Source organism: Microbacterium sp. Root553 (assembly GCF_001426995.1).
In the GTDB taxonomy this organism is placed as follows: domain Bacteria; phylum Actinomycetota; class Actinomycetes; order Actinomycetales; family Microbacteriaceae; genus Microbacterium.
Window position 1 is genome coordinate 2,719,243 of sequence record NZ_LMFY01000001.1, and the last position, 55,806, is coordinate 2,775,048.

Annotated in this window: 56 protein-coding genes and 1 tRNA gene (2 of these 57 cut by a window edge); 24 read left to right on the forward strand and 33 right to left on the reverse strand. The window is 67.4% G+C overall.

Translation table 11 applies throughout. The features are described 5' to 3' along the window. Both ASD43_RS12780 and pgl read left to right on the forward strand, forming a co-directional pair. Nucleotides 1-62 carry the 3' portion of a glucose-6-phosphate dehydrogenase assembly protein OpcA gene (locus tag ASD43_RS12780; protein WP_045254575.1) on the forward strand. It extends 874 nt beyond the left edge of the window, so the window shows 62 of its 936 coding nt (coding positions 875-936); the start codon falls outside the window, past its left edge; its stop codon occupies nucleotides 60-62. Continuing rightward, nucleotides 62-847: a 6-phosphogluconolactonase gene (pgl, locus tag ASD43_RS12785; protein WP_115760486.1), complete on the forward strand. Its 786-nt coding sequence runs from the start codon at nucleotides 62-64 to the stop codon at nucleotides 845-847. The genes ASD43_RS12780 and pgl overlap by 1 nt, the downstream gene beginning before the upstream one ends. Before the next feature lie 29 nt (nucleotides 848-876). On the opposite strand, the gene ASD43_RS12790 is transcribed toward pgl, so the two are convergent. Then, entirely contained in the window at nucleotides 877-1,866 is a 990-nt protein-coding gene (locus ASD43_RS12790; RefSeq protein WP_056418153.1) for a DMT family transporter, read from the reverse strand. Between the two features lie 61 nt (nucleotides 1,867-1,927). Here ASD43_RS12790 and def point away from each other — a divergent pair, with 61 nt between their 5' ends. Beyond that, the gene (gene def / locus ASD43_RS12795) at nucleotides 1,928-2,494 is read left to right on the forward strand and encodes a peptide deformylase (protein WP_082539386.1); all 567 of its coding nucleotides are present in this window, start codon (nucleotides 1,928-1,930) and stop codon (nucleotides 2,492-2,494) included. A 124-nt stretch (nucleotides 2,495-2,618) separates the two neighbouring features. Next, complete coding sequence (locus ASD43_RS12800) at nucleotides 2,619-3,125, forward strand: septum formation family protein (protein ID WP_235564131.1); 507 nt, start codon at nucleotides 2,619-2,621, stop codon at nucleotides 3,123-3,125. Nucleotides 3,126-3,247: 122 nt separating this feature from the next. Here the strand turns inward: ASD43_RS12800 and ASD43_RS12805 are convergent. The 5 genes from ASD43_RS12805 to dusB form a co-directional block, all read right to left on the reverse strand. Then, nucleotides 3,248-3,323 (reverse strand) — tRNA-Asn (locus ASD43_RS12805). A gap of 97 nt (nucleotides 3,324-3,420) precedes the next feature. Next, nucleotides 3,421-4,194 carry an ATP-binding cassette domain-containing protein gene (locus ASD43_RS12810; RefSeq protein WP_056418163.1) on the reverse strand — a complete coding sequence of 258 codons (774 nt, stop codon included), beginning with the start codon at nucleotides 4,192-4,194 and terminating at the stop codon, nucleotides 3,421-3,423. Between the two features lie 36 nt (nucleotides 4,195-4,230). Then, nucleotides 4,231-6,096, reverse strand: coding sequence for a DNA primase (gene dnaG / locus ASD43_RS12815; RefSeq protein WP_056418166.1), 1,866 nt, complete (start codon nucleotides 6,094-6,096; stop codon nucleotides 4,231-4,233). Continuing rightward, on the reverse strand, nucleotides 6,096-7,490 hold the full coding sequence (locus tag ASD43_RS12820; protein WP_056418169.1) for a deoxyguanosinetriphosphate triphosphohydrolase: 1,395 nt from the start codon (nucleotides 7,488-7,490) through the stop codon (nucleotides 6,096-6,098). Before ASD43_RS12820 ends, dnaG begins: the two co-directional genes overlap by 1 nt. Continuing rightward, nucleotides 7,480-8,634, reverse strand: coding sequence for a tRNA dihydrouridine synthase DusB (gene dusB, locus ASD43_RS12825; RefSeq protein WP_056418175.1), 1,155 nt, complete (start codon nucleotides 8,632-8,634; stop codon nucleotides 7,480-7,482). Before dusB ends, ASD43_RS12820 begins: the two co-directional genes overlap by 11 nt. 59 nt (nucleotides 8,635-8,693) lie before the next feature. Here dusB and ASD43_RS12830 point away from each other — a divergent pair, with 59 nt between their 5' ends. Then, the gene (locus ASD43_RS12830; RefSeq protein WP_045254584.1) at nucleotides 8,694-9,188 is read left to right on the forward strand and encodes a glutathione peroxidase; all 495 of its coding nucleotides are present in this window, start codon (nucleotides 8,694-8,696) and stop codon (nucleotides 9,186-9,188) included. 37 nt (nucleotides 9,189-9,225) lie between these two features. Continuing rightward, entirely contained in the window at nucleotides 9,226-10,005 is a 780-nt protein-coding gene (locus ASD43_RS12835) for a phosphotransferase enzyme family protein (RefSeq protein WP_056418178.1), read from the forward strand. Between the two features lie 3 nt (nucleotides 10,006-10,008). Here the strand turns inward: ASD43_RS12835 and ASD43_RS12840 are convergent, their stop codons facing one another. After that, nucleotides 10,009-10,695: a DsbA family oxidoreductase gene (locus tag ASD43_RS12840; RefSeq protein WP_056418181.1), complete on the reverse strand. Its 687-nt coding sequence runs from the start codon at nucleotides 10,693-10,695 to the stop codon at nucleotides 10,009-10,011. Between the two features lie 233 nt (nucleotides 10,696-10,928). On the opposite strand from ASD43_RS12840, the gene ASD43_RS12845 reads away from it, so the two are divergent. From ASD43_RS12845 to ASD43_RS12855, 3 genes are all read left to right on the forward strand, one after another. After that, entirely contained in the window at nucleotides 10,929-11,225 is a 297-nt protein-coding gene (locus ASD43_RS12845) for a GIY-YIG nuclease family protein (protein ID WP_056418185.1), read from the forward strand. A gap of 277 nt (nucleotides 11,226-11,502) precedes the next feature. Continuing rightward, nucleotides 11,503-12,078: an ATPase AAA gene (locus ASD43_RS12850; protein WP_045254588.1), complete on the forward strand. Its 576-nt coding sequence runs from the start codon at nucleotides 11,503-11,505 to the stop codon at nucleotides 12,076-12,078. 8 nt (nucleotides 12,079-12,086) lie between these two features. Continuing rightward, a complete protein-coding gene (locus tag ASD43_RS12855; protein ID WP_082539387.1) occupies nucleotides 12,087-12,764 on the forward strand; it encodes an AAA family ATPase in 678 nt (225 codons plus the stop codon). Here ASD43_RS12855 and ASD43_RS12860 read toward each other — a convergent pair. Further along, entirely contained in the window at nucleotides 12,707-13,507 is an 801-nt protein-coding gene (locus ASD43_RS12860) for an isoprenyl transferase (protein WP_056418189.1), read from the reverse strand. The genes ASD43_RS12855 and ASD43_RS12860 overlap by 58 nt on opposite strands. After that, the gene (gene recO / locus ASD43_RS12865) at nucleotides 13,504-14,250 is read right to left on the reverse strand and encodes a DNA repair protein RecO (RefSeq protein WP_045254590.1); all 747 of its coding nucleotides are present in this window, start codon (nucleotides 14,248-14,250) and stop codon (nucleotides 13,504-13,506) included. The genes ASD43_RS12860 and recO overlap by 4 nt, the downstream gene beginning before the upstream one ends. Before the next feature lie 34 nt (nucleotides 14,251-14,284). Here recO and ASD43_RS12870 point away from each other — a divergent pair, with 34 nt between their 5' ends. Beyond that, nucleotides 14,285-14,983, forward strand: coding sequence for a trimeric intracellular cation channel family protein (locus tag ASD43_RS12870; protein ID WP_056418192.1), 699 nt, complete (start codon nucleotides 14,285-14,287; stop codon nucleotides 14,981-14,983). Nucleotides 14,984-15,103: 120 nt separating this feature from the next. Here the strand turns inward: ASD43_RS12870 and leuA are convergent, their stop codons facing one another. Continuing rightward, entirely contained in the window at nucleotides 15,104-16,858 is a 1,755-nt protein-coding gene (gene leuA, locus ASD43_RS12875; RefSeq protein WP_045254592.1) for a 2-isopropylmalate synthase, read from the reverse strand. 197 nt (nucleotides 16,859-17,055) lie between these two features. On the opposite strand from leuA, the gene ASD43_RS12880 reads away from it, so the two are divergent. Then, on the forward strand, nucleotides 17,056-17,694 hold the full coding sequence (locus ASD43_RS12880) for a hypothetical protein (protein WP_157550965.1): 639 nt from the start codon (nucleotides 17,056-17,058) through the stop codon (nucleotides 17,692-17,694). On the opposite strand, the gene ASD43_RS12885 is transcribed toward ASD43_RS12880, so the two are convergent. The 6 genes from ASD43_RS12885 to ASD43_RS12910 form a co-directional block, all read right to left on the reverse strand. Beyond that, complete coding sequence (locus ASD43_RS12885; protein WP_056418193.1) at nucleotides 17,691-18,635, reverse strand: NADP-dependent oxidoreductase; 945 nt, start codon at nucleotides 18,633-18,635, stop codon at nucleotides 17,691-17,693. The two genes, ASD43_RS12880 and ASD43_RS12885, sit on opposite strands and share 4 nt — an antisense overlap. After that, complete coding sequence (gene era, locus ASD43_RS12890) at nucleotides 18,635-19,531, reverse strand: GTPase Era (RefSeq protein WP_056419642.1); 897 nt, start codon at nucleotides 19,529-19,531, stop codon at nucleotides 18,635-18,637. Before era ends, ASD43_RS12885 begins: the two co-directional genes overlap by 1 nt. Further along, nucleotides 19,524-20,819: a hemolysin family protein gene (locus tag ASD43_RS12895; RefSeq protein ID WP_056418196.1), complete on the reverse strand. Its 1,296-nt coding sequence runs from the start codon at nucleotides 20,817-20,819 to the stop codon at nucleotides 19,524-19,526. The genes era and ASD43_RS12895 overlap by 8 nt, the downstream gene beginning before the upstream one ends. Beyond that, nucleotides 20,816-21,274, reverse strand: a complete 459-nt coding sequence (ybeY, locus tag ASD43_RS12900; RefSeq protein ID WP_056418199.1) for an rRNA maturation RNase YbeY — start codon at nucleotides 21,272-21,274, stop codon at nucleotides 20,816-20,818. The genes ASD43_RS12895 and ybeY overlap by 4 nt, the downstream gene beginning before the upstream one ends. Before the next feature lie 33 nt (nucleotides 21,275-21,307). After that, nucleotides 21,308-22,333 carry a PhoH family protein gene (locus tag ASD43_RS12905; protein WP_235564177.1) on the reverse strand — a complete coding sequence of 342 codons (1,026 nt, stop codon included), beginning with the start codon at nucleotides 22,331-22,333 and terminating at the stop codon, nucleotides 21,308-21,310. Between the two features lie 64 nt (nucleotides 22,334-22,397). After that, nucleotides 22,398-22,745: an HIT domain-containing protein gene (locus tag ASD43_RS12910; protein ID WP_056418205.1), complete on the reverse strand. Its 348-nt coding sequence runs from the start codon at nucleotides 22,743-22,745 to the stop codon at nucleotides 22,398-22,400. Nucleotides 22,746-22,989: 244 nt separating this feature from the next. On the opposite strand from ASD43_RS12910, the gene ASD43_RS12915 reads away from it, so the two are divergent. After that, entirely contained in the window at nucleotides 22,990-25,992 is a 3,003-nt protein-coding gene (locus tag ASD43_RS12915) for a glycine--tRNA ligase (protein WP_200946590.1), read from the forward strand. Nucleotides 25,993-26,096: 104 nt separating this feature from the next. Here ASD43_RS12915 and ASD43_RS12920 read toward each other — a convergent pair whose 3' ends face one another. The 3 genes from ASD43_RS12920 to hrcA are packed head-to-tail and all read right to left on the reverse strand — an operon-like array spanning nucleotide 26,097 to nucleotide 29,023. Then, entirely contained in the window at nucleotides 26,097-26,825 is a 729-nt protein-coding gene (locus tag ASD43_RS12920; RefSeq protein ID WP_056418209.1) for a 16S rRNA (uracil(1498)-N(3))-methyltransferase, read from the reverse strand. 11 nt (nucleotides 26,826-26,836) lie between these two features. After that, complete coding sequence (gene dnaJ, locus ASD43_RS12925; RefSeq protein WP_056418212.1) at nucleotides 26,837-27,952, reverse strand: molecular chaperone DnaJ; 1,116 nt, start codon at nucleotides 27,950-27,952, stop codon at nucleotides 26,837-26,839. A gap of 39 nt (nucleotides 27,953-27,991) precedes the next feature. Then, entirely contained in the window at nucleotides 27,992-29,023 is a 1,032-nt protein-coding gene (gene hrcA / locus ASD43_RS12930) for a heat-inducible transcriptional repressor HrcA (RefSeq protein WP_056418215.1), read from the reverse strand. A gap of 91 nt (nucleotides 29,024-29,114) precedes the next feature. Between hrcA and ASD43_RS12935 the strand changes: the two genes are divergently transcribed. Further along, nucleotides 29,115-30,530, forward strand: coding sequence for a carboxylesterase/lipase family protein (locus ASD43_RS12935; RefSeq protein WP_056418217.1), 1,416 nt, complete (start codon nucleotides 29,115-29,117; stop codon nucleotides 30,528-30,530). A 16-nt stretch (nucleotides 30,531-30,546) separates the two neighbouring features. Here the strand turns inward: ASD43_RS12935 and hemW are convergent, their stop codons facing one another. The 3 genes from hemW to lepA all read right to left on the reverse strand — a co-directional run bounded on the left by hemW (nucleotide 30,547) and on the right by lepA (nucleotide 34,375). Next, on the reverse strand, nucleotides 30,547-31,764 hold the full coding sequence (gene hemW, locus ASD43_RS12940; RefSeq protein ID WP_056418220.1) for a radical SAM family heme chaperone HemW: 1,218 nt from the start codon (nucleotides 31,762-31,764) through the stop codon (nucleotides 30,547-30,549). A 16-nt stretch (nucleotides 31,765-31,780) separates the two neighbouring features. Beyond that, entirely contained in the window at nucleotides 31,781-32,434 is a 654-nt protein-coding gene (locus tag ASD43_RS12945) for a DUF1990 family protein (protein ID WP_045254603.1), read from the reverse strand. A 72-nt stretch (nucleotides 32,435-32,506) separates the two neighbouring features. After that, on the reverse strand, nucleotides 32,507-34,375 hold the full coding sequence (lepA, locus tag ASD43_RS12950) for a translation elongation factor 4 (RefSeq protein ID WP_056418223.1): 1,869 nt from the start codon (nucleotides 34,373-34,375) through the stop codon (nucleotides 32,507-32,509). A gap of 240 nt (nucleotides 34,376-34,615) precedes the next feature. Between lepA and ASD43_RS12955 the strand changes: the two genes are divergently transcribed. The 5 genes from ASD43_RS12955 (at nucleotide 34,616) to ASD43_RS12975 (ending at nucleotide 41,092) form a co-directional block, all read left to right on the forward strand. Next, on the forward strand, nucleotides 34,616-35,599 hold the full coding sequence (locus ASD43_RS12955) for an ABC transporter permease (protein ID WP_045254605.1): 984 nt from the start codon (nucleotides 34,616-34,618) through the stop codon (nucleotides 35,597-35,599). 1 nt (nucleotide 35,600) lies between these two features. Beyond that, nucleotides 35,601-36,527 (forward strand): ABC transporter permease, encoded by a 927-nt coding sequence (locus ASD43_RS12960; RefSeq protein WP_082068963.1) that lies wholly within the window; start codon nucleotides 35,601-35,603, stop codon nucleotides 36,525-36,527. Next, complete coding sequence (locus tag ASD43_RS12965) at nucleotides 36,524-38,467, forward strand: ABC transporter ATP-binding protein (RefSeq protein WP_056418227.1); 1,944 nt, start codon at nucleotides 36,524-36,526, stop codon at nucleotides 38,465-38,467. Before ASD43_RS12960 ends, ASD43_RS12965 begins: the two co-directional genes overlap by 4 nt. 118 nt (nucleotides 38,468-38,585) lie before the next feature. Beyond that, nucleotides 38,586-40,295: an ABC transporter family substrate-binding protein gene (locus ASD43_RS12970; RefSeq protein WP_056418230.1), complete on the forward strand. Its 1,710-nt coding sequence runs from the start codon at nucleotides 38,586-38,588 to the stop codon at nucleotides 40,293-40,295. A gap of 62 nt (nucleotides 40,296-40,357) precedes the next feature. Continuing rightward, the gene (locus ASD43_RS12975; RefSeq protein WP_056418233.1) at nucleotides 40,358-41,092 is read left to right on the forward strand and encodes an alpha/beta fold hydrolase; all 735 of its coding nucleotides are present in this window, start codon (nucleotides 40,358-40,360) and stop codon (nucleotides 41,090-41,092) included. 54 nt (nucleotides 41,093-41,146) lie between these two features. Here ASD43_RS12975 and ASD43_RS12980 read toward each other — a convergent pair whose 3' ends face one another. Beyond that, nucleotides 41,147-42,457 carry an MFS transporter gene (locus ASD43_RS12980; protein WP_162247498.1) on the reverse strand — a complete coding sequence of 437 codons (1,311 nt, stop codon included), beginning with the start codon at nucleotides 42,455-42,457 and terminating at the stop codon, nucleotides 41,147-41,149. 214 nt (nucleotides 42,458-42,671) lie between these two features. Next, nucleotides 42,672-43,898 (reverse strand): MFS transporter, encoded by a 1,227-nt coding sequence (locus ASD43_RS12985; protein ID WP_082539389.1) that lies wholly within the window; start codon nucleotides 43,896-43,898, stop codon nucleotides 42,672-42,674. Nucleotides 43,899-44,216: 318 nt separating this feature from the next. On the opposite strand from ASD43_RS12985, the gene rpsT reads away from it, so the two are divergent. Further along, nucleotides 44,217-44,477 (forward strand): 30S ribosomal protein S20, encoded by a 261-nt coding sequence (gene rpsT, locus ASD43_RS12990; protein WP_045254610.1) that lies wholly within the window; start codon nucleotides 44,217-44,219, stop codon nucleotides 44,475-44,477. Between the two features lie 138 nt (nucleotides 44,478-44,615). Here the strand turns inward: rpsT and holA are convergent, their stop codons facing one another. Then, nucleotides 44,616-45,653, reverse strand: coding sequence for a DNA polymerase III subunit delta (gene holA / locus ASD43_RS12995; protein WP_056418244.1), 1,038 nt, complete (start codon nucleotides 45,651-45,653; stop codon nucleotides 44,616-44,618). 38 nt (nucleotides 45,654-45,691) lie between these two features. Beyond that, a complete protein-coding gene (locus tag ASD43_RS13000; protein ID WP_056418248.1) occupies nucleotides 45,692-47,983 on the reverse strand; it encodes a ComEC/Rec2 family competence protein in 2,292 nt (763 codons plus the stop codon). A gap of 279 nt (nucleotides 47,984-48,262) precedes the next feature. Here ASD43_RS13000 and ASD43_RS13005 point away from each other — a divergent pair, with 279 nt between their 5' ends. From ASD43_RS13005 to ASD43_RS13015, 3 genes are all read left to right on the forward strand, one after another. Beyond that, nucleotides 48,263-48,454: a hypothetical protein gene (locus ASD43_RS13005; protein WP_056418251.1), complete on the forward strand. Its 192-nt coding sequence runs from the start codon at nucleotides 48,263-48,265 to the stop codon at nucleotides 48,452-48,454. A gap of 450 nt (nucleotides 48,455-48,904) precedes the next feature. Continuing rightward, complete coding sequence (locus tag ASD43_RS13010; protein ID WP_056418254.1) at nucleotides 48,905-49,480, forward strand: helix-turn-helix domain-containing protein; 576 nt, start codon at nucleotides 48,905-48,907, stop codon at nucleotides 49,478-49,480. Beyond that, entirely contained in the window at nucleotides 49,480-50,064 is a 585-nt protein-coding gene (locus ASD43_RS13015; protein ID WP_056418257.1) for a DUF6036 family nucleotidyltransferase, read from the forward strand. Before ASD43_RS13010 ends, ASD43_RS13015 begins: the two co-directional genes overlap by 1 nt. 64 nt (nucleotides 50,065-50,128) lie before the next feature. Here ASD43_RS13015 and ASD43_RS13020 read toward each other — a convergent pair whose 3' ends face one another. Next, on the reverse strand, nucleotides 50,129-50,461 hold the full coding sequence (locus tag ASD43_RS13020; RefSeq protein WP_157550967.1) for a hypothetical protein: 333 nt from the start codon (nucleotides 50,459-50,461) through the stop codon (nucleotides 50,129-50,131). A gap of 145 nt (nucleotides 50,462-50,606) precedes the next feature. On the opposite strand from ASD43_RS13020, the gene ASD43_RS13025 reads away from it, so the two are divergent. After that, a complete protein-coding gene (locus ASD43_RS13025; protein WP_056418264.1) occupies nucleotides 50,607-51,062 on the forward strand; it encodes a DUF805 domain-containing protein in 456 nt (151 codons plus the stop codon). A 268-nt stretch (nucleotides 51,063-51,330) separates the two neighbouring features. On the opposite strand, the gene ASD43_RS13030 is transcribed toward ASD43_RS13025, so the two are convergent. Together ASD43_RS13030 and ASD43_RS17325 are read right to left on the reverse strand one after the other, a co-directional pair. Beyond that, nucleotides 51,331-51,561: a GNAT family N-acetyltransferase gene (locus tag ASD43_RS13030; protein ID WP_162247499.1), complete on the reverse strand. Its 231-nt coding sequence runs from the start codon at nucleotides 51,559-51,561 to the stop codon at nucleotides 51,331-51,333. A gap of 10 nt (nucleotides 51,562-51,571) precedes the next feature. After that, complete coding sequence (locus ASD43_RS17325) at nucleotides 51,572-51,853, reverse strand: hypothetical protein (protein WP_162247500.1); 282 nt, start codon at nucleotides 51,851-51,853, stop codon at nucleotides 51,572-51,574. A gap of 239 nt (nucleotides 51,854-52,092) precedes the next feature. On the opposite strand from ASD43_RS17325, the gene ASD43_RS13035 reads away from it, so the two are divergent. Further along, on the forward strand, nucleotides 52,093-52,644 hold the full coding sequence (locus ASD43_RS13035) for a hypothetical protein (RefSeq protein WP_157550968.1): 552 nt from the start codon (nucleotides 52,093-52,095) through the stop codon (nucleotides 52,642-52,644). Between the two features lie 1,472 nt (nucleotides 52,645-54,116). Here the strand turns inward: ASD43_RS13035 and ASD43_RS17050 are convergent. The 4 genes from ASD43_RS17050 to ASD43_RS13055 form a co-directional block, all read right to left on the reverse strand. After that, nucleotides 54,117-54,410 (reverse strand): transcriptional regulator, encoded by a 294-nt coding sequence (locus ASD43_RS17050; RefSeq protein WP_082539392.1) that lies wholly within the window; start codon nucleotides 54,408-54,410, stop codon nucleotides 54,117-54,119. Further along, nucleotides 54,403-54,795 (reverse strand): hypothetical protein, encoded by a 393-nt coding sequence (locus tag ASD43_RS13045; protein WP_056418274.1) that lies wholly within the window; start codon nucleotides 54,793-54,795, stop codon nucleotides 54,403-54,405. Before ASD43_RS13045 ends, ASD43_RS17050 begins: the two co-directional genes overlap by 8 nt. Nucleotides 54,796-54,967: 172 nt before the next feature. Next, the gene (locus ASD43_RS13050; protein WP_056418276.1) at nucleotides 54,968-55,567 is read right to left on the reverse strand and encodes a VanZ family protein; all 600 of its coding nucleotides are present in this window, start codon (nucleotides 55,565-55,567) and stop codon (nucleotides 54,968-54,970) included. After that, nucleotides 55,564-55,806 carry the final stretch of a phosphatase PAP2 family protein gene (locus tag ASD43_RS13055; RefSeq protein WP_162247501.1) on the reverse strand. 441 nt of this gene lie beyond the right edge of the window, so 243 of the gene's 684 nt are visible here — the last part of the coding sequence; the start codon falls outside the window, past its right edge — the gene reads right to left on this strand; it ends in the stop codon at nucleotides 55,564-55,566. Before ASD43_RS13055 ends, ASD43_RS13050 begins: the two co-directional genes overlap by 4 nt.

Below are 55,806 nucleotides of genomic sequence, written 5' to 3' on the forward strand. Positions count from 1 at the left end.
TGTACGGTCGAGTGATCACCGAGGGCTGGGAGAAGCTGGGCCCGCCCAAGACAGGAGAATGATGTCGACGCAGACAACGTCCGCGGAGAAGCGCGTCGTGGTCGAGGCCACCCCTGAGGCTCTCGCCACGAGCGTGGCCGACAGATTCCTCACCCGGCTGCGCGCCCGCACGCGAAACGGGCGGATCGCCCATGTCGCCCTCACCGGCGGATCGATGGGCGGGGCCGTGCTGCGAGCGACCCTCCGCAACCCGAGGTCTGCACAGATCGACTGGTCTCTCGTGCACTTCTGGTGGGGAGACGAGCGCTTCGTCGCGCGCGACGACGCCGATCGCAACGCCCTCCAGTCCCGGGAGGCGCTGCTGGATCACATCGCCGTTCCCGAGGAGAACGTGCACGAGGTGGCGGCTTCCGGAGAGGGCCTGACCCTCGACGAGGCGGCTGCGGCCTACGCCGCCGAGCTCGCGAGGTTCGGTACCTCCGAGCACCCCTGGCCGTCGTTCGCGGTCTGCTTCCTCGGCGTCGGTCCTGATGGTCACATCGCCTCGCTCTTCCCCGACCGTACCGAGGTCACGGTGACGGATGCGGCCGCACTCCCCGTTCGCGACTCGCCCAAGCCGCCACCCGAGCGCGTGACGCTGACCCGCCCTGTGCTCAATGCGTCGAAGCGGGTATGGCTGGTGCTCACGGGGGCCGACAAGGCGTCGGCACTGGGCCTCGCGCTCGCAGGGGCCAGTTATACGAACGTGCCCGCAGCGGGTGCGAAAGGACGCAAGCGCACGGTGTTCTTCGTCGACGAGGCCGCGGCCTCGGAGGTGTCGCCGGACCTCATCGATCCGGCGTACTGACGCGGTCGAACGCGACGGCGCTGACGCGCTCAGGCCTCGGGGTGCTCCTCGGGGCCTTTCGCGTCGCTGCCCCGGGAGATGCCGAGGTCCTGACTGTCGCTCAGCACCTGCGGGTGGTAGCGGGCGAGCCCCACGACACCCCACACGGCGATCGCCCCTGCGACGCCGAAGATCACCAGGACCCACGGCGGAGCGGCGGAGGCCTCCCCCAGCACGACCATTCCGATGAGCACCGCGATGAGCGGATCGACGACCGTCAGGCCGGCGATCACGAGGTCGGGAGGGCCGGAGCTGTACGCGGTCTGCACGAAGTAGGCGCCCACGGCTGCCGCGGCGATCAGGGCGATCACGCAGATCACCGTGATCCACTCGAAGTTGCCGGCTTCGATCCGGTTGATCACGGCTTTCGCGAGAGTCGCGACGAAGCCGTAGAGGATACCCGCGCCGATGACGTAGAAGAGCGCGCGCATGCGGCGACGGAGGACGAGCCAGCAGGCCCCGAGCACGATGATGACGACGAGCAGGATCGCCAGGATCGTGAAGAGCTCGGTGTCGGCGATCTCCTTCTCGGTCGCGAAGATGGCGGCGAAGAAGACGAAGAGGAAGATCCCGCCCACACAGCACACGATCGCTGTGATCGACTGCCTGGTGGGTGAGTGTCCGGAGATCCGCGCGTTCAGCAGCGTGGTGATCACGAGCGCGATGGCGCCGAGCGGCTGCACGACGATCAGCGGAGCCTGCGAGAGCGCGGCGAGCTGGCACACGATGGCCAGTGCGAGCATCAACGTGCCCGCCAACCACGACGGACGGGTGAGGAGCGCCTTGATCTGGCCGGCGCTCAGACCGCTGGTGCCGTTCGCCCCGCTCAGACGCTCGACCTTCTCGACCCCGCGGTGCTGGTACTGCGCGCCGAGCGACATGAAGACGGCGCCGGCCAGCGCCAGCGGGATGCCGAGGAGCAGCTTGGGGTTCTGAAAGACGCCAACCAGCTGCTCTGTGACGTCGTCCGCCCCAGTCATCCATACGGAGATGCTCACGCTAAGACCCTACCCGGGGATATGCGCCGAGTAGGGTTATGGCGTGGCTGTTCTTCCTATTCGCATCATGGGCGACCCCGTCCTGCACTCCCCCGCTTCCCCCGTCGACGAGATCACCGACGACATCCGCGTCCTCGTCGCCGACATGTTCGAGACCATGGACATCGCACCCGGCGTGGGCCTCGCCGCCCCGCAGGTCGGGGTGCCGCTGCGCCTCTACACGTACTCCTACGTCGACGATGACGATCAGCCCTGGCGCGGGGTCATCATCAACCCCGAGCTGTGGATGGTGCCGCTCGAGCCGGGCGAACCCGATGACGAGCTCGAGTCCGAGGGATGCCTCTCGTTCCCCGGCGAGCGATTCCCCCTGCGCCGCTCCGAGCGGGTGCGGGTGACGGGGCTCGACCTCGAGGGCGCCCCGGTCGAGATCGTCGTCGACGGATGGCGCGCGCGCATCATGCAGCATGAGTTCGATCATCTCGACGGCATCCTCTACATCGACCGTCTGTCGGACGGCGACTGGAAGACCGTGCAGAAGATCGCCAAGAAGCGCGGATGGGGCAAGCCGGGCGCCAGCTGGATGCCGGGCGTCGAGGATCTCGAAGGCTGACAGCCTTTCAGCCCAATCACAGGCTTCTCCGAGTTGCATCACAGACTCGCGGACGGATAGCGTTCTGGAGGCGGCATATCGGAATGCCCGCCCACGACGCTCTGGAGGGGACATCATGATGAAAATGCGCACTCGACGCGCACTGGCGCTCGCAGGTTCTGCGGTGGCGCTGTCGGTCGCTCTGACCGGCTGCAGCGCACTGAACGGCATTCTCGGAGGAGGTGCCGGCGACGCGGATCGCGACGAGGACACCGGACAGGTCACCGAGAGCGCCAACATCGACATCTTCGCGCTCAAGCTCGGCGACTGCAAGATGGCCAGCGCCTCCGGTCTGATCGAGGATGCCGATGTCGTCCCCTGCGACCAGCCGCACGATGAAGAGGTCTACTACGAGATCACGATGAAAGACGGCGAGTTCTCCGAAGAGGCCGTCGACACCGCCTCGCAGGAGTGCATCGGCGACGCGTACACGAGCTTCATCGGCGTCGCGTACGACGATTCCGCACTCGAGGTGTACCCGATCACCCCGACGCAGGACACCTGGGACCAGCTGAACGACCGCGTCGTGCAGTGCGTCGTCACCGACCCGGCAGGACAGACCACCGGCTCCCTCAAGGGCGCCGCGCGCTGATCAGATCGACGAAAGAAGGCCCCGTCATCGACGGGGCCTTCTTTCGTGCGTCGGTCCTGCTCCGCCGCGACGGCAGAGCTCCGGTGGAAAGGGAAAAGCCCCTCCGAAGAGGGGCTTTTCATTGGCTCCCCGGCTTGGACTCGAACCAAGAACCTGCCGGTTAACAGCCGGCTGCTCTGCCAATTGAGCTACCGAGGAATGTGCTCCGCTGCGCGGGCAACTCGTCAATCCTAGCAAACTCCGGAGCGTGCTCGTGACACGGGCCGCACATCGGGCGTGTCGCTCAGGGCCCGGCTCAGAGCCCCGAATCCGCTTCGGCGTTCGGCGCCCAGAGCAGGTCCTTGCCGACGCCGCGCGCCACCACATGCCCGCCGCGGAGCATGAGCGTCTCGGCGTTCAGCTCGCGGATGAAGTCGGCGTCGTTGGTGACGAGCAGAGCCCCCATCCCCAGTTCCTTCCGGCGTCGTGTGATCGCGTCGAACACGACCGGCCTGACCTCGAGGTCGAGGTTGGCGAGGATCTCGTCGGCGATCAGGACCCGCGGCTCGAGCACGAACGACCGGGCGATCGCGACCCGCTGGCGCATCCCGGCGCTGAGCTCGTAGGGGAACTTCGAGGCCGTGCCGAGCGGAAGGTGCAGTTCGTCGAGCAGCGTCGCGACCCGGATCGACAGCGCCTTCGTGTTCACGCGCTTCTCGCGCATCAGAATGGGCTCCGCGATCACCTCGTTGACCGTGAGCTGGGGCGGAAGGTCGGCACCGGCCCCCTGTGGCACGAAGCCCGTGCGGTAGGTGAGCACCCGATGCTTGCGCCCCGGACGGCGGATGTCGACGCCGCAGACCTGCGCGCTCCCTCCGACGACCCGGACGGAGGCATCGGTCGAACCGGCCAGCGCGGCGACGAGCGTCGATTTACCCGACCCGGTCGGACCCGCCACGCAGATGAGTTCACCGGGCGCGAGTGAGAAGCTGACACCGTCGATGGCCCGGGTGGGGCCGCTGTGGCCCACGCGGTCGATCACGAGGTCGGAGGTGTCGATCGCGTTCGTCGACTCGGGGCGAGAGGCCATTCCTCCATCCTGCACTGCCGCACAGGACGGAGTCCGTTACGACTCGGTGAACCGCTGACGCTCGACGTCGATGTCTCTCAGACGCATCCGCAACGCGCGTCCTCCGTCGGAATCCGCCGGCACCCGCTGCACGGCACCGAGCAGCTCCTCCTTCTCCTGCTGGAGGCTCCGCATGATCAGACGACGGGCGAGGTCGGTCGTCGATGCGACCGCACCCTCTTCGTTGCGTGCAGGGAACGGCGTCATCAGCAGCTCTCCCGCGAGCGAACGGTACGGCTCGCGCACCGAGTTCACGGCATCCGTCACCCAGCCCGATCGGGTGCGATCGGGGGCGGCGGCGACCGCCTCGCGCACGGCATCGAGACCCGGCGTGCGGAACGGAGCGCCGAGCGCACGTGCGAGCAGCGCCTGATCGACCTGGTGCCCGTACTGCAGCGCTCCCATCAATGCATCCCGCTCGACAGCGACGTCGGCGGTGCGGGGCAGGCTCGCGAGCGTCACCGGTGCGAGTGCGGAACCCGCCCCGGAATCGGATGCGGTGTCGTGCCGGGTGACCGTCTCGTGGCGCGACGTCTGCGCTCCCCCGCGAGCCGCCCGCTCGACCTCACTGTGAACCTCGGTCGGATCCATGCCGAGGCGGCGGGCGAGGACGCGCTCGTAGCCGGGGCGCAGCAGGCGGTCGCGGATCTCGGCGACGATCGGCGCCGCGGCACGCAGGGCACCGACCCGCCCCTCGACGGTGGCGAGATCGAAGCCGCTCAGCTTGCGGTCGATGGCGAACTCGAACATCGGCTGCTTGGTCTCCATGAGAGAGCGCACGGCGGCGTCGCCGCGCTGCAGTCGCAGATCGCAGGGATCGAGGCCGTCCGGGGCGACGGCCACGAACGTCTGCGCATTGAAGCGATCATCCTCGGTGAACGCCCTCAGAGCCGCCTTCTGACCGGCCTCGTCACCGTCGAAGGTGAAGACCACTTCGCCCGAGGCGTTGTCGTCTCCCATGACGCGGCGCAGCACCTTGATGTGATCGGTACCGAATGCCGTGCCGCAGGTCGCGATCGCCGTAGTGAGACCCGCCAGATGGCAGGCCATCACGTCGGTGTATCCCTCGACCACCACGACCCGGCGAGGGTCGCCACGGGCGATGTCGCGCTTGGCGAGATCGAGGCCGTACAGCACCTGAGCCTTCTTGTAGATCGGGGTCTCGGGGGTGTTCAGGTACTTCGGACCCTTGTCGTCGTCGAACAGCTTGCGGGCGCCGAATCCGATCGTCTGCCCTGACACGTCGCGGATGGGCCACACCAGACGGCCGCGGAACCGGTCGTACACGCCGCGCTGACCCGTGGAGACGAGGCCTGCGGTGCTCAGTTCGTCGCGCGTGAAGCCCTGCGCCGTGAGCGCCTTGAGCATCTTGTCCCACCCACGGGGGGCGAAGCCGACACCGAAGTGCGCCGCGGCTCCGGCGTCGAAGCCACGCTCACCCAGGAAGCGACGCCCCTCCTCGGCATCCGCGGTGAGTAGCTGACCCCGGAAGTACTCCGCCGCGGCCGTGTTGGCGGCGTACAGGCGGCTGCGTCCGCTCGTCTCCGGTGCCGATCCGCCGTCTTCGTAGTGCAGCGCGAAGCCGACACGGCCGGCGAGTCGCTCGACGGCTTCGGTGAAGCTGACGTGATCCATCTCGCGGAGGAAGGAGTAGACGTCACCCGATGCGCCGCATCCGAAGCAGTGGTAGTAGCCCACCTGGGGCCGCACGTGGAAGCTCGGGCTCTTCTCGTCGTGGAAGGGGCAGAGCCCCTTGAGCGACCCGACGCCCGCTGACTTGAGCGCGACGCGCTCTCCGACGATGTCGGCGATGTTCGTGCGCGCCTTGACCTCGTCGACGTCGGCCTGGCGGATGAGGGGCATCAGCCCACCTCTTCGACGACGACCCGACGCGGTGCGTGCGGGGTCGCCCCCGGTCGGGCGTGCCGCGGCGTCCAGATGCCGACCTCGGCCGGATCGATCTCGCCGACGAGCCTGTTGTGCCAGTCGATCGCGCTCTGGTCGGTGAGACTCGCGATCTGATCGACGATCACGCGGGCGCGCTCCGCATCCGTCGTCGCCGCCATGAAGTCGGCGGAGAAGGCGGGCTCGAGCACATCCGCTCCCGCAGACCACAGGGCGTCCGTCGACCAGAGCGCATCGGCGAGCCGCTTGAGCACGCGACGCTGCTCCTTGTACACGCCCTTGCGAGCGTCGATCGTCACGATCGCCTGACCCATGATCCCCTTGAGCACGGCGATCTCGGCTTCGATCACCCGGGGCACGACGACATGCGCGTTGTACCGCACGAGAGCGGGTCCCGCGTAGGCCTCGCGCGTGGCCGACACGGCCGCGCGGGCGAACCGGCCGATGAAGTCGCTGGTGAGGTTCTTGAGACGGGCGAGATCGCGACGGGACCGATCGAACGACCCCAGCCACATCGGCTGCGACGCGAGTCGGTAGAGCGCATCGGCGAGCTCGTCACGAGTGAAGTCGTATCCCACCCACTGCTGGATGCGGTCGATCAGCGCCTCGTGCTGACGTGGATCCGAGAGCTGGGCGACATCGACGTAGCCGTTGAGGATCGCGTCCTCGAAGTCATGGACCGAATAGCCGATGTCGTCCGAGAGATCCATCACCTCGGCCTCGATGCAGCGCAGCCGCCCCGGAGCGCCCTCGCGCATCCACCGGAAAACCGCCTCATCGTCGGGGTACACGCCGAACTTCAGACGACCGCCGGGGTCGGGGACCGGGTGATCGACCGTCCACGGGTACTTGCAGGTCGCGTCGAGGCTCGCCCTGGTGAGGTTGAGGCCGACGGACTGCCCGTCATCGTCGATGGCCTTGGCCTCGAGCCGGGTGAGGATGCGGAGGGATTGCGCATTGCCCTCGAAACCGCCGATCGGCTCGGCCCATTCGTTGAGCGCCCTCTCGCCGTTGTGTCCGAACGGCGGGTGTCCCAGGTCGTGGCTGAGGCACGCGGTGTCGACCACGTCGGCCGAGACGCCGAGCTCCGTCGCGAGCTCACGGCCGACCTGCGCGACCTCGAGCGAGTGCGTCAGGCGGTTGCGGGCGAAGTCCGCCGTGCTGGCGGGACTGAGCACCTGCGTCTTCGCGGCGAGACGGCGCAGCGCTGCGGAGTGCAGAACCCTCGCCCTGTCACGGGCGAAGTCACCGCGGGCCGAGCGATGGGTCTCGGCGAAGAAGCGCTCGGCGTCACGGGGGTCGTAGCCGTCCGATCGACCGCCTGCTGTGTGTGCCTGAGGATCAGCCGCCACTGTTCTCGATCTCCGCCCCTCGCATCATCTCGGATGCCGATGCCGCGAGCTCCCGCGACTCCAGCCACTTGTCCGGCAGCGCAGGCCGCTTGGGGCGACCCGAACGACCGCGCTGGCCCTCGGCATCCGCACCGGGGTAGGGAGCGCTGTGGTCGAGCTGACCGAGCAGGTCGTCGATCTCGGCGAGGCTCGACGCCGTCGCGAGGCCGGTGCGGATGTCGCCGCCGACCGGATACCCCTTGAAGTACCAGGCGACGTGCTTGCGGACGTCGCGGCATCCGCGGTCCTCGTCTTCGAAGAACTCGACGAGCAGCTCGGCGTGGCGACGGAAGGCGTTCGCCACGAATCCGAGGGTCGCATCGACGGGGTGCGACTCGGCTCCGAACGCCTCGGCGAGTTCACCGAACAGCCAGGGACGCCCCAGGCACCCGCGCCCGACGACGACGCCGTCGCAGTCCGTCTGCTCCATCATGCGCACCGCGTCGGCGGCGGACCAGATGTCGCCGTTGCCGAGAACAGGGACGCTGGTCACGGCCTGCTTGAGCTCGCCGATCGCGTTCCAATCGGCGAAGCCGGAGTAGAACTCGCTCGCGGTGCGGGCGTGCAGGGCGATCGCTGAGACCCCCGCATCCTCCGCCGCCCGGCCGGCGTCGAGGAAGGTCAGGTGATCGGGATCGATGCCCTTGCGCATCTTGATGGTCAACGGCACATCGCCCGCGGCCTTCACGGCCTGCGTGACGATCTGCGAGAAGAGCGAGCTCTTCCACGGCAGCGCCGCCCCGCCGCCCTTGCGTGTGACCTTCGGCACCGGGCAGCCGAAGTTCAGGTCGATGTGGTCGGCGTGGTCCTCGGCGACGATGATGCGCACCGCCTCGGAGATCGTGTGCGGATCGACGCCGTAGAGCTGGATGGAGCGCGGGGTCTCGGACTCGTGGTGACGGATGAGACGCATGGTCGTCTCGTTGCGCTCGACCAGCGCACGGGACGTGATCATCTCGCTCACATAGAGGCCCGCGCCGTACTCGCGGCAGAGGCGACGGAACGCCGTGTTGGTGATGCCCGCCATGGGTGCGAGGACGACCGGCACGTCGAGAGCGATCGGACCGATGCGAAGGGTGCGAGCGGATGCGGTGGCGAGAGTCATATCCCCTCCATTCTCCCAGACATGGAGCCGGTCTCGGCGCATCGATCTAAGCTGTGAATATGACCGATCCCGCAGTCCGCTCCATCCCCTTCACCGACGCCGACGGCAACGAGAAGACCCTCGACGACCTCGGCGCCGACGTGGTTCTCGTCGTCAACGTGGCGTCGAAATGCGGATTGACCCCGCAGTACGAGCAGCTCGAGGAACTGCAGCGCCTGTACGGCGACCGCGGCTTCAGCGTCGTGGGGTTCCCGTGCAACCAGTTCTTCGGACAGGAGCCGGGTTCGGTCGACAGCATCCTCGAGTTCTGCTCCACCACCTACGGCGTGACGTTCCCGATCAACGACAAGGTGAAGGTCAACGGCAAGAACGCCACCGAGCTCTACAAGACGCTGAAGGAGACGCCGGATGCCGGCGGCAAGGCCGGCCGCGTCGAGTGGAACTTCGAGAAGTTCCTCGTGCTCCCCGACGGAGAGGTCGTCCGGTTCCGGCCCAAGCAGAAGCCGAACGACCCCGAGATCGTCGGCGCGATCGAAGCCGCCCTGACCCGCTAGGCCCTGGGCGCTGCTGTCGGCGGGATGGTGTCTGCGCATGGATGACGAGCGAGCGCTGTCCGGCGGCAACGCGACCGGGATCGTCACCCGAGTCGGCGACACCGTCCGAAAGCAGTGGAGCGCCTCGACGCCGAGCGTCCATGCCTTCATGTCGCATGTGCAGGATCGAGGTGTCGAGGTTCCGACGCCGCTCGGTCGAGACGAGCGCGGACGCCAGCGCGTCGAGTTCATACCCGGGCCGCTCGCGATCGACGGCGGCCCGCTGAGCGCGGACGGGTTGCATCGCGTCGGCGGGATGGTTCGCGCCATACACGACGCGAGCGAGACCTTCACTCCTCCCGCTGACGCGCGTTGGGATACCGCCATCCCTGCCCCGGACGCGCAGATCGTGTGCCACAACGATCTCGCGCCCTGGAATCTCGTCATCGGAGACCGATGGGTCTTCATCGATTGGGATGCCGCGGCACCGAGCACCCGGCTGTGGGATCTCGCCTATGCGGCCCAGACCTTCACGCTCTCGGTCCTCGAAGCCGCGCCTCGGGATGCCGCTGACGGTCTCCGCGCATTCGTCGACGGCTACGGCGCCTCTGCCGAGTTCAGGACGCGACTGCCCCTGATGATGCACCGACGCGCCGCGGCGATGCTCGAGCTGCTGACCACCGCGCATTCGCACGGCCGTGAGCCGTGGTCATCCATGTTCGCGGATAGCCACGGCTCCTACTGGGCTGCGGTCGTCGACTACGTCGGCGCGAATCAGCAGACCTGGCTCGACGCGCTGACCGCGACTCGGCCCGCCTCGACCTCTGAAGGGGCCTGACCGCTAGACGGCCGTGGCTTCGGTCTCGGTTTCGCCCCGCTTGGCCCAGAGATCACGCAGCACGTTCTCGAAGGCGGCCGGCGGCTGAGCGCCGCTGATGCCGTACTGGCCGTCGATCACGAAGAACGGGACGCCCTGGATTCCATAGGCCTGCGCCTGCGCCTGATCCTGGCGGACGTCCGAGAGGTGACGTCCCGACACGAGGGCCTCACGGGTGTCGTCGGGGTTGAGTCCGACGTCGCCGGCGAGCTCGACCAGGTCGTCGATGCGGCCGACGTGCTTGCCCTCGGTGAAGTAGGCCGACATCAGGCGCTCCTCCATCTCGTGCTGGACGCCCTCGGCCTTGGCGAAGTGCAGCAGTTCATGCGCCTTGACGGTGTTGGTGTGCTGCAGCAGATCGAACCGGTACTGCAGACCCGCCTTCTCGGCGACTCCGGTCACGTTCGCGAGCATCTGCTCGACCTGGTCGCGGGGCATGCCCTTGTGGCCGGCGAGGAAGTCGACCTCATCGCCGTCGAAGTCGACGGGGGTGTCGGGCGAGAGTTCGAACGAGTGGAAGGTGATGTTCACCTGCGGAGCGTCGTCATCTCCGGCGACGGCTTCCAGTCCCTTCTCGAGGTTGCGCTTGCCGATGTAGCACCAGGGGCAGGCGATGTCGGACCAGATGTCGATCGAGATGGCTTCAGTCACACTCACATCCAACCGCATCCTCGTCTCCACTATTCCGTCGCGTCCCCCGCACCGCGAGCGACCGCACCACACCCCGCACCCTGAGCGAGCGCAGCGAGACGAAGGGCGCACCCCCGAGCGCACCCCGCACCCCGCCCCCTGAGCGAGCGCAGCGAGACGAAGGGCGCACCCCCGCACCGCACGGCCTGTGGACAGCGCCCTTCCCGATGCCTGAAAGTCGGTAGCGTCCTCGGATGCCGTTCGTCTACATCCTCCAGTGCCGCGATGGGAGCTTCTACACCGGAAGCACGCTCGACCTCGAACGGCGTCTCGCGGAGCATCAGTTCGGCGAGGGGTGCGACTACACGCGCCGCCGTCGTCCTGTCGAGCTCGGGTGGAGTTCTGAGTTCGCTCGCATCGACGATGCCTACGGGTGGGAGCGGCGCATACACGGGTGGACAAGAGCCAAGAAGCGCCTTCTCATCGAGGGGCGCTACGACGAGCTTCCAGGATGGAGCAGACGCCACCGCGATCCGTCGAGTGCGGATTGACGCCCTTCGTCTCGTCGCTCCGCTCCTCGCTCAGGGGACGGACCTCCCCCGCCCCCTGATCCAGCTCGACCTCCCCGTACCCTGAGCGAGCGAAGCGAGACGAAGGGCGCGGGCTGACGCCCTTCGTCTCGTCGCTCCGCTCCTCGCTCAGGGGACGGACCTCCCTGATCCAGCGCGACCTCCCCCGCACCCTGAGCGAGCGCAGCGAGACGAAGGGCGCCCTTCGTCTTCTCGCTCAGGAGACGGTGCCGCCCCGATCCGTGGATAGGATTCTCGGATGCTGTCCGCTGACGACCCGCTTCCGCTCCGCCCCGAGCGCGTGCTGATCGCCGGTGTCACCGGGTCGGGAAAGACGACGCTCGCTCGACGCGTGGCCCGGTTGTGGGATCTGCGCCACGTCGAGATCGACGCTCTGTTCCACGGGGAGAACTGGACGCCGCGTCCGACGTTCATCGACGATGTGCGCGCCTTCGCCGCAGAAGACCGCTGGGTCACCGAATGGCAGTACACGAGCAAGGGCACCGACGAGATCCTCGCCCCGCGGGCACAGATCGTGATCTGGCTCGACTATCCGTACCGCATCGCGCGGAGACGCCTGCTGGCCCGCACGCTGAGGCGGCGGCTGCTCCGCACGCCGCTCTGGAACGGCAACGTCGAACCGGCGCTGTGGGAACGCGATGGATGGACCGGCGAGAACGACATCCTGCGGTGGCAGAAGAACACGCGCACCAAATGGTCAGAGCGCATGCCTCGCATCGAAGCGACGCATCCGCATCTGGATGTGGTTCGCCTCGATCATCCTCGCGCTCTCGAGGCCTGGCTGAGCCATGTCGAGCGGGCGCCGGCATCATGAGGTCTCGGATGCTGTCCGCCGACGACCCGCTTCCGCTCCGCCCCGATCGAGTGCTGATCGCCGGTGTCACGGGGTCGGGAAAGACCACGCTCGCGGCCCGACTCTCGACGCTCTGGAGCATCGATCTCCATGAGATGGACGCCCTGTATCACGGGGAGAACTGGACGCCGCGTCCGACGTTCATCGACGATGTGCGGGCCTTCGCCGCAGAGGACCGCTGGGTCACCGAATGGCAGTACACGAGCAAGGGCACCGACGAGATCCTCACGCCGCGCGCGCAACTGGTGGTCTGGCTCGACTACCCCTGGCCGATCGTTCGCGCGCGCTTGCTGCGTCGCACGCTGAGCCGAAGTCTGCTGCGCACCGAGATGTACAACGGCAACGTCGAGAAGCCTGTCTGGCAGGTGCTCTCGACCCGTGACCCTGCACGGAGCATCCTGGCCTGGCAGACCAAGACCCGCCGGTTCTGGGCGACCCAGATGCCGCTGAAATGGGAGCGCTTCCCTCACCTCACGATCGTGAGGCTCAGGCACCCCCGCGAGACCGAGCGGTGGCTGCACGCTCAGGCTGCCCTTCGTCTCGCGGCGCGGCCCCTGAGCGAGGAGCGCAGCGCCGAGACGAAGGGCGCTCAGGAGGCGGAGGGAGTGTCGATCGCCCCGCCGAAGCGCCGGTCGCGCGACAGGTAGATCTCGATCGCACGCCACAGCTCCTCGCGCGAGAAGTCCGGCCAGAGCGTGTCGAGGAACACCATCTCGGCATAGGCGGCCTGCCACAGCAGGAAGTTCGAGGTGCGCTGCTCCCCCGAGCTCCGCAGGAAGAGATCGACGTCGGGCATGTCCGGCACGTAGAGGTTGCGCCTGATCATCTTCTCGCTGATCGCGTTCGGCTTGACCCGACCGGCCGCGACATCCGCGGCGATCGACCGCATCGCGTCGACGAGCTCGACACGACCCCCGTAGTTCACGCACATCGTGAGGGTGAGCACGTCGTTGTCACGCGTGAGCTGCTCGGCGTACTGCAGCTCCTTGATCACGCTGCCCCACAGCCGCGGCTTGCGGCCGGCCCAGCGCACGCGCACACCCCACTCGTTGAGCTGGTCGCGGCGGCGATGGAGCACGTCACGGTTGTACCCCATCAGGAAGCGCACCTCCTCGGGAGAGCGCGCCCAGTTCTCGGTCGAGAACGCGTACACCGAGAGGTGTTTCACTCCGGCTTGGATGGCGCCGGCGACCACGTCGAGCAGCACCTCCTCCCCCGCCTTGTGACCCTCGACACGGCTGAGTCCGCGGCGATTCGCCCAGCGGCCGTTCCCGTCCATGACGATCGCGACGTGCGCGGGAACCGCCGGGAACGCGGGCGGCTGCACGCCCGTCCAGTCCAGGGGGCGGTATGCCACGGCATCCTTGTGCGTGTACGGCTTGGGACTCACCGTGCTCCTTCTCGGGGGTGGTCGGCGACGAGGTGCGCGAGCGAGCGGATGCCGCGCTCCAGATGCCACTGGGCGTAGGCGGCGACGAGACCGGATGCGGCCGCGTTGTCGACGTGCGGCGCGGCATCGATCACGTCCCACTCCCCGGCCATCAGGGAGCGCAGCAGTGACAGCGTCCGCTCGGCCACCTTCGGGCTGCCCGCCGGTGCGCAGTTCGGGCATACCGCTCCGCCCAGCTGACCGACGAAGTGCTGGTGCGGACCAGGCGCCGCGCACCGCGCGCAGTCGCCGAGCGACGGCGCCCAGCCCGACAGCGCCATGACCCGCAGCAGGTAGGAATCCAGGATGCTGCGCGGCGAATGCTCTCCGCGCGACAGCGCCCGCAAGCCGCCCACCAGCAGCAGGTACTGCTCGGGGGTGGCCTCGGAGTCGCTCAGTCGATCGGCGGTCTCGACCATCGCGTTCGCCGACGTGAACCTGTCGTAGTGGGCCGCGATGTCCGATCCGTACGACCCGAGAGACTCGGCCTGCTGCACGATGTCGAGCGTGCGCCCCTGATAGAGCTGCACGTCGGCGACCATGAACGGCTCGAGACGCGAGCCGAACTTCGACGAGGTACGACGCACCCCCTTGGCCACGGCCCGGATCTTGCCGTGCCGCCGCGAGAGCATCGTGACGATGCGATCGGCCTCACCCAGTTTGTGGGTGCGCAGGATCACCGCTTCGTCTCGGTAGGTGGGCACCGTTCGATTATCCTCCGTGCGGGAGAATAGAGGGGTGACCGAACCGCTCTTCATCATTCCGCTCTGGGCGGACCTGCTCGGCGTCGGGCTCGGAGGCGTGCAGGGCGCGCTCTTCGCCTCCGGATTCCAGGGGCAGCGGCGCCTCGACTGGTTGGGCGTCGCCATCATCGGGATCATGATCGGCATGGGCGGCGGACTCATCCGCGACATCCTGCTCGGGCAGACTCCCGCGACGCTGCAGAACAACTGGTATCTGATCACCGCCACGGGCGCCGCACTGCTGGGGATGCTGCTGGCGGGGCTCTTCACGCGCCTCAACCGGGTGATCGTCGTGCTCGATGCCGTCGTCATCGGCATGTTCGGAGCCTTCGGCACGAGCAAGGCCATCGCCTTCGGCATCCCGCCCGTCCCCGCCGTGTTCATCGGGGTGTGTGCGGCGGTCGGCGGCAGCGTGCTGCGCGACATGCTCATGGGCCTCCCGACCGCGATCATGCACGTCGGCTCGCTCTACGCCGTGGCCGCCGGCGCCGGCTGCACGTTCATCGTCGTCTCGAACGCCTTCGGCGTGCCCATTCCGCTCGCGGCAGTGCTCGGGATCGTCGTGACCGCGGTGATCCGCATCCTGGCCGTGAGCTTCGACGTCTCGCTCCCCGAGCAGCGCCGCATCTACCGCCGCAAGGTCGCGGCCGAGACCGGCGTGATCCCTATCATCAAGCCCAGCATCGACCTCTAGGCGCCCTTCGTCTCGTCGCTCCGCTCCTCGCTCAGGGAACAGCACCGCCCCCTGAGCGAGCGAAGCGAGACGAAGGGCACCGCCCCCTGAGCGAGCGAAGCGAGACGAAGGGCGAACGGCTCAGACGGCCGCGAGCTCCTGCTGACGCGTGCGGATCGAACGGTTCACGCCCGACACGATCGCCTTGAGGGATGCGGTCGAGATGTCGCCGTCGATGCCGACGCCCCACAGGCGCTGGTCGCCGACCTGCAGCTCGACGTAGGCTGCGGCCTGTGCGTCGCCACCGGCGCTGAGAGCGTGCTCGACGTAGTCGTAGAGCGTGATGTCGAAGCCCTGGCCGCGCAGCACCTCGATGAACGCCGCGATGGGTCCGTTGCCGTTGCCGGCGACGGCGACCTGCTGGTCGTCATCGCGCAGTGTCACATCGAGCACGACGTCGCCCGACATGTCGCTGCGGGTCTGGGTCGCGAGCAGCTCGAAGCGTCCCCACTTGGCGGACTCGTCGGCGGCAGGCAGGTACTCGTCGTTGAAGATCGACCAGATCTGCTCGCTCGTCACCTCGCCACCCTCGGCGTCGGTCTTCGTCTGGACCACGCCCGAGAACTCGATCTGCAGCTTGCGGGGCAGGTCGATCGCGTGGTCGGCCTTCAGCAGGTAGGCAACGCCGCCCTTGCCGGACTGGGAGTTGACGCGGATGACGGCCTCGTACGAACGTCCGAGATCCTTCGGGTCGACCGGCAGGTAGGGCACCGCCCACTCGATGTCGTCGACCGTGACGCCCTCGGCGTCGGCGCGGGCCGCCATGGCCTCGAAGCCCTTCTTGATCGCGTCCTGGTGCGATCCGCTGAACGCGGTGAAGACGAGGTCACCGGCCCAGGGGCTGCGCTCCGGCACGGGCAGCTGGTTGCAGTACTCGACCGTGCGCTTGACCTGGTCGATGTCGCTGAAGTCGATCTGCGGGTCGATGCCCTGGGTGAACAGGTTGATGCCCAGTGCCACGATGTCGACGTTGCCGGTGCGCTCCCCGTTGCCGAACAGGCATCCCTCGATGCGGTCGGCGCCGGCCATGTAGCCGAGCTCCGCGGCCGCGATCGCGGTGCCGCGGTCGTTGTGCGGGTGCAGCGAGAGGATGACGTTCTCACGGTGCGCGAGGTGACGGCTCATCCACTCGATCGAATCGGCGTAGACGTTGGGAGACGCCATCTCGACAGTGGCAGGGAGGTTGATGATCACCTTGCGGTCGGGAGTCGGCTCGAAGACCTCGATCACCTGGTTGCAGATGTCGACGGCGAACTCGAGCTCGGTCCCGGTGTAGCTCTCGGGCGAGTACTCGTAGTAGACCTTCGTGTCGGGGATGGTCTTCTCGAACTCGCGGCACAGACGTGCACCCTCGAGGGCGATGTCGATGATGCCCTGCTTGTCGGTGCGGAACACGACCTCGCGCTGCAGCACACTCGTGGAGTTGTACAGGTGCACGATCGCCTGCTTCGCGCCGGCGATCGACTCATAGGTGCGAGCGATCAGGTGCTCGCGCGCCTGGGTCAGCACCTGGATCGTGACGTCGTCGGGGATCAGGTTCTCTTCGATGAGCTGACGCACGAAGTCGAAGTCGGTCTGGCTCGCCGAGGGGAACCCGACCTCGATCTCCTTGTAGCCCATGCTGACGAGCAGCTCGAACATGACGCGCTTGCGCTCGGGCGACATCGGGTCGATGAGGGCCTGGTTGCCGTCACGGAGGTCGACGGCGCACCAGCGCGGGGCCTCAGTGATGCGGGCGTCGGGCCAGGTGCGGTCCGCCAGGTCGACGGTGATCTGCTCGTTGTACGGCCGGTACTTGTGAATCGGCATCGCGGACGGGCGCTGAGTGTTCTGCATGATGGGGCTTCTTCTCTTCGTCGGATATGTGAACGGGCCAACACAAGCGCCGCGACGAGGAAGGCCCTAGCTTCAGGACTCGTCGCGGCAGCTAAGAAGAAGCAGACCGCCGAAAGGCATGCGGCCATGCTAGCAGGATCGCTGTGATTCTCCGGAGCACCCGTGAGACGATGCGGTCGGTGACGACACTGGCAGGTATGAGCACATCGCGCAGACGTACGCTTCTCGCCGCAGCGGTCCTCTCGGGGATGATCGGCCTCGCCGCCTGTTCCGCGGCGCCCGGATCGTCGCCGGCCCCGACCAGCTCCGGACGGCCCGCCTGGGACGCGGGCGACGTGACGCCCCCGGAGGGACGTGTGATCGGCACCGGCATGGTGCTCGACGCCGCGGGAGACGTCGAACTGTGCCTCGGCGCGGTCGCCGAGTCGTACCCGCCGCAATGCTCGGGCGTTCCGGTGGACGGGTGGACGTGGGACGGAGTCGACGGCAACGACACCAGTGGTGACGCCACCTGGGGCATGTACGCGGCCTACGGCACGTATGACGGTCATCGCTACACGATCACCGACCCGCCCATCATGCTGGCGCTCTACGACTCGGTGGCCCCGGTGGATCCGGCCAACGGCGTCGAGGGGACGACGTCCGCTGCCGACCTCGCCCGGGTGCAGGACGAGCTCTCGACCACGCTCGGGACCGACGCGCTCAGCGTCTGGACGGAGCGGGGGTACGTCTGGGTCCAGGTCGTCTGGGACGACGGCTCCCTGCAGGATGCCGTCGACGACGCCTACGGCGACGACGTCGTGCTCGTCACCTCGGCGCTGCGCGAGATCGACTAGCGCGCCGGGATCAGGGCGAGCTTGCCGCCGGGGTGCCCCTCGGCGAGCAGGGCGAGCGCCGCGGGTGCCTCGTCGAGAGGGAAGGTGCGGGCGAGCGGTACGACGAGTTCACCGTTCTGCGCCAGCCTCACCAGCTCGCCGCGGATGTCGTCGCGGAACCGCGCACTCGCGGGCATCGACCCGGCGATCGCGAGGATGCCGTCCGCCTCGGCCCTCCCCATGGCGGCGATCGTGACGATGCGCGCACGGTCGGCGACGAGTTCGAGGGACACGTCGACGGCCTCGGCGGTGCCGACCGCGTCGAGGGCTGCGGCGACAGCTGCACCCTCGGAGGCAGCGCGCACCCGATCCGCGAGTCCCGGTCCGTAGGCGACGGGCGTGCCGCCGAAGTGCCGCACGACATCGAATCGACTCGTGCCGGCCGTGCCGATGACCCGGATGCCCCGCAGCGCCGCCTGCTGCAGCACGCTGACGCCGACGGCGCCCGATGCCCCGTGCAGCAGCACGGTCTCGCCGGGGGCCGCTCCCGTGACCGCGAGCATCTCGGCCGCCGTGGTGCCCGCGAGCAGCAGGTTCGCGGCCTCGGGGTGGCTGAGGGGAGTCGGTTTCGCGAACGCCTTCTCGGCGGGGATGGTGAGTGCCGTGGCGTACCCGCCGCTCACGCGGAAGGCGATCACCTCGTCGCCGATCTCGGCCGGTCCGGATCCGATCGTCGTGTCGGGACCGATCGCGGTGATCACACCCGACACCTCGTATCCGATCGCCACCGGCAGCTCGACTCCCGGCCGAGGGCCGGCGACGTGTTTGGCATCCGCGGGATTCACACCCGCCGCGTGGACCTCGATGGTGATCTCTCCGACACCGGGTCGGGGAACCTCGTACTCGACGAAATCCCACTCCTCAGGTGCGCTCCACGATGAGGCGACCCAGTGCATCGCCATCAGAAGCCGAGCCGTCCGAGCTGCTTCGGGTCGCGCTGCCATTCCTTGGCGACCTTGACATGCAGGCCCAGGAACACCCTCGTGCCGAGGAGGTCCTCGATGCCGGCGCGGGCGCGACGGCCGACGTCGGCCAGCCTCTTGCCCTTGTGTCCGATGATGATCGCCTTCTGGCTGTCGCGCTCCACGACGATCGAGGCGTGCACGTCGGTCAGGTCCGTGCCCTCGCGGGGAGCGATGTCGTCGATCACGACGGCGATCGAGTGCGGCAGCTCGTCGCGCACGCCGTCGAGCGCCGCCTCACGGATCATCTCGGCGATGCGGTCCTCCTCCGACTCATCGGTCGTGACGCCCTCTTCATAGAGCGCGGGGCCCACCGGCATCAGCGAGAGCACCTCGTCGGCGAGCACCTCCAGCTGATCGTTCGTGAGAGCGGAGATCGGGATGACCGCATCCCAGTCCTCGCGAAGAGCATCGACCTCCAGGAGACGCTCGGTGATGTCATCGCGGCCGGCCGCATCGGTCTTCGTGACGATCGCGATCTTCTTGGCGCGGCGGTATCCGTCGAGCGATGCCGCGATGCGGCGGTCGCCGGGGCCGACCTTCTCGGTCGCAGGCACGCAGAATCCGATCACGTCGACGTCGCCGAGGACCTGCTCGACGAGGTCGTTCAGACGCTCGCCCAGAAGAGTGCGTGGCTTGTGGATGCCGGGTGTGTCGACGATGACGAGCTGCCCGTCCGGGCGATTCACGATCCCGCGGATCGCGCGTCGGGTCGTCTGCGGCTTCTCACTCGTGATGGCGATCTTCTCGCCCACCAGAGCGTTCGTGAGAGTCGACTTGCCCACGTTGGGGCGCCCCACGAAGGTCACGAACCCGCTTCGCGTCTGCTCAGTCATCGTGTGCGTCTCTCTCTTCTGCGGCATCTGCCGCATCCTGTGCCGAGCGTTCCACGAACACCGTCGCGATGCCACGGCCGCGCCCTCGCGAGGCGCCGCCCGTGAGGGTCAGTCCTTCGACGGTCACCGTCGATCCCGGTTGCGGGACCTGGCCCAGCGTCTTGCCGAGCAGGCCACCGATCGAGTCCACGTCCTCGTCCTCGAGCTCGAGACCGAAGAGGTCGCCGACATCTTCCAGCGACAGCCGGGCACTGACCCGGTACCGTCCGTCGCCCAGCTCGACGACTTCGGCCGACACCTGATCGTACTCGTCGGAGATCTCGCCGACGAGCTCCTCGATGAGGTCTTCGAGCGTGACCAGACCCGAGATCCCGCCGTGCTCGTCGATGACGAGGCACACGTGCACCGCGTCGCGCTTCATCTGCTGCAGCAGCGTCTCGGCACGCATCGACTCGGGGACGAAGGTCGCCGGGCGGGAGATCGGCCGGATGGATGCCGCCCGCCACGCGTTCTCGTCGCGGAAGGCGAACTGCACCAGATCCTTGAGGTAGAGCACTCCGACGACGTCATCGGCGTCGTCGTCGACGACCGGCATGCGCGAGACGCCGCGCTGCAGGAACAGCGTCATCGCCTCGCTGGTCGTCGCCGTCGCGTCGACGGTCACCATCTCGGTCCGGGGCACCATCACGGCGCGCACGAACTGGTCGGTGAAGTCGAACACCGAGTGGATGAGGTCGCGGTCGTCGGCCTCGATCAGGTCGTTGGACGCGGCCTCGTCGACCATGCTCAACAGCTGCTCCTCCGACGTGAACGAGCTGCGGCCACGTCCGGGTGTGACCCTGTTGCCGAGGACCACGAGCCCCTGAGCGAGCGGGCCGAGGATGATGCGCAGGGCGCGGACGACCGGAGCGTTCGCGCGCAGCATCCCCTCGGCGTGGTGCCGACCGAACGATCGCGGGCTCGCCCCGACCAGCACGAAGCTGATGCCGGTCATCAGTACCGCCGCGGCGAGCATCGCCCACCAGATGTTGTCGAACAGGATGCTGAAGGCGACCGTGACGAGCACGGCGGCGGCCGTCTCCGTCAGGACGCGGATGAATGCGACGGAGTTGACGTGTGCATCGGGGTCCGCGGCGATCCGCGTGAGCTGGGGGGCATTGCGCCCTTCCGTGCCCATCTCCTCGATGTCAGAGCGCGATGTGACGCCGAAGGCCGCGTCGATCGCGGCCATCAGGCCGCCGAACGCGACCAGCAGCACGGCCGCGGCGAGCAGGAAGGCGGCGGTCATCGGCGACGTTCGGACGCGGCGAAGCCCTGGATCAGCTCCTTCTGCAGTCCGAACATCTCGCGCTCGTCATCGGGTTCGGCGTGATCGAAGCCGAGGAGGTGCAGCAGCCCGTGGGTGGTCAGCAGGATCAGCTCGTCCATCAGGGTGTGGCCTGCAGCCTGCGCCTGCGTCTCGGCGACCTGGGGGCACAGCACGATGTCACCGAGCAGCCCGGGTGCGGTCGGACGATCCTCGGTGCCGGGGCGCAGCTCATCCATCGGGAAGCTGAGCACATCGGTGGGACCGGGCTCGTCCATCCACTGGACGTGCAGCGCCTCCATGGCCGCCTCGTCGACGAGGACGATCGCCACCTCGGCGTCGGGGCTCACGTGCAGCTGGGCGAGGTTGAAGTCCGTCAGCCGCTGCAGCACGGTCTCGTCGACGTCGATGGCCGACTCGTTGTTGATCTCGATCATGACTGTGCTCGATTCATCAGAAAGCTCGATTCATCAGGAGAGGCCTCGTCTCGGCTTCCGGTCTCGGGGTCCTGGGCGCTGGGCGCCCCTGCGCTCGGCGCGGTTGGCGAACTCGGCGGCCTGCTCGCGTTCGAAGCGCTGGGCGGTGCGCTGCTCGTCGTATTCGCTGTACGCGTCGACGATCCGACCCACGAGCGAATGACGCACGACGTCGTCGCTCGTGAGGCGGGCGAAGTGGATGTCGTCGATGCCGTCGAGCACGCGCGTGACGAGGCGGAGTCCCGACGATCCCTGGGGCAGGTCGACCTGGGTGATGTCACCGGTCACGACCATCTTCGAGCCGAAGCCGAGACGCGTGAGGAACATCTTCATCTGCTCGGGCGTGGTGTTCTGCGCCTCGTCGAGCACGACGAAGGAGTCGTTGAGCGTGCGCCCCCGCATGTAGGCGAGCGGTGCGACCTCGATGGTTCCGGTCGCCATCAGGCGCGGGACGACCTCGGGGTCCATCATCTCGTTCAGGGCGTCGTAGAGCGGACGCAGGTACGGATCGATCTTGTCGGTCAGCGTGCCGGGCAGGAAGCCCAGCCGCTCCCCCGCCTCGACGGCGGGACGCGTCAGGATGATCCGGGTGACCTCCTTGCGCTGCAGCGCCTGCACGGCCTTCGCCATGGCCAGGTAGGTCTTGCCCGTGCCGGCGGGACCGATGCCGAACACGATCGTGTTCTCATCGATCGCGTCGACGTACTCCTTCTGCCCCACGGTCTTGGGCCGGATGACCTTGCCCCTCGTCGAGAGGATCGCCTCGCCGAGCACCTCGCTCGGTCGCGGACCGTCTTCGGTGCGCAGCATCCGCGCCGAGCTCGAGACGTCGCTGGGCGCGAGGTCGTGGCCTGCTCTGGTCATGGTCAGCAGCTCCTCCACGAGATTCTTCGCCTTCGCGACGGCATCGGCCGTGCCCGAGAGCGTGATCTCATTGCCGCGCACGAGGACCTGCACATCGGGATGCTCCTTCTCGAGCATCCGCAGCAGGCGGTCCTGCGGACCGAGCAGCCGCACCATGGCCACCCCGTCCACCGCGATTGTCTCCCGAGCGGACGGGACGTCGGCCGGGTCGTGAGTGATGTCAGCGGCCAACGAGGTTCGTCTCCCGAAGGTCGCCGGCGAGGACGTGCGCGTGCACGTGCGGCACGGTCTGTCCTGAGTTCTCCCCCACATTGAAGAGGAGTCGGAAGTCGCCGTCGGCGTGCTCGCGTGCGAGTCGGCCGGCCATCGCGACCATCTCGGCGAGCAGAGCGGGGTCGTCGGCCGCGAGCTCGACGACGTCGACGTACTCGCGCTTGGGGACGACCAGCAGGTGCAGCGCTGCCTGCGGGTTGATGTCGCGCAGGACGAAGAGCCGCTCGTCCTCGGCGACGATCTCACCGGGGATCTCACCGTCGAGGATGCGGGTGAACAGGGAGGGGGCTGACATGCCCCCAGTTTAGTGGCTCCACCTGCGGCGGCGGCGTGTCGGCCGCCGCCCGGACGGACGCCCGCCGACCGCGTGCGGCGGGCGGAATCCTGCCGCGGCGATCCCCGCCCCGCCGCGTGGATCGCTCGGGCTCGACGGCTAAGATGGGCAGACACCCACCGCTCGGCGTCATCGACGCGCCCCGTCCGTCGAGCAACGAGGCCGCAGCGGCCGATGTCAGGGTGTACGAGAAACCGAGGTACAGGTGACGAAGCACGCGCTCTCCATGCAGGATGCGATCTTGAAGCTCCAGGAGTACTGGGCAGGCGTCGGCTGCATGGTGATGCAGCCTCTGAACGCAGAGGTCGGAGCCGGAACCGCGAACCCCTCGACCGCGCTCCGCGTGCTCGGTCCCGAGCCGTGGAAGGTCGCGTACGTCGAGCCCAGCGTGCGTCCGGACGACTCGCGCTACGGACTGAACCCCAACCGTCTGCAGACGCACCACCAGTTCCAGGTCATCCTCAAGCCCGAACCGGGCAACCCGCAGGAGCTCTACCTCAAGAGCCTCGAGGCCATCGGCGTCGACCTGCACGCCCACGACGTCCGCTTCGTCGAGGACAACTGGGCCTCCCCCGCACTCGGCGCCTGGGGGTTGGGCTGGGAGGTCTGGCTCGACGGCATGGAGATCACCCAGTTCACCTACTTCCAGCAGCTCGGCGGTCTCAACCTCAGCCCGATCCCGGTGGAGATCACCTACGGACTCGAGCGGATCCTGATGGCGCTCCAGGGCGTCGATCACTTCAAGGACATCGAGTACTCCGACGGCGTCTCCTACGGCGAGATCTTCGGCCAGTCCGAGTACGAGATGAGCCGGTACTACCTCGACGACGCCGACATCGAGACCTCTCGCGCGCTCTTCGACGCCTATGCCCTCGAGGCACGCAGGCTCGTCGAGAACCGCCTGCCCGTGCCGGCGTACAGCTTCGCCCTCAAGTGCAGCCATGCGTTCAACATCCTCGACGCACGCGGTGCCGTGAGCACGACGGAGCGCACCAAGGCCTTCTCGCTGATGCGCAACCTGGTGCGCGACTGCGCACGTCTGTGGGTCGAGATCCGCGACGAGCTCGATCACCCGCTCGGTGTCGCTCAGGCTCCCGAGGCCCTCTCCCGCGCCGACGCGCCCACCGTGTCCCCCGATGCGGCCCCCGCGGATGTGCTGTTCGAGATCGGCCTCGAAGAGCTGCCCGCATCGGAGGTCCCCGCGATCACCGTGACCGTGCGCGAGCTGCTGACGACGGCATTCGCGAGCACGCGTCTGGCCTTCGACGACCTTCGCGTCGACAGCACGCCGCGCCGTGTGGTGGTGCGGATCTCGGGTGTCCCCTCCGTCGAGTCCGAACTCGAGCACGTCGCGCGCGGTCCCCGGTGGACCGCGGCGTTCGACGAGGCCGGCGCTCCGACGAACGCGCTGAACGGATTCCTCCGCAAGAACGGCGCCGCCGTCGAGGAGATCGTCGAGGTCGACGTCAACGGCGTCCGCCATGTCGCGGTCACCCGCACGCTGCCCGGGCGCCCCGTGACCGAGGTCCTGTCGACGGTGTTCGAGCAGGTCGTGGGCGGTCTGCGCGCGGACAAGAACATCCGCTGGTCCGACCCCGAGCTCAGCTACGCCCGACCGATCCGCTGGCTCCTCGCCCTCTGGGGGACGGTGGAGATCCCGCTCGCCGTCTCGCAGGTGACGTCCGCCCGCACCACCCGTGTACTCCGCACGAGTGAGCCGCCCGTCCGCGAGGTCACCTCGCTCGAGGACTTCGACAGCATCCTGCGCGACGAGCACATCATCCTCGACCGCGATGCTCGCCGCGAGCTCATCGTCGACGCCGCCGAGAAGCTGGCCGCGTCCGTGGGCGGCACCATCGACATCGAGGGCGATGCCGGCCTGATCGACGAGATCACCGACCTGGTCGAAGCACCGGGCCCCCTGCTGGGCTCGTTCAGCGCCGAGTACCTCGAGGTGCCCTCGTCGGTGCTCACGACGGTGATGAAGAAGCACCAGCGCTATCTGCCGATCTGGGTCGACGGGGCGCTGAGCAACTCGTTCATCATCGTCGCCAACGGTCCGTTCGACGAGGCCGTGGTCCGCGGCGGCAACGAGAACGTCCTGCGTGCCCGGTTCGAGGATGCGAAGTTCTTCTGGCGCGCCGACCTCGAGAAGACCCCCGAGCAGTTCCGGTTGATGCTCGACAAGCTCCTCGTCGAGGACCGACTGGGATCCTTCCTCGACCGCTCGCGCCGCATCGAGGCGCTCGCCTCGGAGTTCGCCGAGATCGCCGACCTCGACGCGCAGGCCGCGACGGTCGTCCGCTCGGCGGGTGCCGTCGCGAAGTTCGACCTCGCCTCGCAGCTCGTCATCGAGTTCTCCGGCCTCGCCGGCACCATGGCGAAGGAGTACGCCGCGCGCGCGGGCTATGACGAGGCCACCAGCACCGCCCTCGAGGAGATGGAGCGACCGCGCTTCTCGGGCGCCGCTCTTCCCGAGACCGTGCCCGGTGCCGTGCTCTCGCTCGCCGATCGATTCGACCTGCTCACCGGGCTGACGACCGTCGGCATCAGCTCGACAGGAAGCTCCGATCCGTTCGGCATCCGCCGGATCGCCGGCGGCATCATCGCCGTCCTGCGCAGCCGGCCCGAGCTGGGCATCTCGATCGCTGAAGGCATCTCGCACGCGGCATCCGGTCTCGCCGTGCAGGGACTCGAGGTATCGGATGCCGTTCGCGCGGCCGTCCTCGACGTGCTGGGCAAGCGGTACTCGCAGCAGCTGACGTCCGAGGGGCATGAGATCGCCGTCGTGCGCGCCGCGCTGCCTCTGGTCGACAGCCCGAGTGCAGCGGATCACGCCATCGAGGCGATCGAATCCTGGCTCGGCTCCGAGAACTTCACAGCGGAGTTCGAGGCCCTGCTGCGCGTCGTGAACATCACGCCGGCCGACGTCGCCGGTGAGATCGCCGACGGCGGGTCCGCCGAAGACGCGGCGTTCGCCGCCGAGGTGCGTCGTTTCGACGACGCCCTCGCGGGCTCCGCGGGCATCGACACGTTCCTGACCGCCCTGCGGGACCTCGCGCCGCACATCGATCGCTTCTTCGGCGAGGTGCGGGTGCTCGACGACGACCCTCAGGTGCGTCGTGCGCGCCTCGGACTGCTCGGCGTCATCGCCGGTCACGCCAGGACGCAGGCGGACTGGGCGGAGCTCAAGCCGCTCGTCCCCTGAGCCGCCGCGTAGACGGACACACGCGAGAGGGTGCGCATCCATCGGATGCGCACCCTCTCGCGTTCACACTCTTCTGCTCATACTCTCGTCCGGCTATGCCCGCGTCACCAGCGGCCGAGTGCGACCGAGAGCACCGCGATCGCGGCCGGACCGGCGGTCGAGGTGCGCAGCACCGTCCGCCCCAGCAGCATCCGCTCCGCGCCGGCATCCGAGAGTCGAGCGAGCTCGTCGTCGGCGATACCGCCCTCGGGACCGACCACCAGCACGAGGTCACGGTCGTCGGGCTCGAGGTCCGACAGGCGCGTCGGCGCACCCGGATCGAGCAGAAGCATCCGTTGCGTCGAGGCGCGAACGGCGAGTTCGGCCGTCGTCACGGGAGTCGAGACCTCCGGAACCCAGGAGCGGTGCGCCTGCTTCGCCGCCTCACGGACGATGGTCGCCCAGCGCTCGCGTCCCTTCACGGCCTTCGGCCCGTCCCACCGCGAGACGCTGCGGCCCGCCTGCCACGGCACGATCTCGTCGACGCCGAGCTCGCACGCGGCCTGCACGGCGAGCTCGTCGCGATCGCCCTTCGCCAGAGCCTGCACCAGAACGATCCGGGGCCGCGGCGCAGGCTCCTCGGAGCGAGACGACACACGGACGTCGACCGATGACGGCGAGACCTGCTCGGCGACGCCGGTGAGCCAGACTCCCGCCCCGTCGCCGATCGTCACGGATTCGCCGACGCGGAGCCGGCGGACGACAGCGGCGTGCTTGGCCTCGCCTCCCGTGAGCGTCACGACGTCGCCGACCGCGGCGTCGGAGGCGGACGCGAGCAGGAAGTGCAGAGCCATCGGTGCCCCGATCAGTGCGTACGGAAGCGGTCGCGGAGCTTCGAGAACAGGCCCTGCTGGAACTGCGCCAGCTGGGGTCCCGGAGCCTTGGTCTTCTTGGCGAAGTCCTCGATGAGCGCGCGCTGCGCCGAATCGAGCTTCGTAGGCGTGACCACCTGCACGCCCACCCGCAGGTCACCGCGCTGCGTGCCGCGCAGAGGCGTGATGCCACGCCCCTTGATCGTCAGCACGTCGCCGGACTGCACGCCGGACCGGATCTCCAGCTCGACCTCTCCGTCGAGTCCCTGGATCGTCGTCTCGGTGCCGAGCACGGCATCCGGCATCGACACCTCGAGGGTCGCGAGCAGGTCATCGCCGTCGCGGCTGAAGGTCGGGTGCGGGTTGACCGTGACCTCGACGTACAGGTCGCCGTGCGGGCCGCCCGCCTTGCCGACCTCTCCGGAGCCGGGCAGCTGCAACCGCAGTCCGGTCTCCACACCGGCGGGGATGTCCAGCGAGACGGTGCGGCGGGAGCGCACGCGTCCCTGTCCCCCGCACGTGCCGCAGGGGTACGGAATCGTCGTTCCGTAGCCCTCGCAGGTGCCGCAGGGCTGAGAGGTGACGACGTTGCCGAGCAGGCTGCGCACCTGTCGCTGCACATGGCCGGATCCGCCGCAGATGTCGCAGGTGACCGGCGAGGTGCCCTCCTGGCAGCACGATCCGTTGCACGTCTCGCAGAGCACGGCCGTGTCGACCTCGATGTCCCGGTGGGCGCCGAAGACCACGTCGCCCAGGTCGAGAGTGACGCGAACGAGTGCATCCTGTCCGCGCTCCCGTCGTGACCGCGGACGTGCTCCGCGTCCGCCGCCCTGACCGGCGCCGAAGAACGTCTCGAAGATGTCGCCGAAACCGCCGAAACCGCTGAAGTTCCCGGCTGCTCCGTCGCCACCGCCCATGTCGTACCGACGGCGGGAGTCGTCGTCGCTCAGCACGTCGTAGGCGTGCGTGACGAGCTTGAACTTCTCGGCCGCGTCCTCGCCGGGGTTCACGTCGGGGTGAAGCTGACGGGCGAGGCGTCGATAGGCCTTCTTGATCTCGTCGGTGGAGGCGTCACGGGAGACGCCCAATACCTCATAGTGGTCTGCCACGTTGGCCCTTCCAGGTGTGTCGTTGTGTGAGCGCCCGCGTCAGCGGGACGCCTCGTCTTCGTCGAGCATCCGCGACAGATAGCGGGCCACGGCCCGCGCTGCCGCCAGGTTGCTCGGATAGTCCATGCGGGTGGGCCCCATCACGCCGACCCGCGCCATGCCGCTGGGCGCGGCGTAGTTGCTCGCGACGATCGACGCCTCGCCCAGACCGAATGATGCGTTCTCAGTGCCGATGCTGGCCGCGAGACCGTGGGAGTCGGCTTCCATCTCGCTCATCAGCCGCAACAGGGTCACCTGCTCCTCGATCGCCTCGAGGAGCGGGTGGATGCTGCCGCGGAAGTCCTGCTCGCGCCGGGCGAGTGTCGCGGCCCCCGCCATGACCAGTCGTTCCTGCCGGAATGCGCCGAGCTCTTCGATGATGATCGCCGCGAGAGCTCGCAACGCGACGTCGTCGGAATGCTCGTCCGCGGCGAGCAGAGCCTGCAGCCGATCGGCGGCATCGCTCACCGCGCGCTGCGTGATCAGGGCCGACAGCCGCGCGCGCAGCAGCGCCATGTCGGTCTCGTCGACGTCGACCGGCAGCGGAGCCATGCGCTGCGACACTCCCCCGGCGTCGGTGACCAGAACGATGAGCAGACGATTGGGGGCCAGCGCCACGAGCTCGATGTGCGTCAGTCGCGCGCGAGCGAACGACGGGTACTGCGCGAGAGCGACCTGTCCGGTGAGCTGGGTGAGCACGCGGACGGTGCGCACCATGAGATCGTCGAGATCGGACGGAGCCGTGAGGAAGGACTCGATCGCGGTGCGCTGCGCGACCGTGAGAGGACGCAACTGCGCGAGGTGGTCGACGAAGACGCGGTAGCCCTTGTCGGTCGGAACGCGGCCCGAAGACGTGTGCGGGGCAGTGATCAGCTCCTCGTCCTCGAGCAGAGCCATGTCGTTGCGGATCGTCGCCGCCGACACTCCGAACGAGTAGCGATCGACGATGGAACGGCTGCCGACGGGCTCGTGCGTCTCGACGTAGTCCTGCACGATCGCCCGGAGAACCTGGAGGCCTCTTTCACTGACCATCGCAACTCCCTCCCTCTGGCACTCACTGACTTCGAGTGCCAATTCTACCCGCCGAGGCGGGCGCCGCGCTGATCGCCCTACGATGACGGGTATGAGTGTCGCGCCGCAGGTCACCGTGTCCGCCGGAATCGTGCGCGGCGAGGCTGTCGACGGGGTGCACCGATACCTCGGAATCCCCTACGCCGCCGCCCCGTTCGGGCCGGACCGCTTCCGGGCTCCTCGGTCGACTCCCGCGTGGGAGGGCGTCCGCGACGCCGTGAGTTTCGGACCGACCTCTCCTCAGCATCCGTACCCCGGCGCCATCGGCGATCTGCTCGGTTCGGTCGAGATCCCCGGAGACGAGATCCTCTCGGTCAACATCTGGGCTCCGGAGGATGCGGACGGTGCACCGGTCGTCCTCTGGATCCACGGTGGCGCACTCGAGCGCGGCACCGCCGCACTCCCCCTGTACGACGGATCCGGGTTCGCTCGGGCGGGCATCGTGTTCGCCTCGATCAACTACCGCCTGGGATCCGAGGGCTTCTCGGTGCTCACGGGGGCTCCCCGGAACCTGGGACTCCAGGACGCCGCCGCGGGACTCGCCTGGGTGCACGAGGAAATCGCGTCGTTCGGCGGCGATCCCTCGCAGATCACCGTCATGGGCGAATCCGCCGGCGGCGCCATCGTCGCCGGTCTGCTCGCCGTCGCCTCGTCGCGGGAGCTGATCTCGCGGGCGATCATCGAATCCGGACCACTCGAGGCGCAGACCGCGAAGAAGGCCGGGCGCGTCACGGCGCAGCTGGCGAAGCGGCTCGGCATCAGGGCCGACCGCGCGAGCTTCCTCGGAGCATCTCCCGCGAAGCTGCTCCATGCGCGACGGCAGCAGTCCTCCGGCTCCTCTCCGCTGGGTGGAGCGCCCGGATTCCAGTTCGCCGTGGACGCCGAGTCGCTGCCTCGCTCGCCCCACGAGGTGCTCGCCGACACGGACCTGCCCCTGCTCATCGGAAGCAACACCGATGAATACCGACTCTGGTTCCCTCCGGCTGCGCTGGCGGGAATCAGCGAGGCGAAGCTCTTGCTCGCACGACTCGCTCTGCGGATCCCGCGAAAAGCGGTCGCGGCCTATCGATCGACCTTCCCCGGTGCCTCCACCGGCGAGATATTCGGCCAGCTCGCCACCGACATCATGCTCCGCGCGCCGCTGACCCGACTGGCGCTGGCGCGTCACGCACCCACGTTCGTCTACGAGTTCGCATGGCAGAGTCGAGTCCGCGACCTGCGTGCGGCGCACGCCCTGGAGCTCGGCTTCGTGTTCGATCGCCTCGGCGACCCCGAGGCGCAGCGGCTCGCCGGACAGGATGCCCCGCAGAGACTCGCGGACGAGATGCACAGAGCATGGATCTCATTCATCAAGACCGGCAACCCCGGGTGGCCGGAGTTCGGCACGGAGAGGACCACGCGCCTGTTCGACACCGAGAGCTCCACCGTCACGCAGCGCCGGACGGACGCCCTCGACATGCTGCCATAGCGGTCCGCCGGCAGGATCAGTCGGTGAGCTCGCGCACGACCGCATCGGCGAGCAGGCGTCCGCGAAGGGTGAGCTGCACCCTGCCCCGCACCGCCGCGCCGGGGTCGACGAGACCGTCGGCGATCAGCCCGGCGACGCGCGTGCGACGCTCCGCGGGCAGGTCGGCGATCGCGATCCCTTCACGGATGCGGCTCAGCAGCAGGACCCGCTCCAGGGTGCGCGACGCCTCGTCCGGCCGCTCCGTGCCCGCGGCGGGCGACTCGGCGGCGGCGAGCCGCTGGGCGTAGGCGGCGGGATGCTTGACGTTCCACCAGCGCAGACCAGCGACGTGGCTGTGCGCACCGGGCCCGAAACCCCACCAGTCGTTGCCCCGCCAGTAGGCGAGGTTGTGCCGGGACCGCTGCTGCTCGGACCGCGACCAGTTGCTCACCTCGTACCAGTCGAAACCGGCGGCGGCGAGACGGGCGTCGGCCAGCTCGTACATGTCGGCCTGCAGGTCGTCGTCGGGGGCGGGCACCTCGCCGCGGCGGATCTGACGGGCGAGCTTGGTGCCGTCCTCGATGATCAGCGCGTAGGCGGAGACGTGATCGGAGTCCAGCGCGAGCGCCGCATCGAGCGAGGCCTCCCAGTCGCCGAGCGTCTCCCCCGGAGCGCCGTAGATGAGGTCGACGCTCACCGCGAGCCCCGCCTCCTTCGCCGCGGCGACGGCCGTCGTGACGTTGTCGGGGTGGTGCGTCCGGTCCAGCGCCGCCAGCACGTGCGGCACGGCCGACTGCATGCCGATGGAGAGGCGCGTGACTCCTGCATCCGCCAGCGTGCGCGCCACCTGCGGCGTCACCGTGTCGGGATTCGCCTCGACGGTGACCTCGGCCCCGTCCACCAGCCCGAAGGCGTCCGTCGCCGCATCGAGCATCCGCGCGAGGTCGCCGGGCGGGAGCAGCGTGGGCGTGCCTCCGCCGAAGAACACCGTGTCCATCGCACGGAGGGCACCGGCATCGGCGAGCACCCGTCGTGCGAGGTCGATCTCGCCGATCAGCGTCGTGGCGTAGTCCTCCTGCTTCGCTCCGCGGAGCTCGCTCGACGTGTACGTGTTGAAGTCGCAGTAGCCGCACCGGACACGGCAGAACGGCACGTGCAGGTATGCCGAGAAGGGCACTGCGGGGTCGACGGAGAGATCCGACGGCAGGTGCCCGTCGGTCGGGGCCGGGTCTCCGAGCGGCAGAGGACCGGGCATCAGTGACGCACGGCCATCAGACCGGAGTCGCGTAGAGCGGCGAGATGGCCCGCAGGTAGCGGGAGAAGAGCTCTCGGCGGCGACGCTTCACCAGCGGAGGCACGAGGCGGTAGAGCAGGGAGTTCGGCGCGTCGAAGGCGCGCACCGAGAACCAGACCTCGTCGTTGTCCTCGCGCCAGTCGATGTCGAAGGACTCCTCACCGCGCACGACGGAACCGCCGACCGTGCCCAGCACGAAGCCGATGCGGCGCTTCTCCTCGGTGACCGAGATGACGCGCAGCTCGGCATCCGCGCGCATGCCCGCGACCCGCCCGTGCAGCTTCAGGGTCATGCCCGGGCCTGCGAACGGCGTGCCCTCGGCATCGAAGCGCTGTTCGACGTCGTTCTTGCTCGGCGCGATCGGGGTGCCCTCCGCGTCGAAGCTCACGCCGGCGTACGCCGGACCCGGTGCCGGACGCACATCGTCGACTTTCAGTCCGGATGCCCGCTGCGCGGTCCACGTGAGAAGCGACTCGCCCGCGGACTGGAACCGCTCGAAGCCGCTCCCGATCCGCCACGAGTTCTCCGCCGGGAGGCTGCGCTCCGGCGGGTACTGCATCAGATCGGGCGCGTGGGTCGCACCCACGGCCGCATAGTCCACCGTGTCGTCTCGGAAAGTCCCGCGCCGCATGAGAACCAGCCTACTTGTCGTTGTCTGGACGATCACCCTCACGCGCCGAGCCCCGCCCGACGCGCGAGCCCACTACTTCTTGTCCTTGCCCTCGACGTCGCCGGAGAGCGCCGCGATGAACGCCTCCTGGGGGACCTCGACGCGGCCGACCATCTTCATGCGCTTCTTGCCCTCCTTCTGCTTCTCGAGGAGCTTCCGCTTGCGGCTGATGTCACCGCCGTAGCACTTGGCGAGCACGTCCTTGCGCAGCGCCCTGATCGTCTCGCGGGCGATGATCCTGGCGCCGATGGCGGCCTGGATCGGCACCTCGAAGTTCTGGCGAGGGATGAGCTTGCGCAGTCGCTCCGTCATGAGCGTGCCGTAGGCATAGGCCTTGTCTCGGTGGACGATCGAGCTGAACGCGTCGACCTTGTCGCCCTGCAGCAGGATGTCGACCTTCACGAGGTCCGCTTCCTGCTGTCCGGCGGGCTCGTAGTCGAGCGAGGCGTAGCCCTGGGTCTTGGACTTGAGCTGGTCGAAGAAGTCGAAGACGATCTCTCCGAGCGGCATCATGTAGCGCAGCTCGACCCGCTCCTCGGAGAAGTACTCCATGCCCAGCAGCGCGCCGCGGCGTGTCTGGCACAGCTCCATGACGGTTCCGACGTAGTCCTTCGGAAGCAGGATGGCGGTCTTCACCATGGGCTCGGACACGGAGCCGATGCGCCCGTCCGGGTACTCGCTCGGATTCGTGACCGTCACGGTCTCGCCCGTGTCCGAGGTGAGCACTTCGTAGATCACACTGGGCGCCGTGGTGATGAGGTCGAGGCCGAACTCGCGCTCCAGGCGCTCGGTGATGATCTCGAGGTGCAGCAGACCGAGGAATCCGCAGCGGAAGCCGAACCCGAGGGCCACGGACGTCTCCGGCTCGTACTGCAGGGATGCATCGGACAGCTTGAGCTTGTCGAGCGCCTCACGGAGGTCGGCGTAGTCGCTGCCGTCGATCGGGTAGACACCCGAGAACACCATCGGCTTGGGGTCGGTGTAGCCGGGGAGAGCCTCGGTCGCGGGCTTGCGCGCCGTCGTGATCGTGTCTCCGACCTTCGAGAGGCGCACGTCCTTCACTCCCGTGATGAGATAGCCAACCTCGCCGACACCGAGCCCCTTCGTGGGCACGGGCTCCGGGCTCGACACACCGACCTCGAGCGCCTCGTGAGTCGCGCCCGTGGACATCATCTGGATGCGCTCGCGCGGAGACAGGCCGCCGTCGATCATGCGGACGTAGGTGACGACACCGCGGTATGCGTCGTACACGGAGTCGAAGATCATCGCGCGCGCCGGCGCGTCGGCGTCGCCGACCGGGGCCGGGATGTCCCGCACGAGGCGGTCGAGGAGCTCCTCGACGCCCACGCCGGTCTTGCCGGACACACGCAGGACGTCTTCGGGCTTGCCGCCGATGAGGGAGGCGAGTTCCTTGGCGTACTTGTCCGGATCGGCCGCGGGCAGGTCGATCTTGTTCAGCACCGGGATGATGTGCAGATCGTTCTCGAGCGCCAGGTACAGGTTCGCCAGCGTCTGGGCCTCGATGCCCTGTGCCGCGTCGACGAGCAGGATCGCGCCCTCGCAGGCGGCGAGAGAACGCGACACCTCATACGTGAAGTCGACGTGGCCGGGGGTGTCGATCATGTTGAGGGCGAACACCTCTTCCGGTCCCTCAGCGTCACGAAGGGCCCACGGCATCCGCACCGCCTGGCTCTTGATGGTGATGCCGCGCTCGCGCTCGATGTCCATGCGGTCCAGGTACTGGGCGCGCATGTCGCGATCCGAGACCACGCCGGTGATCTGGAGCATGCGGTCGGCGAGGGTCGACTTGCCGTGGTCGATGTGGGCGATGATGCAGAAGTTGCGGATCTGCTTCGCGGGCGTCGCGGCAGGCTGAAGCGGAGTGAGAGCGCGTGGTGACATGTCCCGTCGATTCTACGGTGAGGCGAGGCTAATGCCCGATTCACCAGATCCGGTGTTAGTCTTCCGAGGTTGCCCGGGGGCCATCCGTGACACCGGATCCCGTGAGCGGTAGGACTCCGTCACAGACAAGGTGAAGGCGTCGCGTCGCGCAGATCGGCAGATGGTGATTGACTGTCTCTTCGACTCAGCGTTGCGTCGGCAGATCCCGAGCGCGTCTGAACAAGAGAAAGAATCATCACCTTGATCAAGTATCTGTTGCGTCGAGCGGTCGGCTGGTTGCTCATGATCGTGATTGCGACCAACGTCACCTACTTCCTGGCGTGGAGCTTCCTGGATCCCCGGAGCAATTACGTCGGACGACGCCCCCCGCTCAGTCCCGACGAGATCACCCGGATGCTGGAGCCGTTCAATCTGAGCGACACCGTCCCGCTGGTCGAGCGATGGTGGACCTGGTTCAGCGGCATCCTCTTCCGCTGGGACTGGGGCCAGAGCCCCGTCGGTCAGTCGGTGAACGACCAGATCGCCTACCGCATGTGGGTGTCCGCAGAGCTCGTGATCGGCGCCACCATCCTCGGAGCGGTGCTCGGTATCGGACTCGGCGTCTACACCGCCTCGCGCCAGTACAAGCTGGGTGACCGCATCGGTCAGGCCACGTCCATCGTCACGATGAACATCCCGATCGTCGTCGCGGCGCTCGGCATCGTGCTCCTCGCCATCGCCTTCAACGAGTGGGTGGGTGTGCGCGTCTTCTACGTGACGGGCGCGGGCAGCAAGGGGGTCGAGGGCTTCTTCCCCTACCTCCTCGACAAGCTGCAGCATCTGACGCTGCCGACCATCGCGCTCGTCTTCACGGGCTACGCGAACTACCACCTGCTGCAGCGCTCGCTCCTGCTGGACAACATCAAGGCCGACTATGTGCGCACCGCACGCGCGAAGGGTCTGACCAAGCAGCAGGCGATCCGCAAGCACGCACTCCGTCCCTCGCTCATCCCGGTGGCCACACAGCTCGCCTTCACGATCCCCACCGTCTTCACCGGCGCGATCCTCACGGAGTCGATCTTCGGCTGGAACGGCATGGGCAAGTACTTCATCGACACGATCAGCAAGAACGACGTGCACGGTGTGGTCGCCGTCGCGGCCTTCGGTGCCGTGCTCACCGCCATCGGCGCGATCCTCGCGGACATCGCCGTCGTCGCCCTCGATCCGCGAGTGAGAGTGAGCTGACATGACCACGGAAATGATCGACCCCACGCTGCACCCGGATGAGCCTCAGGTGCCGGCCGCTGTCCAGCGCAAACGGATGTCGACCTTCAACCTCTACTACCGCCGCTTCATGCGGAACAGGCCAGCGGTCTTCGGAGTCTTCGTCTTCATCGCCCTCGTGCTCTTCTCGATCATCGGGCCTCTGGTCGCCAAGTACGACCACATCTACCTCGACTTCCTGAACCTCGGCACCCCGCCGTCGGCCGAGCACTGGTTCGGCACGACTCCGGCCGGCAACGACCTGTTCGCTCAGGCGTCGATCGGGCTGCAGCGCTCACTCATGATCGCCGTCACGGTGTCGGTCGGCACGACAGTCCTCTCGGCCATCGTCGGCACGGCTGCGGCCTACTTCGGCGGACGCGTCGAGCGTTGGACCCTGCTCCTCATCCACTTCCTCATGGTGATCCCGACCTTCCTGATCCTCGCGCTGGTGTCGAACACCGCCGGCGGCGACTGGCGGGTCATCGCGCTCGCGCTCATCTTCATCGGCTGGTTCTTCCAGGCCAGGGTGATCTGGACCATGGCGCTCTCCCTTCGTGAGCGGGAGTACGTGGAGGCCGCCCGATACATGGGTGTGCGCGGAATGAGGATCGTCATGCGACACCTCATCCCGAACATCGGATCGCTGCTCGTCATCAACTTCACCCTCGGAGTCGTGGCGGCCGTCATGACCGAGACCGGACTGTCGTTCATCGGCTTCGGCGTCAAGATCCCCGACGTGTCACTCGGCTCGCTCATCGGCAGCGGCGCCAACAGCATCACCAGCGCGCCGTGGCTGTTCTACTTCCCCGCCATCGCCCTCGTCATGCTCACCGTCTCGATGGCGCTCGTGGCTGATGGCCTGCGCGACGCGCTCGATCCCACCTCTGCGGCAGGAGGCCGCGCATGAGCACCTACTCTGCAACCACAGTCCTTTCCGTCCGAGACCTGAGCGTCAGCTTCCCCTCCGAAGCGGGTCGCGTCGACGCCGTGCGCGGCGTCTCCTTCGACCTCGAGGCGGGCAAAACGCTCGGCATCGTGGGCGAGTCCGGATCGGGCAAGTCGGTCACGTCCCTGGCGATCATGGGCCTGCTCGACGACAACGCGAAGGTCACCGGCTCGATCGTCTTCGACGGCCAGGAGCTGCTCGGCAAGAGCGACAAGCAGATGTCGATGATCCGCGGCAACGGCATGACGATGGTGTTCCAGGATCCGCTCACCTCGCTCACCCCGGTGTTCACGATCGGCGACCAGCTGATCGAGGCGCTCACGGTGCACCGCAACCTCTCGAAGCGCGAGTCCTGGGATCGATCCGTCGAACTGCTCACCCTGGTCGGGATTCCCGAGCCGGAGAAGCGGATGAAGTCCTTCCCGCACGAATTCTCGGGCGGTATGCGTCAGCGCGTCGTGATCGCGATCGCGATGGCGAACAACCCGAAGCTGATCATCTGCGACGAGCCGACGACCGCTCTCGACGTCACGATCCAGGCGCAGATTCTCGATCTGATCGAGAAGGCGCAGGGCGAGACGGGTGCCGCGGTGATCATGATCACCCACGACATGGGTGTGGTCGCGCGCACCGCCGACGACGTCATCGTGATGTACGCCGGCAAACCCGTCGAGCACGCCGAGGCGCGGGAGCTGTTCCACCGCACCCGGATGCCGTACTCGATCGGACTCCTCGGCGCGATCCCCCGCGTCGACAAGTCGGAGAAGCAGCCCCTCGTCCCGATCAAGGGCAACCCGCCGTTGCTCATCGATCTGCCGGACGCCTGTCCGTTCGCCGACCGGTGCCCCATCGTCATGGACGCGTGCCGCACGCGGGAGCCCGAGCTGCTGCCCGTCACCACCGGAACGGATGCCGCGCACAGCGCCGCATGCATCCGTGCGAACGAGATCGAGGACGGCGGTCTGATCGGCGGTCTGCCGGTGTTCCCCATTCCGGTGATCCCCGAGAGCGACCTGACGCGCACTCCGCGCGAGCAGCGACCGGTGACCCTCGAGGTCCGCAATCTCAACAAGACCTTCTCGCTGATGAAGGGCGCCATCTTCAAGCGCAAGGTCGGCGAGGTGCACGCGGTCAAGGGCCTCACCTTCGATGTTCGCGAGGGCGAGACGATGGCCATCGTCGGTGAGTCCGGGTCGGGCAAGACCACGACGCTGCTGCAGATCATGGACTTCGCCAAGCAGGACGACGGCGACATCATCGTGGCCGGCACCAGCGTCGGATCGATCACGAGCGGCAAGCAGGAGCGAGCGCTGAGGCGCGATATCCAGATCGTCTTCCAGGACCCGATGGGCGCCCTCGACCCGCGTATGACCGTGAGCGCGATCATCGCCGAGCCGATGATCGCCATCGGTGTCAAGCGAGAAGACGCTCACCGTCGAGTCCAGGAGCTGATGGACCTCGTGGGGCTGAACCCGGCGCACCTCGACCGGTTCCCCGGAGCGTTCTCCGGCGGACAGCGACAGCGCATCGGCATCGCCCGTGCACTCTCGACGAATCCGAAGATCGTCGTCCTCGACGAGCCGGTATCCGCGCTCGACGTCTCCATCCAGGCCGGCGTCATCAACCTCCTCGATGAGCTGAAGGTCAAGCTCGGCCTGTCGTACCTGTTCGTCGCACACGACCTCTCGGTGGTCCGTCACATCGCCGACCGCGTCGCTGTCATGTACCTCGGCGAGTTCGTCGAGCACGGCGATGTCGACGACGTGTTCGACAACCCCCAGCACCCCTACACGCAAGCGCTGCTGTCGGCGATCCCCGTCCCGGACCCCGACATCGAGCGCAGTCGTCAGCGCGTGGTCTTCGATGCGGAGACGATGTCGACCCGACCGCTCGTCTCCTGAGCTGCCCCGGTCACTGTCCGATAACGGTTACGGGATATTCACTCGTGCACCCGAGCCTTTCGGGCGAAAGCGAACTAATCTCCCATCTATGACTACGCCGAAAGGCGAAAGGAGCACCATGAAAGGCACCACGAAGCTGATGGGCGTTATCGCTCTCAGCGGCGCCCTGGCACTCGCGATCAGCGGATGTGCAGCAGGCGGCACGAGCGGAACCGATGGCGGCAACGAGCCCCAGGAGACCAAGTCTGCGGATTACAACCCGCAGCCCCGCGAGAACCTGAAGGAAGGAGGCGAGGTCCACTTCGGCATCAACGAGATCACTCCGCAGATGAACCCGTTCAACGGCAACGCCAGCGCTGACACGACGCGCCTCGCCCAGTGGTACAACCCGCAGGTGTTCCTGATGTCGCCCGAGGGCGAAGTCTCGGCGAACCCGGCATACCTCGATGACTGGGACATCAGCGAGAAGGACGGCAAGACCGTCATCACGATGAAGGTCAACGAGAAGGCTGTCTGGAACGACGGCACGCCGATCGACTACACCGCGTTCGCAGCCACCTGGAAGGCGAACAGCGGCGAAGACGAGGCCTACGAGGCCAGCGCGACCGACGGCTACAAGGAGATCGAATCGGTCGAGCCCGGCGAGACCGACAAGGACGTCATCGTGACGTTCAAGGGCGAGTTCGCCTGGCCGAGCATGCCGTTCCTCACCGGCATCCTGAACCCGGCGGTCGACTCGCCGGAGGTCTTCAACACGGCGTACATCGAGAACGCGCACCCCGAGTGGGGCGCCGGTCCGTACAAGCTGACCGACTTCGACATCAACGGCCAGACCGTCACCTTCGAGCCGAACGAGAAGTGGTGGGGCAACGCACCGCTGCTCGACAAGGTGACCTTCACGGGCCTCGACGCCTCCGCCTCGATCAACGCCTTCAAGAACGGCGAGATCGACATGGTCGGCACCAACACGAAGGATCGCCTGGCACAGGTCGCCGACATGAAGGACGTCACGACCTACCGTTCGCAGCAGACCGCCAAGACGATCATCATCCTGGACGCCGAGAAGCCGCAGCTGAAGGACATCGCCGTACGCCAGGCGTTCTTCATGGCGATCGACATCGACCAGCAGAAGCAGATCGCGTGGAACGGCCTCGACTACGAGGAAGCTCCCGCCGGCTCGCTGAACATGTACGACTTCCAGGACGGATACAAGGACTCGTTCTCCGAGGCCGGCCTGAAGTTCGACGTCGACGCCGCCAAGAAGCTGCTGGACGACGCCGGCTGGACCGAGGGCTCAGACGGCATCCGCGAGAAGGATGGCGTCAAGCTCGAGATCGTCTACCCGGTTCACAGCGATGACCCGACGATCGAGGCCCTCGCCAAGGCGCTGCAGCAGCAGGAGAAGGCCATCGGCATCGACCTGCAGATCGAGAAGCGCGCACCCGCGGACTTCTCGACCGACTTCAGCACGAAGAACTGGGACGGATTCTCGCTGCGGTTCACCGACTCCGACCCGTTCGGACCGCTGTACTTCTGCCAGCTCTACTGCTCCGACAGCAGCCTGAACCTCTCGGGAACCGGCACCGCCGAGATCGACGAGAAGATCAAGGACCAGGTCGAGTCGCAGACGACGGCCGAGGACTGGACCGCCGCGACGATGAAGCTCGAGCCGGAGATCATCAAGGAGACCTGGGGCGTCATCCCGCTCTACAACGGTCCCTCGATCTCCACGGTCAAGGACGGCCTCGCCAACCTGACCCCCGAGCCCTACGTCGGACTGGACCTCTTCGGAGTGTCTCCGGTCGAGAACGTCGGCTGGGAGAAGTAACTCCTCTCTACGAAGCGGGGTCGGTGGTCATCCACCGGCCCCGCTTTCTCTATGCTGAACGCGTGAGCGTCCAGATCGTCCTCGTGCACGGCATCCGCACGTCCGCGACCATGTGGCGCTCGCAGCTCGCCTTTCTCCGCGAGCAGGGCATCCCCGCCGTCGCGGTGGACCTGCCCGGGCACGGCTCGCGGATGGCCGAGGACTTCACCCTCCATGAAGCACTGCACACGATCGATGTCGCGGTGCGCGATGCCGCGGCCCGCGGGCCCGTGCTCCTGGTCGGTCATTCGATGGGCGGTCTGCTCTGCCTGGCCTACGTCGGAGGTGCCGATGCTCCGCGCGTGGCGGGGCTGATCGCCGCGTCGTGCACGTCACTCCCCCGCGGCGCCGGGCTGGCGGCCTACCGCGCGATCGCCCGCGCCGTCGACAGACTGCCCGACCGGGGCATGTGGATCACCGCGCGCATCCTCGAGGCGACCATCCCCGAGGAGACGCGCTCCGACTTCGCTGCGGGCGGCTACGCCCTCGACACTCAGGACACGGCGCTGCGCGCCCTCGCCGCTCTCGATCTCGCGACCGCGGTGTCCAGGATCGATGTGCCGCTGTGGTTCGTCAACGGACAGTGGGATCAGCTGCGAGTCAATGAGGCGCTGTTCCGCCGTCTCGCGCCGCATGCCGAGCTCATCGTCGTCCCCCGCACCACTCACCTGGTCACCGCGATGCGGCCGCAGATCTTCAACGCCGTGCTGCGTCTGGGCATCGCGACCATCGAGAGCGATGCCGGCGATCCTCGCTGAGGTCAGCAGACACCAACTGCCGCCGGTGCCGAAGGCTGTGGCGGCGGCGGCGATTCAGCTGATGGAGTCCGACTCGCCCAAGGGTTCGCACTCGTCGAACTCGCTCGACATCGGCACTGCGCCCACCGATCGGGACAGCAGCGCGACCGTGCCGATCGACAGCAGAAGAACGGCAGCCACGCCGATGGCGACCTCGTAGCCGAGGGCGTCGAGCAGAGCCCCCGCGAGGAGCGGAGCAGGAGCGACGAGCACAGCCGTGACCAGGGTGCTTGCAGACAGGACGCGCCCACGAAGCTGGTCCGGGATCTGCAATGCGAGAAACGCCCCCTGCACAGCGTTGAGGGGGATGATGGGAAGCGATGCCAGGAGCCCGAGCATCGCAATCGTCCACGGATCCCGAGTGAGCATCGCCGCCCCGACCGCGATGCCTATCGTGTAGATGGACATTCGGATGATGCGTGCTCCGGTGAGGCGCGGCAGCATCCCCATCAGAAGCAACGCACCGAGAAGGACCCCGACGCCCTGGAAGGTCTGGATCACCCCGATCTGCCACGGTGGTGTGCCGAGCTGCTGTTGGCTCAGGATGATGGTCATTCCGCTCAGCGCGAGCGAGAGGTTCACCCCTGCGATGAGAAGGACGAGTGTGCGCGGCTGTTGCCAACGGAGCAACCACCGGATCCCCGCGGTCCACGAAGGCCTCGCGAGGCCAGCCTGTCGGCCCGGGATGAAGCTGCCTCTCAAGGACAGCGCCGCGGCCATCTGCCCTGCCCGTGCGATGGCGGACACGATGAACGGAAGCGACGGGTGCACGCCGAAGAGCAGCCCTGAGAGCGGTGACGCACCGAGCTGCAGCCCGGCGTCGCGTCCCTCGTTGGCGGCCGTCGCCTCGGGAAGGAGGTCGCCCGTGACGATTTGCGGCAGCATCACGTCGGTCAGGTTCTCGAAGGCTCCCGCTACAGCTCCCGTTCCGATCGCGAGCGCGAGCAGCAACGCGACCGACATGGTGCCCGCCCACAGGAGCCCGGCGACGAGCAGCCAGAAGAGTGCGGCAACGGCTGCCGCAGCCACGAGCAGCCTTCTGCGGTCTGTGTGATCCATCAACACGCCACCGGGCAGAAGCATCAGACACTGTGCTGCGGCGGATGCTGAGCCGATGATGCCGGCTGTCAAGACATCGCCGGCGACCTGATAACCGAGAAGTGTGAACGCGAACGCGCCGACGAAGGTGCCGACTTGATTCAACGAGTCCCCGAGGAACCACACGCGATACTGGCGAGATCCCCACAGACTGCGCCGCAGTGCTCGCTCATGCGTGCCGTCCGCTCCGGGTGGCGTCTTCGCGGCATCGTGGTTCTCATCCGACACGGGGTTCACCTTCGTCGCTCCGTGATCCATAGACAGCTGGCTGTAATCACTTCACAATGCGTATGTATTCAAATGAGGACACTGCCGAAGGTACACGGACTGAGAGGAAAGTGGGCGAATCGGTCCCGGAATACCGGTGCTCTACTGCAACCATCTCCGTGGTCGAGACGCGATCACTCGCACGGGCAGGGATGACCGCACGGCGAAGATTCGCTCAGCGCCGGGTCTGCCGGGCCAGAGCGGTGAGTGCACCACCCACGAGCGACAGCACGGCGGCGGCGACGAATACGAGCCAGAAGCCGCCGACCAGTGCGACGAGCCCCGCCCCCAGTACCGGGCCGATGAGCTGTCCGAGCGCAGCCGTCACGGAGACGATCCCGAGATCGCGCGCATGGTCCTTCTCGTCCGGGAGCAGATCAGCGGCGAACGCGAGTCCGACGGTCGAGAACGCGCCGTAGCCGAGCCCCATGAGAGCGGCGGCCACCATCGTCGCCTCGAACGTCGGAACCACGGCGATCACCACGCCTGAGGCCGCCTGCACGAGCGTGGCCGCGACGGTCAGGGTGCGTCGGTCGCCGGTGCGGTCCGACAGGATGCCGGTACCCACCGCCGCGAGAACCACGAACAGCGTGTAGACGACGATCAGGAGCAGAAGGTTGTCCTGAGCGACGGTCGTCTCCTGATGCAGCCCGTGCAGGAGGAAGAAGAGGAACAGGGCGGTGCCGAGCGCGTTGCCGATGTTCGTCACGAGCCGGCCAGCCAGCATCCAGGCGAAGTCCCGATCCCGCAGCGAGGCGAGCAGCCGCCGGTCGCCCCGGGCAGCCACGGGCTCGGCGGCGGCCCATTCGGTGGTGGGTCGCACGGAGGCCGGTTCGGCGGGGGCCGGCGGGTCGGGCAGGAGCAGCGCCGCCGCCGACCCGACCAGGGCGATCACGGCGGCGAGCAGCAGATATCCCTCGCGGATGCCGAGGCCCAGCAGCACGACGAGGCCGACGCCGAGCACGATTCCGACCGCCTGACTCGATCCGACGGCAGCGGATGCCGCGCCGCGCTGCGTCGAGGGCAGCTGATCGGCGATCAACGCGGTGAACGCAGCGGACGACACGGCCACACCGATGGAGACGCCGACCCAGGCGCCACCGACGGCCCAGGCCCCCTCGCTGAACCCCGTGACGATCAGGAACGCGGAGGTGCACAGCACCCCGCCCAGCGCCCACGGGCGTCGACGATGGCGTCCACGGCGGGTGCGGTCCGAGAGCGTGCCCGCGACGGGGCCCGCCACGATCCCCGCCAGCCCGCCGATGCCGAGCACGAAGCCCGAGGAGATGACTCCGGCGATCCAGTCCTCATCAGAGGTGTTGAGCTGCAGCGGGAGCAGAAGCTGCACCGGTGTCAGCTGCACCGTCCAGATCGCCAGCCACGCCAGGGTGAACACGGTCATCCACCGCGCCCCGATTCCGCGCGCCGCGCTCATCGATGTCCGCAGTGACGGTGGGGAGGGCGCATGAGGTTCCTCGGCAGGGGTCGGGATCAAAGTGTCCGGTCATGATGATCATGCACCCAGACCCCGGCCGCGCGCGATGGGACGTTCCGGATCGACACCGGCAGATCCTCCCGCAGGCGGTGTCGGGCGATGCGCCCGATTGCTGGTAGAGTTGGTTCTTGGCTTGCGTGTGGGTTCTTCCCTCACGACCGCCGTGTGGAAGCCCTCTTCTTCTGCCGGCATCTCCTAACAACTCCGTACAGAAAGCGTCCACACGTGGCAAACATCAAGTCGCAGATCAAGCGCAACAAGACCAACGACAAGGCTCACGAGCGCAACAAGGCCGTGAAGAGCGAGCTGAAGACGCACATCCGCGCGACGCGCGCTGCTGTCGTCTCCGGCGACAAGGCCGCAGCCGAGGCTGCCCTGAAGGCTGCCGCCCGCAAGCTCGACAAGGCCGTCAGCAAGGGTGTCATCCACCAGAACCAGGCTGCGAACCGCAAGTCCTCCATCGCCAAGCAGGTTTCCGCTCTCTGAGCAGATCCACCTCGCTTGAGGGTGTGACAAGAGCCCGTCCCGTTCGCGGGGCGGGCTCTTTCGCGTGCTCGGCAGGACGCACGGATCGAGACGGCTCTGCTCTGCTCTGCTCGGCTCGAGGGCCGACAGAGGCGCGGCTCACTCCCCGAACGGCTGGCGGGTGGCGATGACCGTGAGCATCCGCTCGAGCGCGAAGATCGGGTCACGCGCGGCACCCTTGACCTCGGCGTCGGCACGGGCCGTCGCCTGGATCGCCATGCCGAGAGAGCGCTCATTCCATCCGGCGAGATCGCGCCGCGCGCGATCCACCTGCCAGTCCTTCATTCCCAGCCGCTGCGCGAGCTGGCGGCTGGGCTCACGGTTGCCGGCGACACGGGCCATGGTGCGCAGCTTCATGGCGAAGGCGGCGACCATCGGCACCGGATCGGCGCCGGATGCGAGGGCGTGACGGAGAGCGACGAGAGCCTCGCCGTAGCGTCCCGCGATGGCGGTGTCGGCGACGACGAACGCCGACACCTCGACGCGTCCGCCGTAGTACTTGGTCACGACCTCTTCGGTGATGTCGCCCTCGACATCACCGATCAGCTGCTGACACGCCGCGGCGAGCTCGGTGAGATCATCGGCGAAAGCCGAGACGAGAGCGCGCAGAGCAGAGGGCGCGATGCGCTTCTTCGCCGCCGCGAACTCCCCCGCTGCGAAGTCGACACGATCTCCGTCGCGCTTGATCGCCGGGCACGGGATCTCGATGCCCTCTCCGGTGCCGGCGCGGAGCGCATCGAGCAGCTTCTTGCCCCTGACGCTGGCGCCGGTGTGGCGGAGGATGACCGTGGCCCCCTCCTGGGGGTGTTCGAGATACGACACGGCCTCCTGGAGGAAGGCATCGGAGCACTTCTCCACACCGGAGACACGCACCAGACGAGGCTCGCCGAACAGAGACGGCGAGGTGAGCGACAGCAGCGTGCCCGGCGCGTAGTCGTCGGCCCGAACATCGCTCACTTCGAGTGCGGGGTCTTCGGTGCGGAGATAGTCGCGCACCCCAGCGATCGCCCGCTCGGCGCACACCTCTTCGGGACCGAAGACCAGCACGACGGGGGCCGGTCGCGGATCGCGCCACGAGACCTGAGCGATCTTGGTCGCCTTGGCGCCGCCGCGGGCGGGAGGACGAGAGGCAGCCATGCTCCCAGACTACCGGGGGTCCCCGACGTCGCCCTCGGTCAGGGCGGCTGCTTCTGCGTCCACACCTGCAGCTGGCCCTCGAGTTCGCCGATGAGGAGCCGGCCCTGCTCATCGGTCCGCAGAACGCGTGCGCCGTCCATCTCGAGCGCGTCGAGGGTCTCGGCCCGAGGGTGACCGTAGTCGTTGTCGACGCCCACGCTGAAGAGTGCGACCGTCGGGTGAAGCCCCTCGTACAGCGAGAAGTCCTGATCGGCGCTGCCGTGATGGGCCACCTTGACCACCGGGTAGGGTCCCCGCAGGTGTGCGGCGCGCAGCAGCATCCGCTGGGCCTCCGCCGAGAGATCCCCGAGGAACAGCGACCGGGGCACTCCGCCGCCGTCGACCTCGATCACCACGCTCGCATCATTGCCGGCAGAGACAGCCATCGAACGACGCGGGGGCCACAGCACGCTCCACGATGCGTCGCCGAGCGAACCGCGCGCACCCGCGGCGGCCGACGTCACCGTCGCTCCCCCGTCGGCGAGGCGCTCGAGGATCCGCTCGTCACCGCGGGTGTCCGGCGGACCGTGCAGCACCACAGAGACCCTGCCCTGCACCGCTTCGACCCCACCGACATGGTCGAGGTCGAAGTGCGTGAGCACCAGGAGATCGACGCGGTCGATGCCCAGACCGCGCAGACACGAGGCCAGCGGCTCGGGTTCGGGGCCCGTGTCGATCACGAGGACACGTCCCGAGGAACGCACGAGCAGCGCATCTCCCTGGCCCACATCGCACGCCGCGATCGCCCAGTCATCGGGCGCGGTCATGCGGGCGAGGGGTCCGTCCAGCACGACGCTCGCCGCGCCCAGCGCAAGCGTGCAGGCGAGCACCCCGCCTGCGACGACGCGGACGAACGGCAGGCGGCGGAACCCACCGGCGAGCATGATGCCCACCGCGGAACTCAGCGCCGCGGCGATGACAGCGCTGATGATGCCGGGCACCACCGCCACTTGGGCGAGAGGAAGGTCGGCAGTGATCGTCGCGGTCTGAGCGATCCATGCAGCGGGAAGCCAGGCGGATGCTGCGAGCACGTCGGCCAGCGCGGGTACGGGAACCGTGAGGCAGGCGAGCAGCCCGATGATCGTCGCGAGAGGAGCGGCAGGAGCAGCGAGCAGGTTGGCCACCAGACCGATGAGCGACTGCTGCTCCGCGAACAGCGCGATGATCGGACCGCACACCAGCTGCGCGGCTGTCGGCACCGCGATGGCGAGGGCCAGCGGCTGCGGCATCCATCGCGCGAGTCCACGAGTCAGCGACGGAGAGAGCAGGATGAGTGCGCCGGATGCGGCGACGGACAGCGCGAACCCCGGGGTCGACGCCAGCCACGGATCGACCACCAGGATCGCGACAGCACTGAGCGCAAGGAGTCCGGCGCCCGCACTCGGCCGCCCGAACAGCACGGACAGCATCGCCACACCCGCCATCACCGCGGCGCGGATCACGCTCGGCTCGGGGGTCACGAGGATGACGAAACCGGAGAGCACCACGGCGGCGACGAGCACACGGGTCCTGCGTCCGGCTCCGCACAGCGCCGAGAACCAGAACGCCGCACCGACCACGATCGCGCAGTTCGCCCCCGACACCGCGGTGAGGTGGCTGAGCCCGCTCGTGCGCATGTCATCGTTGAGGTCGGTCGACACCGCCCGGGTGTCGCCCACCGCGAGACCGGGGAGCAGCCCCGCGCCGGGCGCCGGCATCCGCAGCGACCGCTCGATGAACGCGCTGCGCACCTCGGCCGCGACCGCGAACACCCCCGACGCCGGGACCTCGACAGCCGCCGTGCTCGCGAACACCACAAGAGCCGACCTCTCCCCCGGGTCCGTCGCTACCGCCTCTCCCTTCACCCTGACTGTGGCGCCGAGATCGAAGCCGTCGGCCGGGTCGATGCCGATCCGCACCGGAGCCGACACGCCCCCGATCCGCCCCGGAGACCCGATGCCCGTGAGCTGCACCTCCATCCACAACCGCCCGTCACGACCCACCGACGCCGACGACGTCACCTCCCCCGTCGCCTCGACCACGCGACCGTCCCACGACGCAGCACTGTCGCGAGCAGGCATCGCCGACACCGCAGCGATCGAGACAGCGCCCATACCGGCCAGCACGACCAGGGCGAGAGCGGCACGGGATGTCGCGCGATCGGCACGACGCAACACGACCCCGCACACGACGACCGCTCCGCCCACCCCCACGAGCGCACACCACACCGCCGCCGCAGGCACGAACACGCACACCAGCGCAGCCACCCACACCGCTCCTGCGATCGGCAGCAGGCGCAGATCCCGCCTCACACGAGCGCCCCGTCACGGATCACAGCGATCATCCCTACGTTGCTCGCGCTCTTCGCGGATCCTCGCATCAGGACACCGTATTGGCCGCGTTCCAGTGCCGTGGAGCACGGTCACGACGGGCGTGGAGAACAAGACGACACCGGCGGCGTGTGCAGAGACAGAGGACGGCGTCACTCGAGGTGCGTTCGGAGCCAACCGAAAAACGCCAAGCGCATCCGCCAGCACTGGACCGGTCAGAAGCAGTTTGACCGACTTCTCACCGGCAGCGTGGAGACATCGGTGCTGTCGATCGATAGTTTCCGCGCCCTCGACACCACGCGCATGTTCGCCATGATGACCACGCAGTACTTCGCCGAGGAAGATCTTCGCCTGCAGCAGTTTCCGCCGAAGTTCGCAGTCAACCGCGGCATGGGCGGCAGAGGCGTCGAGCGCTTCGCCGGCTTGCGCGACGTCGGCGACATCGACTCCTGATAATGCGACGACCTGAGCACCTGAACGGAGACACCGTGACCGACCCAGAAGAGCAGGCGCGTCTCGCACGTCTCCAGGAGATCCGAGGGGGCATGGAGGAGCTTCGGATCGAGGCTCTCGCGGAGCGTGGACGCAACACCTTCACGACCGAAGAGACACTCGAGTTCATCCGGCGGCAGGATCTCGCCGCAGACACGATGACGAGCTCGCCCCTTGCTGGGCTGGAGCCGGATTCTGCCGTCCTGGAGCGAGTCCAATCGCTACATCGAGGGAGAAGTGGCGATCGAGGAGCTGATCGAGCAGGCGACGCGACGCGCAAGCGCGGGGCCATAAGCCTGGGCGTCCCTCGGATCGCCAGACCCCTCAGGATGCCGCGCCACTGCGTCGGTCCCGCTTGGCCTCAAAACCCGATAGAATATGGCTCTGAAAACATTTCTGAGAGGAGGCGACATGACGAACGCATCAGTTCTCTTGCGCGCCGCTCGAAAGAGCCGCGGCCTCACACAGAAGGATCTCGCCCAACGAACTAACGTCGACCAGGGCCGAGTCTCGCGATTCGAAAGTGGTCGCGAGGCCGAGTTCAGCACCATCGAGCGCTTTCTCAGCGGCACCGGCCACCGACTGTATTCCGCGCCTACGCGGCGGGACGACGCGGCGACCATCGCCGCAGCGATCCGTAGGTACCTGCGTGCGGGCGACAAGTACAGTGCTCTTCGCGAGCTCATCCAGTTGAGTGACAACCTCGACTCCGAACACGGCCTTGTACGCGGGATCCTCGGCCTCGCCGAGCCGGAGCCGACTGGTGACCGCGTGTGGGATGCGGCCCTTGCAGCACTCGTGGATCTTCGCCTCAGCGAGGAGGGACTCCCCTCTCCCGCATGGGTTGACGCTCCGAACAGACAGCTCCGGGAGCCTCGAACCCTGGACGTCGATCCTGCGGACCCGATCCCGGCACCCGCGGATGTCCCCGCCGAGTTCCTCGAGCGTGGCGTCCTTGTCTGGCGAGACACTCTGGCGAGCGTCTGATGGGCGACTCGCTCGATCGCGACGACATCATCTCCGGCCTCCGTGACCTCGTCGGTGAGCTCCACACGGCCGGTGAAGTCGCGGGCATACGCCTCGTCGGCGGTGCCGCGCTCGTCCTTAGGTACTTCGACCGGCGCGCCACTGGAGACCTCGATTCTCTTCACATTCACCCCGGAAGCGATGACGCCGTCCTCGCCGCAGCCGAGCGTGTGGCGGATCGACGAGGATGGAGCGCCGGCTGGTTCAACTTCGCGGTGGAGAACGCAGACTCGGTGCCCACGTTCGGGCGGCGACCCGTCGAGTGGGAGACGATCTACGACCGCGACAGCGTTGTCGTCCAAGTCGCCTCGAAGGAGGCGCTCCTCGCCATGAAGCTCCGCGCCAATCGCCCGGGGCGCGACGTGGACGACATCCGCCAACTGCTCGCCCTGTGCAGCCTCACCACGCTGGCGGAGGTCGAGGAGCACTACGAGGACTTCTATCCCGGTGACGGCCTCACCGACCGCGCTATCGGCATGGTTGAGCGAATCCTCGACGGCGGATTGCCGACAGTGGTTCCCTCACCCGGACCAATCGACCTCTGACGTCACGGCGGGCGACGACGTTCTGTCGATTCGTCGCTCGGCCGCGCGCGAGCGCGGGGTCGTGTCAATCACGGCCGCGTCGCGAGCGGCGGGTGCCGATGCCCGGAATGCCGTTGTGCGCTGATTCGTTGGGGACGGATGCCGCGGACAAAGGGTCGACACGCACGGTCGCACCGCCACCGGAGTCCGCGCCGCCGCCACCTGCGGGGGTGTCGCCGACGTACAGCAATTCGCCGTCGCCCTCGCCCTCGCGCGCCTCGAGGTGTTCGAGGATGCGCGCACGTGCATCCGATTCCGCCGGTGTGGCGACGTTCGCCGGACCAGATTCGTGCCGGTCCTCGCCCAGCTTCTCGGGCAGCGACTCCTGGCTGTTCGCGAGTGCATCGGGATTCGTCATGGTCTGCTCCACTCGTCGGCGGTCTGACCTCCAGCATCATCCCGATGCCACCCGAGCACATAGTCGTTGACAGTGGGGCGCAGTAAGAGTAGCCGCACGAGCACGCGTTCCCACGGTGGTCGTCGACCATCGATAGGTTCCTGGTATGACGACGACACAGATCACCCTCGGCGAGCCTCTCTACGGAGCCTCGTTCCCACAAGCCGTCTCACGCTTCTTCCGCAAGTACGCGACTTTCAGCGGACGGGCCAGCCGGAGCGAGTACTGGTGGTGGGTGCTGGCGAACGTGCTCGTGGCCCTGGCCTTCAATCTCGTCGGGTCACAGACCGACCCAGAGTGGACGTCTCGCCCCATTGACGTATTCTCACCATTCGCCTCCGGCGGCGCGTTCGCGTTGGCGAGCCCGGTCGGCGTTGTATTTCTGATCTATGCAACGGGAATCCTCATACCCGCACTCGCCCTGACCTGGCGACGGCTCCACGACGCTGATCGCAGTGGCGCGTGGTTCTTCATCGCCCTCGTCCCGCTTATCGGCGCCCTCGTGCTCCTCGTCTTCACCCTGCTGAGCGCTCGCCCCGCCGGTGCCCGCTTCGACGAGTAGTCCGGACTCTGCGAAGAAGCGGCCACACGGCGCAGTGCCGCGCACGGCCAGAACGCCACACCACGCGACCCGTGAGTGAGACCGCGAAGCCCACAACCACCCGCGCACCTGAACAGAGACACCGTGGCTGGAATTCAGAAGTGAGACGGAACGATGGACTGGATCCGCGTCCATCCGGACTACATCCTGACCCATGTCGCCCACGGCAAGAGCCGCCGAGCACGGGGCTCAGCGGCTCTTGTCCAGCATGTGTCCCCTCGGCAGCCCTCTACCGGGCTTCGAGTAGCACTTTCGCGAGTTGATTATCGGCGTAGGGCGACGTCGAGAACGGACGAACGGGCGTGTAGCCGAGCCGACGATACAGCCGGTGCGCCTCGGCGAGATCATCCCGAACTGTCAACCGGAGGGTATGCACGCCGCGACGCGCGCTCAGGGTTTCGATCTCCCTCACCAACGCCTTGCCCGCGCCGAGTCCACGAACAGAATCATCGACAAACACCCGTGTCAACTCAGCGATCCCCGGCTCGACGACCTTCGCACCCCCACCCGACGATCCGCTCTCCATCTCGGACGATGACAAGAAAGCCGGTATCTCCTCTGAGATCATCGCTGGGCTCATCGAGCATCGCCTGCTCGACCTCAGCGTCGCTCACTTCCCGGCCCCAATAGCGGCCGACGATTTCTACGAAGAAGCGTCTAATGACTGCGCGCCCGAGTGAAGACGTCGGATCGACAAGCATCATGTCGAAGGCCGTGGTCGCGTGGGACGGACCCACCGCTTCATGTTGCATGGTCTGATTCTCGCCTACCTGCGGCCATCGCAGGCGTCTCGATAGGCGATACTCCACGCCATTCGTCTTCGTCAACCGCGGCGGTCGCAGCTACACGACGACCCCCTGGGGGCCTTCGCACCGGCCATCGACGGACCGGAGTTCTCCGAATTCAAGATCTCTTACTCCACCCACAACAGCTACTCTCTCCCTTGTCTCTTCGGAGGTGCTGTCTGCACGGCGAGGGCTAACGTTCAACTATGACATTTTCCTCATCAACCAGCAGTTTCACTCCGCGGGCAACCGTCGTCGGTGGAGTGGGGATGGTGGCTGGTGGCGTGATCCTCGTCGCCACGCTCTTCATCCAGCCGGGTCCAGGAAGCATCCTCATTGGCTTCACCAGTCAGTTTCTTGGGTTCTTGCTTCTTGCCATTGGCACGCTCCTCGTGTTCCCCTCCACCTCGCGAGCTGGTCGGTGGTTAGCTTTTTCGGGGTCGCTGATCTGGCTCATCAGCTGGTCGTGGCCCCTGTTCGGAGGGTGGTTCATACCCATCTCGATCTGGGCATGGGCATGTATCGCTGCGTTCGTGTATCTAATAGCAGCAGTCGTCTACTTTTCGCGAGGTGGTGTCATCGGAGGGATATTCAGCGCGATTCTTGCCGTAGGCTCCGTCGGGTCGGCTATCCCGTCGTACCTCAGCCCCATTTTCGCTCCCACAAACACTTACCTGGGGATCGCCCTCGGAGCTGTGTGCGCCGCGGTGGTCAGTTGGGTGACTCACAAGAACCGCAGAGAGGTTTCGATTAGGTGATGTGGGCCTCGATACCCGCGTCTCGCAGAGGGCTGGTTGGGAAGCCTATATGCACGAGGACGGAACATAGATAGCCCATCTGCCGCGATCGAAGGTCGGGAATATCGAGCACAATCTCGCGCTCCGGGACCACAGCAGCGAAAGCGACACTCGCCGTCCCGCCGCACCGCCAGGGCACGGGCTATGTGCGCCCCTGCGGGATCAGCCCAGCCGAACCCCTTTGCCATTCGACGGTTATGACGAGTGCGTGGCAGGCGTTCAGAGATCCATACTGAGGGGATGGTGGAAAAGGATCGGTCGAGTCCCCCGTCCCCACAGATAGTCAGCGCATTCGGCGGTGTGGGAGCGCCGGTCTTGCTGCCCGGTGGGCGCGGCCTGACCTGGCGCGCCGGTCACGTGGTTCTGAGGCCGACCGGCGATGCTATTGAGACGACCTGGAAGTCGGGAGTACTGGCCAAGCTGCCGAAATCGAGCGAGTTCAGTGTCCCTCGGCCACTTATGGACGAGGAGGGCAGTTGGGTACGAGGCGGGTGGCACGCTATGGAGCGGGTATCCGGCGAATCAGACGAAACGCGGGTCGAAGACATCGTGCGGGCGGGGCTGGCGTTTCAAGAGGCCATCACTGTGGAACCTCGCCCGTCCTTTATCGAGGCGTCCTCGGATCCGTGGAGTCGAGCTGACCGGATGGCTTGGGGTGAGGTGGCGTCACCGAACGATAGTCTCCTTGCGCGAATCGGGAGCGAGTGCCGGTCGATCGCAGCACCCGAGCAGGTGATCCACGGAGACCTCTTAGGCAACGTGATGTTCGCCGACGGGCACCCTCCCGTCGTCATCGACTGGGCCCCGTATTGGCGTCCTCCCGGTCTCGGCGCTGCGATCGCCGTGGTCGACGCCGTCTGTTGGCATGGATATCCCCTACGGAAGCTGGGCCGCGATTTCGGCATCGAGCACTGGCGCCAACTGTTGCTTAGAGCGTTGCTATTCCGGACCACGACGCTACACCTCCTCGGGTATTGGACCGACGATCAGCACCAACGGCATGTGCCCGTAGCTGACGCCATCATCGCCTTGCGCGACTAGTCATTGACAGCCGGTACCGATATCGAGGGCCTGCTCCGGAACTGGAAGCGGATGGGTGGCCGCGTTTGCGGCGACCCAGCACGCCACGGGACCTTTGTGCTCCGATATCTCCGCCTTCAGGGGGATGTGTGGTCGCGGTGTGTGTGGTGCACTCGGAACACTCGAGTCGATGTGTGGAAGAGGAGAAATGGACGTTTCAAGCCTTCGGTGGTTGCGGTTGGTCAACGTGATGGCTCCCATCGGCGCGGGCGCTGCGATCGTCTGGTTCGGGTTCGCTGCCGCCGATGCGTCTGGTGCTCAGATGGCGGCTGCCAGCGCAATGTTCGCCGCAGTCGCCAGCGGGTGGGCGGGCGCTTTCGCAGCCGTCAACGCAAAGTTGAGGCATCCTCCGGTCACTCGGCCGCCTCGATGATCTCTTTCAATGCGGCTGTATGTCCTCGATATGCGTGACGTCCGGGCTCTGTGAGTGACAGGCGCAGGCGTGAGTGCCCTCCTCTTGTCAGGTGTTCTTCCCGCAGGTAGCCATGATCGACGAGCTGGGCGATGTGCTTGCTGAGGGCGGACTTCGATATGCCCAGCCGTTCCTGAAGCTCACGGAATTCGACATGCGTGGTGGCGTGTGCGATCGCGCAGATTCTCAGCCGATGCGGGGCATGGATCAAGGGATCGAACTTCGCCTCAGCCACGACCGAATGCCTTGCGGTACCGACGCCCCATCTCAAGAGTCGCCACCCCTGCCAGCACTCCCGCGATGATCCACAGCCACGGGATCTCGAGACTCACCGCGAGCACGGCCGGAACACCGACCAGGATCATCATCGCGATCATGTAGGGAAAGACCGCCTGACCATCAGGCCAGACGACCCCATACCCCGGCCTGGTGAAGACCATCCGCATGCCGACGCCCACCACAGCCACAAGTCCGACGATGGTGACCACTCTCGATGGCCCCAGGGCGAGCATCTGCGCACTGCTGATCGCGGCCAGAAGCACTGCTTGCGTGATGAAGAACCACCACGGCAATGGCGGGTTCCGCGTCTCCTCCTCGGCGCGGCGTGCGTCTTCGAGCATTGCGTGCGCGTCATCGCGCCCTGGGAGTCGACCACTACCGGTTTCCATGATGGAAACAGTACCAGCCAGTTTCCATAGAGGAAACTGGGTAGATCGAACCGCACAGCACGCCACGAATAGGGTCTCGAGGGGCTGTCGCGATGGCCGTGACGTACCAGTACGGCAGCGAAGATCAAGCCTGGACTGCGGCCGCCGCTTCGGGTTCGGGGCTGATGGGTCGCTCGCGCGCGGGCCACCGGAACTGCTCGACGAATCCGGCGATCGCCTTCGAGCGCGTCACGAGGACGAACAGACCGTAGCCGATCATCCCGCCCAGGATGTTGGTCATCCAGTCGTTGATGTCCGCGAGGTGTCCACCCAGCGCGAGCCGTGCCGTGGCCATCTGCGTCAGCTCGATGGCCAGGCTCGAACCGGCGACGATCGTCACGACCTTCCACCAGCTCGGCCGCACCGCGAGCAGCGGCACGAGCACACCGAGCGGGACGAACACCGCGATGTTGATCAGAGCATCCTCGACCCCGTAGTCGACGAACGGCACCAGGTACAACGGCAGCGGACGCGGCCCATCGTAGAACCCCGTCCCGACGCGGAGGAAGATCGGGAAAACCGTGTTGGCGAGCACTCCGCCCGCGTAGACCGCGAGGACGGCGGCGACGCTCGACCGGGCGAGAGTGACGCGCCCGCGGGAGCGGAGCACCCAGATCAGCACGAGGAAGACCACGACTCCGACCGGGATCACGATCGGGAGCATGGGGACTTCGATGAACCTCATTCACTGCTCCCGGTGAGTGCAGTGTTCGTTCCACGGTCTGATCCGACGTCGCGCCTGCGCGGGCTTCCGTTTCGGCGCTTTCGAGAGGCGTCGAACACGAGCGTGAGCAGGAGCGGAAGAGCCATGCCGAGAAGTGCGCCGATCGCGACGTCGTGCACGTAGTGCACGCCTTCCACGACGCGGCCGACCGCAACGAGCACCGCGACGCCGACCATCGCCCACGTGAGCGCCGATCTGGC

What these genes read in the sequence shown, in the direction of transcription:
- pgl (WP_115760486.1), top strand. Translation starts at nt 62, where the DNA reads ATGTCGACGCAGACAACGTCCGCGGAGAAGCGCGTCGTGGTCGAGGCC.
- ASD43_RS12790 (WP_056418153.1), bottom strand. Translation starts at nt 1,866, where the DNA reads ATGACTGGGGCGGACGACGTCACAGAGCAGCTGGTTGGCGTCTTTCAG.
- ASD43_RS12800 (WP_235564131.1), top strand. Translation starts at nt 2,619, where the DNA reads ATGCGCACTCGACGCGCACTGGCGCTCGCAGGTTCTGCGGTGGCGCTG.
- ASD43_RS12810 (WP_056418163.1), bottom strand. Translation starts at nt 4,194, where the DNA reads ATGGCCTCTCGCCCCGAGTCGACGAACGCGATCGACACCTCCGACCTC.
- dnaG (WP_056418166.1), bottom strand. Translation starts at nt 6,096, where the DNA reads ATGCCCCTCATCCGCCAGGCCGACGTCGACGAGGTCAAGGCGCGCACG.
- dusB (WP_056418175.1), bottom strand. Translation starts at nt 8,634, where the DNA reads ATGACTCTCGCCACCGCATCCGCTCGCACCCTTCGCATCGGTCCGATC.
- ASD43_RS12830 (WP_045254584.1), top strand. Translation starts at nt 8,694, where the DNA reads ATGACCGATCCCGCAGTCCGCTCCATCCCCTTCACCGACGCCGACGGC.
- ASD43_RS12835 (WP_056418178.1), top strand. Translation starts at nt 9,226, where the DNA reads ATGGATGACGAGCGAGCGCTGTCCGGCGGCAACGCGACCGGGATCGTC.
- ASD43_RS12845 (WP_056418185.1), top strand. Translation starts at nt 10,929, where the DNA reads ATGCCGTTCGTCTACATCCTCCAGTGCCGCGATGGGAGCTTCTACACC.
- ASD43_RS12850 (WP_045254588.1), top strand. Translation starts at nt 11,503, where the DNA reads ATGCTGTCCGCTGACGACCCGCTTCCGCTCCGCCCCGAGCGCGTGCTG.
- ASD43_RS12855 (WP_082539387.1), top strand. Translation starts at nt 12,087, where the DNA reads ATGCTGTCCGCCGACGACCCGCTTCCGCTCCGCCCCGATCGAGTGCTG.
- leuA (WP_045254592.1), bottom strand. Translation starts at nt 16,858, where the DNA reads ATGCAGAACACTCAGCGCCCGTCCGCGATGCCGATTCACAAGTACCGG.
- ASD43_RS12880 (WP_157550965.1), top strand. Translation starts at nt 17,056, where the DNA reads ATGAGCACATCGCGCAGACGTACGCTTCTCGCCGCAGCGGTCCTCTCG.
- ASD43_RS12885 (WP_056418193.1), bottom strand. Translation starts at nt 18,635, where the DNA reads ATGGCGATGCACTGGGTCGCCTCATCGTGGAGCGCACCTGAGGAGTGG.
- era (WP_056419642.1), bottom strand. Translation starts at nt 19,531, where the DNA reads ATGACTGAGCAGACGCGAAGCGGGTTCGTGACCTTCGTGGGGCGCCCC.
- ASD43_RS12895 (WP_056418196.1), bottom strand. Translation starts at nt 20,819, where the DNA reads ATGACCGCCGCCTTCCTGCTCGCCGCGGCCGTGCTGCTGGTCGCGTTC.
- ybeY (WP_056418199.1), bottom strand. Translation starts at nt 21,274, where the DNA reads ATGATCGAGATCAACAACGAGTCGGCCATCGACGTCGACGAGACCGTG.
- ASD43_RS12905 (WP_235564177.1), bottom strand. Translation starts at nt 22,333, where the DNA reads ATGGTGCGGCTGCTCGGTCCGCAGGACCGCCTGCTGCGGATGCTCGAG.
- ASD43_RS12910 (WP_056418205.1), bottom strand. Translation starts at nt 22,745, where the DNA reads ATGTCAGCCCCCTCCCTGTTCACCCGCATCCTCGACGGTGAGATCCCC.
- ASD43_RS12920 (WP_056418209.1), bottom strand. Translation starts at nt 26,825, where the DNA reads ATGGCTCTGCACTTCCTGCTCGCGTCCGCCTCCGACGCCGCGGTCGGC.
- hrcA (WP_056418215.1), bottom strand. Translation starts at nt 29,023, where the DNA reads ATGGTCAGTGAAAGAGGCCTCCAGGTTCTCCGGGCGATCGTGCAGGAC.
- ASD43_RS12935 (WP_056418217.1), top strand. Translation starts at nt 29,115, where the DNA reads ATGAGTGTCGCGCCGCAGGTCACCGTGTCCGCCGGAATCGTGCGCGGC.
- hemW (WP_056418220.1), bottom strand. Translation starts at nt 31,764, where the DNA reads ATGCCCGGTCCTCTGCCGCTCGGAGACCCGGCCCCGACCGACGGGCAC.
- ASD43_RS12945 (WP_045254603.1), bottom strand. Translation starts at nt 32,434, where the DNA reads ATGCGGCGCGGGACTTTCCGAGACGACACGGTGGACTATGCGGCCGTG.
- lepA (WP_056418223.1), bottom strand. Translation starts at nt 34,375, where the DNA reads ATGTCACCACGCGCTCTCACTCCGCTTCAGCCTGCCGCGACGCCCGCG.
- ASD43_RS12960 (WP_082068963.1), top strand. Translation starts at nt 35,601, where the DNA reads ATGACCACGGAAATGATCGACCCCACGCTGCACCCGGATGAGCCTCAG.
- ASD43_RS12965 (WP_056418227.1), top strand. Translation starts at nt 36,524, where the DNA reads ATGAGCACCTACTCTGCAACCACAGTCCTTTCCGTCCGAGACCTGAGC.
- ASD43_RS12970 (WP_056418230.1), top strand. Translation starts at nt 38,586, where the DNA reads ATGAAAGGCACCACGAAGCTGATGGGCGTTATCGCTCTCAGCGGCGCC.
- ASD43_RS12985 (WP_082539389.1), bottom strand. Translation starts at nt 43,898, where the DNA reads ATGACCGTGTTCACCCTGGCGTGGCTGGCGATCTGGACGGTGCAGCTG.
- holA (WP_056418244.1), bottom strand. Translation starts at nt 45,653, where the DNA reads ATGGCTGCCTCTCGTCCTCCCGCCCGCGGCGGCGCCAAGGCGACCAAG.
- ASD43_RS13010 (WP_056418254.1), top strand. Translation starts at nt 48,905, where the DNA reads ATGACGAACGCATCAGTTCTCTTGCGCGCCGCTCGAAAGAGCCGCGGC.
- ASD43_RS13015 (WP_056418257.1), top strand. Translation starts at nt 49,480, where the DNA reads ATGGGCGACTCGCTCGATCGCGACGACATCATCTCCGGCCTCCGTGAC.
- ASD43_RS13020 (WP_157550967.1), bottom strand. Translation starts at nt 50,461, where the DNA reads ATGACGAATCCCGATGCACTCGCGAACAGCCAGGAGTCGCTGCCCGAG.
- ASD43_RS13025 (WP_056418264.1), top strand. Translation starts at nt 50,607, where the DNA reads ATGACGACGACACAGATCACCCTCGGCGAGCCTCTCTACGGAGCCTCG.
- ASD43_RS17325 (WP_162247500.1), bottom strand. Translation starts at nt 51,853, where the DNA reads ATGCAACATGAAGCGGTGGGTCCGTCCCACGCGACCACGGCCTTCGAC.
- ASD43_RS13035 (WP_157550968.1), top strand. Translation starts at nt 52,093, where the DNA reads ATGACATTTTCCTCATCAACCAGCAGTTTCACTCCGCGGGCAACCGTC.
- ASD43_RS13045 (WP_056418274.1), bottom strand. Translation starts at nt 54,795, where the DNA reads ATGCTCGAAGACGCACGCCGCGCCGAGGAGGAGACGCGGAACCCGCCA.
- ASD43_RS13050 (WP_056418276.1), bottom strand. Translation starts at nt 55,567, where the DNA reads ATGAGGTTCATCGAAGTCCCCATGCTCCCGATCGTGATCCCGGTCGGA.